The organism is Pantoea sp. CTOTU46764 (assembly GCF_031974595.1).
Lineage (GTDB): Bacteria > Pseudomonadota > Gammaproteobacteria > Enterobacterales > Enterobacteriaceae > Pantoea > Pantoea trifolii.
Map to the genome: position 1 here is coordinate 72770 of NZ_DALYOQ010000002.1, position 56758 is coordinate 129527.

General features: G+C 54.6%; 56 protein-coding genes and 1 pseudogene (1 of these 57 only partly in view). 27 read left to right on the top strand and 30 right to left on the bottom strand.

The features are described from left to right. A pseudogene (locus RTM06_RS01360) lies at positions 1-818 on the top strand (mandelate racemase/muconate lactonizing enzyme family protein); the annotation flags it as partial. Here RTM06_RS01360 and RTM06_RS01365 read toward each other — a convergent pair. Continuing rightward, on the bottom strand, positions 815-1165 hold the full coding sequence (locus RTM06_RS01365; protein WP_265301989.1) for a cupin domain-containing protein: 351 nt from the start codon (positions 1163-1165) through the stop codon (positions 815-817). The pseudogene RTM06_RS01360 and the gene RTM06_RS01365 overlap by 4 nt on opposite strands. Before the next feature lie 145 nt (positions 1166-1310). On the opposite strand from RTM06_RS01365, the gene glsB reads away from it, so the two are divergent. The 3 genes from glsB (at position 1311) to RTM06_RS01380 (ending at position 4749) form a co-directional block, all read left to right on the top strand. Then, the gene (gene glsB / locus RTM06_RS01370; protein WP_175501710.1) at positions 1311-2234 is read left to right on the top strand and encodes a glutaminase B; all 924 of its coding nucleotides are present in this window, start codon (positions 1311-1313) and stop codon (positions 2232-2234) included. A gap of 295 nt (positions 2235-2529) precedes the next feature. Continuing rightward, complete coding sequence (locus RTM06_RS01375) at positions 2530-2946, top strand: DUF2946 domain-containing protein (protein ID WP_312179405.1); 417 nt, start codon at positions 2530-2532, stop codon at positions 2944-2946. Positions 2947-3018: 72 nt separating this feature from the next. Then, positions 3019-4749, top strand: a complete 1731-nt coding sequence (locus RTM06_RS01380; protein ID WP_312179407.1) for a DUF2534 family protein — start codon at positions 3019-3021, stop codon at positions 4747-4749. 50 nt (positions 4750-4799) lie between these two features. On the opposite strand, the gene RTM06_RS01385 is transcribed toward RTM06_RS01380, so the two are convergent. From RTM06_RS01385 to RTM06_RS01395, 3 genes are all read right to left on the bottom strand, one after another. Beyond that, positions 4800-5816: an NAD(P)-dependent alcohol dehydrogenase gene (locus tag RTM06_RS01385; protein ID WP_154190823.1), complete on the bottom strand. Its 1017-nt coding sequence runs from the start codon at positions 5814-5816 to the stop codon at positions 4800-4802. A gap of 151 nt (positions 5817-5967) precedes the next feature. Beyond that, entirely contained in the window at positions 5968-6984 is a 1017-nt protein-coding gene (locus RTM06_RS01390) for an NAD(P)-dependent alcohol dehydrogenase (RefSeq protein ID WP_008108001.1), read from the bottom strand. A gap of 122 nt (positions 6985-7106) precedes the next feature. Then, complete coding sequence (locus RTM06_RS01395; protein WP_312179410.1) at positions 7107-7376, bottom strand: hypothetical protein; 270 nt, start codon at positions 7374-7376, stop codon at positions 7107-7109. A 280-nt stretch (positions 7377-7656) separates the two neighbouring features. Here RTM06_RS01395 and RTM06_RS01400 point away from each other — a divergent pair, with 280 nt between their 5' ends. From RTM06_RS01400 to RTM06_RS01410, 3 genes are all read left to right on the top strand, one after another. After that, the gene (locus tag RTM06_RS01400) at positions 7657-8217 is read left to right on the top strand and encodes a thioredoxin (RefSeq protein WP_312179412.1); all 561 of its coding nucleotides are present in this window, start codon (positions 7657-7659) and stop codon (positions 8215-8217) included. Between the two features lie 115 nt (positions 8218-8332). Further along, a complete protein-coding gene (locus tag RTM06_RS01405; protein ID WP_312179414.1) occupies positions 8333-9256 on the top strand; it encodes an extracellular solute-binding protein in 924 nt (307 codons plus the stop codon). Beyond that, positions 9256-10017 carry an ABC transporter permease gene (locus RTM06_RS01410; protein WP_312179416.1) on the top strand — a complete coding sequence of 254 codons (762 nt, stop codon included), beginning with the start codon at positions 9256-9258 and terminating at the stop codon, positions 10015-10017. Before RTM06_RS01405 ends, RTM06_RS01410 begins: the two co-directional genes overlap by 1 nt. Before the next feature lie 20 nt (positions 10018-10037). On the opposite strand, the gene RTM06_RS01415 is transcribed toward RTM06_RS01410, so the two are convergent. From RTM06_RS01415 to RTM06_RS01455, 9 genes are all read right to left on the bottom strand, one after another. Next, the gene (locus RTM06_RS01415; RefSeq protein ID WP_008109237.1) at positions 10038-10508 is read right to left on the bottom strand and encodes a GlcG/HbpS family heme-binding protein; all 471 of its coding nucleotides are present in this window, start codon (positions 10506-10508) and stop codon (positions 10038-10040) included. Between the two features lie 86 nt (positions 10509-10594). Continuing rightward, on the bottom strand, positions 10595-11206 hold the full coding sequence (locus RTM06_RS01420; protein WP_312179420.1) for a response regulator transcription factor: 612 nt from the start codon (positions 11204-11206) through the stop codon (positions 10595-10597). A 4-nt stretch (positions 11207-11210) separates the two neighbouring features. After that, positions 11211-12518 (bottom strand): sensor histidine kinase, encoded by a 1308-nt coding sequence (locus RTM06_RS01425; RefSeq protein WP_312179422.1) that lies wholly within the window; start codon positions 12516-12518, stop codon positions 11211-11213. A 284-nt stretch (positions 12519-12802) separates the two neighbouring features. Then, a complete protein-coding gene (locus RTM06_RS01430) occupies positions 12803-13579 on the bottom strand; it encodes an ABC transporter ATP-binding protein (protein WP_265301961.1) in 777 nt (258 codons plus the stop codon). After that, positions 13576-14262 carry an ABC transporter permease gene (locus RTM06_RS01435; protein ID WP_061719022.1) on the bottom strand — a complete coding sequence of 229 codons (687 nt, stop codon included), beginning with the start codon at positions 14260-14262 and terminating at the stop codon, positions 13576-13578. Before RTM06_RS01435 ends, RTM06_RS01430 begins: the two co-directional genes overlap by 4 nt. Positions 14263-14271: 9 nt before the next feature. Further along, entirely contained in the window at positions 14272-14991 is a 720-nt protein-coding gene (locus RTM06_RS01440; protein WP_008109228.1) for an ABC transporter permease, read from the bottom strand. A gap of 12 nt (positions 14992-15003) precedes the next feature. Further along, positions 15004-15852 carry a transporter substrate-binding domain-containing protein gene (locus RTM06_RS01445; protein ID WP_312179513.1) on the bottom strand — a complete coding sequence of 283 codons (849 nt, stop codon included), beginning with the start codon at positions 15850-15852 and terminating at the stop codon, positions 15004-15006. 21 nt (positions 15853-15873) lie between these two features. Beyond that, the gene (locus RTM06_RS01450) at positions 15874-17061 is read right to left on the bottom strand and encodes a M20 family metallopeptidase (RefSeq protein ID WP_312179427.1); all 1188 of its coding nucleotides are present in this window, start codon (positions 17059-17061) and stop codon (positions 15874-15876) included. A 249-nt stretch (positions 17062-17310) separates the two neighbouring features. Then, complete coding sequence (locus RTM06_RS01455; protein ID WP_312179429.1) at positions 17311-18201, bottom strand: LysR substrate-binding domain-containing protein; 891 nt, start codon at positions 18199-18201, stop codon at positions 17311-17313. A 105-nt stretch (positions 18202-18306) separates the two neighbouring features. Here RTM06_RS01455 and RTM06_RS01460 point away from each other — a divergent pair, with 105 nt between their 5' ends. After that, positions 18307-19011, top strand: coding sequence for an SDR family oxidoreductase (locus RTM06_RS01460; RefSeq protein WP_312179431.1), 705 nt, complete (start codon positions 18307-18309; stop codon positions 19009-19011). Between the two features lie 340 nt (positions 19012-19351). On the opposite strand, the gene RTM06_RS01465 is transcribed toward RTM06_RS01460, so the two are convergent. Next, positions 19352-20284, bottom strand: a complete 933-nt coding sequence (locus tag RTM06_RS01465) for an AraC family transcriptional regulator (RefSeq protein WP_265301953.1) — start codon at positions 20282-20284, stop codon at positions 19352-19354. Between the two features lie 159 nt (positions 20285-20443). On the opposite strand from RTM06_RS01465, the gene RTM06_RS01470 reads away from it, so the two are divergent. Further along, positions 20444-21175 carry an SDR family oxidoreductase gene (locus RTM06_RS01470; RefSeq protein WP_312179432.1) on the top strand — a complete coding sequence of 244 codons (732 nt, stop codon included), beginning with the start codon at positions 20444-20446 and terminating at the stop codon, positions 21173-21175. Positions 21176-21220: 45 nt separating this feature from the next. On the opposite strand, the gene RTM06_RS01475 is transcribed toward RTM06_RS01470, so the two are convergent. From RTM06_RS01475 to RTM06_RS01485, 3 genes are read right to left on the bottom strand one after another with little or no spacing between them, the layout of a single operon-like run. After that, the gene (locus RTM06_RS01475) at positions 21221-21907 is read right to left on the bottom strand and encodes a DJ-1/PfpI family protein (protein WP_312179433.1); all 687 of its coding nucleotides are present in this window, start codon (positions 21905-21907) and stop codon (positions 21221-21223) included. Between the two features lie 51 nt (positions 21908-21958). Further along, positions 21959-22927: a magnesium/cobalt transporter CorA gene (gene corA / locus RTM06_RS01480; RefSeq protein ID WP_312179515.1), complete on the bottom strand. Its 969-nt coding sequence runs from the start codon at positions 22925-22927 to the stop codon at positions 21959-21961. Between the two features lie 43 nt (positions 22928-22970). Beyond that, entirely contained in the window at positions 22971-23441 is a 471-nt protein-coding gene (locus tag RTM06_RS01485; protein WP_256699073.1) for a GNAT family N-acetyltransferase, read from the bottom strand. A gap of 92 nt (positions 23442-23533) precedes the next feature. Between RTM06_RS01485 and RTM06_RS01490 the strand changes: the two genes are divergently transcribed. Continuing rightward, positions 23534-24076 carry a GNAT family N-acetyltransferase gene (locus RTM06_RS01490; protein ID WP_312179434.1) on the top strand — a complete coding sequence of 181 codons (543 nt, stop codon included), beginning with the start codon at positions 23534-23536 and terminating at the stop codon, positions 24074-24076. On the opposite strand, the gene RTM06_RS01495 is transcribed toward RTM06_RS01490, so the two are convergent. Next, positions 24058-24378 (bottom strand): AzlD domain-containing protein, encoded by a 321-nt coding sequence (locus RTM06_RS01495; RefSeq protein ID WP_008109204.1) that lies wholly within the window; start codon positions 24376-24378, stop codon positions 24058-24060. The two genes, RTM06_RS01490 and RTM06_RS01495, sit on opposite strands and share 19 nt — an antisense overlap. Next, positions 24368-25042: an AzlC family ABC transporter permease gene (locus RTM06_RS01500; RefSeq protein ID WP_008109202.1), complete on the bottom strand. Its 675-nt coding sequence runs from the start codon at positions 25040-25042 to the stop codon at positions 24368-24370. Before RTM06_RS01500 ends, RTM06_RS01495 begins: the two co-directional genes overlap by 11 nt. A 102-nt stretch (positions 25043-25144) precedes the next feature. On the opposite strand from RTM06_RS01500, the gene RTM06_RS01505 reads away from it, so the two are divergent. Together RTM06_RS01505 and RTM06_RS01510 are read left to right on the top strand one after the other, a co-directional pair. Continuing rightward, positions 25145-25693: an XRE family transcriptional regulator gene (locus RTM06_RS01505; protein WP_312179435.1), complete on the top strand. Its 549-nt coding sequence runs from the start codon at positions 25145-25147 to the stop codon at positions 25691-25693. A 140-nt stretch (positions 25694-25833) separates the two neighbouring features. Then, entirely contained in the window at positions 25834-26355 is a 522-nt protein-coding gene (locus RTM06_RS01510; protein ID WP_008109198.1) for a GNAT family N-acetyltransferase, read from the top strand. On the opposite strand, the gene RTM06_RS01515 is transcribed toward RTM06_RS01510, so the two are convergent. The 4 genes from RTM06_RS01515 to RTM06_RS01530 are packed head-to-tail and all read right to left on the bottom strand — an operon-like array spanning position 26352 to position 30995. Then, positions 26352-27755: an ATP-binding cassette domain-containing protein gene (locus RTM06_RS01515; RefSeq protein ID WP_312179436.1), complete on the bottom strand. Its 1404-nt coding sequence runs from the start codon at positions 27753-27755 to the stop codon at positions 26352-26354. The genes RTM06_RS01510 and RTM06_RS01515 overlap by 4 nt on opposite strands. Continuing rightward, positions 27752-28537, bottom strand: coding sequence for an ABC transporter permease subunit (locus tag RTM06_RS01520; RefSeq protein WP_312179438.1), 786 nt, complete (start codon positions 28535-28537; stop codon positions 27752-27754). The genes RTM06_RS01515 and RTM06_RS01520 overlap by 4 nt, the downstream gene beginning before the upstream one ends. Then, positions 28534-29469 carry an ABC transporter permease gene (locus RTM06_RS01525; RefSeq protein WP_312179517.1) on the bottom strand — a complete coding sequence of 312 codons (936 nt, stop codon included), beginning with the start codon at positions 29467-29469 and terminating at the stop codon, positions 28534-28536. Before RTM06_RS01525 ends, RTM06_RS01520 begins: the two co-directional genes overlap by 4 nt. Continuing rightward, positions 29469-30995, bottom strand: coding sequence for an ABC transporter substrate-binding protein (locus tag RTM06_RS01530; protein ID WP_312179440.1), 1527 nt, complete (start codon positions 30993-30995; stop codon positions 29469-29471). The genes RTM06_RS01525 and RTM06_RS01530 overlap by 1 nt, the downstream gene beginning before the upstream one ends. Positions 30996-31162: 167 nt before the next feature. Here RTM06_RS01530 and RTM06_RS01535 point away from each other — a divergent pair, with 167 nt between their 5' ends. Then, positions 31163-31348, top strand: a complete 186-nt coding sequence (locus tag RTM06_RS01535) for a tautomerase family protein (protein ID WP_007886101.1) — start codon at positions 31163-31165, stop codon at positions 31346-31348. A gap of 108 nt (positions 31349-31456) precedes the next feature. On the opposite strand, the gene RTM06_RS01540 is transcribed toward RTM06_RS01535, so the two are convergent. Then, entirely contained in the window at positions 31457-32563 is a 1107-nt protein-coding gene (locus RTM06_RS01540) for a glycosyltransferase family 9 protein (protein WP_312179444.1), read from the bottom strand. A 141-nt stretch (positions 32564-32704) separates the two neighbouring features. On the opposite strand from RTM06_RS01540, the gene RTM06_RS01545 reads away from it, so the two are divergent. Continuing rightward, entirely contained in the window at positions 32705-33445 is a 741-nt protein-coding gene (locus RTM06_RS01545; RefSeq protein ID WP_312179446.1) for a GntR family transcriptional regulator, read from the top strand. Here RTM06_RS01545 and RTM06_RS01550 read toward each other — a convergent pair. The 4 genes from RTM06_RS01550 to RTM06_RS01565 form a co-directional block, all read right to left on the bottom strand. Beyond that, the gene (locus RTM06_RS01550) at positions 33432-34412 is read right to left on the bottom strand and encodes a PfkB family carbohydrate kinase (protein WP_312179448.1); all 981 of its coding nucleotides are present in this window, start codon (positions 34410-34412) and stop codon (positions 33432-33434) included. The two genes, RTM06_RS01545 and RTM06_RS01550, sit on opposite strands and share 14 nt — an antisense overlap. Beyond that, complete coding sequence (locus tag RTM06_RS01555; RefSeq protein WP_312179519.1) at positions 34399-35421, bottom strand: ADP-ribosylglycohydrolase family protein; 1023 nt, start codon at positions 35419-35421, stop codon at positions 34399-34401. The genes RTM06_RS01550 and RTM06_RS01555 overlap by 14 nt, the downstream gene beginning before the upstream one ends. Positions 35422-35438: 17 nt before the next feature. Then, complete coding sequence (locus RTM06_RS01560; RefSeq protein WP_312179450.1) at positions 35439-36713, bottom strand: nucleoside permease; 1275 nt, start codon at positions 36711-36713, stop codon at positions 35439-35441. Positions 36714-36894: 181 nt separating this feature from the next. Next, on the bottom strand, positions 36895-38271 hold the full coding sequence (locus tag RTM06_RS01565) for an aldehyde dehydrogenase family protein (protein WP_312179452.1): 1377 nt from the start codon (positions 38269-38271) through the stop codon (positions 36895-36897). 481 nt (positions 38272-38752) lie between these two features. On the opposite strand from RTM06_RS01565, the gene RTM06_RS01570 reads away from it, so the two are divergent. The 3 genes from RTM06_RS01570 (at position 38753) to RTM06_RS01580 (ending at position 43362) form a co-directional block, all read left to right on the top strand. Next, positions 38753-39682, top strand: a complete 930-nt coding sequence (locus RTM06_RS01570; protein ID WP_007886110.1) for a RepB family plasmid replication initiator protein — start codon at positions 38753-38755, stop codon at positions 39680-39682. Between the two features lie 1501 nt (positions 39683-41183). After that, positions 41184-42383: an AAA family ATPase gene (locus RTM06_RS01575; protein ID WP_008109176.1), complete on the top strand. Its 1200-nt coding sequence runs from the start codon at positions 41184-41186 to the stop codon at positions 42381-42383. A 7-nt stretch (positions 42384-42390) separates the two neighbouring features. Then, a complete protein-coding gene (locus RTM06_RS01580; protein ID WP_256699052.1) occupies positions 42391-43362 on the top strand; it encodes a ParB family protein in 972 nt (323 codons plus the stop codon). Between the two features lie 448 nt (positions 43363-43810). Here the strand turns inward: RTM06_RS01580 and RTM06_RS01585 are convergent, their stop codons facing one another. Beyond that, the gene (locus RTM06_RS01585) at positions 43811-45742 is read right to left on the bottom strand and encodes a sigma-54-dependent Fis family transcriptional regulator (protein WP_312179455.1); all 1932 of its coding nucleotides are present in this window, start codon (positions 45740-45742) and stop codon (positions 43811-43813) included. A 274-nt stretch (positions 45743-46016) separates the two neighbouring features. On the opposite strand from RTM06_RS01585, the gene ssuD reads away from it, so the two are divergent. From ssuD to RTM06_RS01635, 10 genes are all read left to right on the top strand, one after another. Further along, positions 46017-47189, top strand: a complete 1173-nt coding sequence (ssuD, locus tag RTM06_RS01590; protein ID WP_312179457.1) for an FMNH2-dependent alkanesulfonate monooxygenase — start codon at positions 46017-46019, stop codon at positions 47187-47189. A gap of 14 nt (positions 47190-47203) precedes the next feature. Further along, complete coding sequence (locus tag RTM06_RS01595) at positions 47204-48610, top strand: FAD/NAD(P)-binding protein (protein WP_312179459.1); 1407 nt, start codon at positions 47204-47206, stop codon at positions 48608-48610. A 74-nt stretch (positions 48611-48684) separates the two neighbouring features. After that, positions 48685-50079, top strand: coding sequence for an LLM class flavin-dependent oxidoreductase (locus tag RTM06_RS01600; RefSeq protein WP_312179461.1), 1395 nt, complete (start codon positions 48685-48687; stop codon positions 50077-50079). Continuing rightward, positions 50076-51095, top strand: a complete 1020-nt coding sequence (locus RTM06_RS01605) for a methionine ABC transporter ATP-binding protein (RefSeq protein WP_312179463.1) — start codon at positions 50076-50078, stop codon at positions 51093-51095. Before RTM06_RS01600 ends, RTM06_RS01605 begins: the two co-directional genes overlap by 4 nt. Then, positions 51092-51790, top strand: coding sequence for a methionine ABC transporter permease (locus RTM06_RS01610; protein WP_154156646.1), 699 nt, complete (start codon positions 51092-51094; stop codon positions 51788-51790). The genes RTM06_RS01605 and RTM06_RS01610 overlap by 4 nt, the downstream gene beginning before the upstream one ends. Then, entirely contained in the window at positions 51787-52662 is an 876-nt protein-coding gene (locus RTM06_RS01615; RefSeq protein WP_312179467.1) for a MetQ/NlpA family ABC transporter substrate-binding protein, read from the top strand. The genes RTM06_RS01610 and RTM06_RS01615 overlap by 4 nt, the downstream gene beginning before the upstream one ends. A 177-nt stretch (positions 52663-52839) precedes the next feature. Then, on the top strand, positions 52840-54279 hold the full coding sequence (locus RTM06_RS01620; RefSeq protein ID WP_312179468.1) for an MFS transporter: 1440 nt from the start codon (positions 52840-52842) through the stop codon (positions 54277-54279). Next, positions 54276-55490 (top strand): acyl-CoA dehydrogenase family protein, encoded by a 1215-nt coding sequence (locus RTM06_RS01625; protein WP_312179469.1) that lies wholly within the window; start codon positions 54276-54278, stop codon positions 55488-55490. Before RTM06_RS01620 ends, RTM06_RS01625 begins: the two co-directional genes overlap by 4 nt. Before the next feature lie 383 nt (positions 55491-55873). Continuing rightward, positions 55874-56218, top strand: coding sequence for a toxin (locus tag RTM06_RS01630; RefSeq protein ID WP_312179470.1), 345 nt, complete (start codon positions 55874-55876; stop codon positions 56216-56218). Continuing rightward, complete coding sequence (locus RTM06_RS01635; protein ID WP_312179471.1) at positions 56211-56549, top strand: type II toxin-antitoxin system MqsA family antitoxin; 339 nt, start codon at positions 56211-56213, stop codon at positions 56547-56549. The genes RTM06_RS01630 and RTM06_RS01635 overlap by 8 nt, the downstream gene beginning before the upstream one ends. Before the next feature lie 99 nt (positions 56550-56648). On the opposite strand, the gene RTM06_RS01640 is transcribed toward RTM06_RS01635, so the two are convergent. Beyond that, positions 56649-56758, bottom strand: partial view of a sulfonate ABC transporter substrate-binding protein gene (locus tag RTM06_RS01640; protein WP_312179473.1) — the final stretch only. 838 nt of this gene lie beyond the right edge of the window; 110 of the gene's 948 nt are visible here — the last part of the coding sequence; the start codon falls outside the window, past its right edge; the stop codon is at positions 56649-56651.

Below are 56758 nucleotides of genomic sequence, written 5' to 3' on the forward strand. Positions count from 1 at the left end.
TGGCGGTGCAGGCGATTTCGCCGTTTGATATCGCGCTGTGGGATATGAAAGCGCGTCGCGCCAGGCTGCCGCTGTCTAAGCTGTTGGGTGCACATCGCGATTCCGTGCAGTGCTACAACACTTCCGGCGGATTCCTGCACACGCCTCTCGATCAGGTGATCAAAAACGTGGCGATTTCACGCGAAAGTGGCATTGGCGGCATCAAGCTTAAGGTCGGTCAGCCCAACACCGCTGAAGATCTGCGTCGATTAACCGCGGTGCGCCAAACGCTGGGCGATGATTTCCCGCTGATGGTTGACGCCAATCAGCAATGGGATCGCGAAACGGCGATCCGCATGGGGCGCAAGATGGAGCAGTTTAATCTGGTGTGGATTGAGGAGCCGCTGGATGCTTACGATGTCGAAGGCCACGCCGCGCTGACTGCCGCACTGGATACGCCCATCGCCACCGGGGAAATGCTCACCAGCTTCCGCGAGCATGAACAGCTGATTCTGGGTAATGCTAGCGACTTCGTGCAGCCCGACGCGCCGCGCGTTGGCGGCATCACGCCTTTCCTGAAGATCATGGATCTGGCAGCGCGGCATGGCCGCAAACTGGCACCGCATTTCGCGATGGAGATCCACATTCACCTGGCGGCAACCTACCCGATTGAACCCTGGCTGGAGCACTTCGAATGGCTCAATCCGCTGTTCAATGAGCAGCTGGAACTGCGCGATGGCCGCATGCTGATTTCCGATCGTCACGGTCTTGGTTTTAGCCTGAGCGAGCAGGCGCGACGCTGGACCACGCTGACGCACAGCGTTGGCAAGCGACCTTAGGCCAAGTCAGGCGGAATCGCGCCGTAATGCACCGCGAGCCACACTGTTGGGCCGCTGCTGTCCGTCCAGTTGACGCGATGGCGGCAGCCTGCGGGAATCTCCACAAAATCGCCAACCTGCAAATGACGCTCCTGCGCTTCCCCTTCCAGCTGCAATCCTGCCGATCCCTGTAAAATCATCACCCATTCACCTTGCGTCTGGCAGTACCAGAAATCCGGTGGACTGGCTTGCCCGGTGGAAACGATGCGTTCGATGTGTAGATTGGGCTGCGTTAGCAGCGCTTCGAACGTCTCTGCGCTGCCGTTCTGTGCGGCGGCGGGAAAATCGCGAAACAGGTTAGTTATCATCGCGCGAGCTCGACATTTGATGAAATCAGCTCGCACTGTAACGCAGGCTTCACCCAGAAGGCTCACAGAATTTCGCGCCGCCGATTGACGCGCTGCACGCAAATCACCATCATCCTGGCCACGAATGGCTACATGGAGCGTGAAGGTGTCGGAACTCAGTAATGCATTGCTAGAAGAGATTGTCAGCGAAGTTCGCCCGCTCACCCAACAGGGGAAAGTGGCGGATTATATTCCGGCGCTGGCCGACGTGGATGCCGACCAGCTCGGCATCGCCATTTGCACGCCTGACGGACGCTGTTTTCAGGCCGGCGATGCCGCGACACGTTTCTCCATCCAATCAATTTCCAAAGTATTGTCACTCAGCGTGGCGCTCACCTTGTATGAGGATGGTGAAATCTGGCAACGCGTCGGCAAAGAGCCGTCCGGCCAGGCGTTCAATTCGCTGGTGCAGCTGGAGCTGGAACAAGGCAAACCGCGCAATCCGTTTATCAATGCCGGTGCGCTGGTGATGTGCGATCTGCTGGAAAGCCGCCTGACAGCACCGCGTCAGCGCATGCTGGAAATTGTGCGTCGTCTGGCGCAGCAAAACGACATCAATTACGACCGCGTCGTCGCGCGCTCTGAATACGAACATTCGGCACGCAATGCCGCCATTGCCTGGCTGATGAAATCCTTTGGCAACTTCCATAACGATGTCAGCAAAGTGATGGAAACCTATTTTCACTACTGCTCGTTAGCGATGAGTTGTGAAGAACTGGCGCGCACCTTTCTCTATCTCGCCAATCAGGGCCGCACTCAGGATGATGAATCAGCGGTGATCTCACCGCGCCAGGCACGTCAGGTGAACGCCTTGATGATGACCAGCGGCATGTACGATGGTGCCGGAGAATTCGCCTGGCGCGTGGGTATGCCAGCGAAGTCGGGCGTCGGCGGCGGCATTGTTGCGGTGATCCCTGGCGACATGAGTATCGCAGTCTGGTCGCCCGCGCTGGATCATTCGGGTAACTCCTTAGCAGGCACCGCGCTGCTGGAGAAACTTACCGAACGACTGGGAAGATCGATTTTTTAAGGCGCCTTAAATCACCGTACAAGCGGTAGCGGAGGGATTGAACGCGTACTTTGTATCCAGGTGCGCATGAATGCGCACCCTACAACCCCCCCGTAGGGTCGCCATTCATGGCGACCACGTCATATTGTTTCCACTCTGTATTTAACAGGTTGCATTAACGTTAACGGCCACATCTCTTTAAGTGATTATTTTCAAAAGGTGCGAATTTTTACTTAAATAACCTCTATTTTTTTAACCCACCAACGGCATTCGCGTTACACTTCCGCCTCATTTACGGAATCATCCACTAGCAACCATGACGTTTACACATCACTTCCGCCAGCGTTTCACTGCCTGCGTCGCCATTGTGGCGGTGCTGCTGCTGTTCGTCGCGCCGATTGTGTCAAAAACGTTGATGGAGCGTCAAAGCCAGCTGCTGGCGATGCCGCAGCACAGCATGATGGATAGCTCGATGAGCCATCATTCAATGATGATGGCCGATATGCCGATGCCCGGCATGAGCCATCACATGATGGACGACGGCGAGTTTGCCTGCGGCTACTGTGATCTGCTGGTGCATGTCCCGCTATTGATGTGGGTGTTTATTCCGTTCATCTGGCTGATCATGGTGATCTCACGCGCCCCGCCGCTGCCCCGCGTGGTTGCGCCGATTGTGCGTCGCTTTAGCAGCATTCACCGTCCGCGCGCCCCGCCTGCACCGCTTTCCTGCTGACCTCATTTATTGCAGCGCACGCTCGGCTTGAGCGATGTGCTAAGACAATTTCTTTTTGGAAGGAAGACGGCTTTGTCTGCTGCTCACTCTGCAGCACCGCGCGGCGCGGTGCTTAATTTACTACGTCGCTTACATTTTTATATTGGTCTGTTTGTCGCCCCGTTCATCTTCGTTGCGGCGCTCAGCGGCACGCTTTATGTGTTAACGCCTCAGTTGGAAAACCTGATTTATGCCGATGCGCTAACTGCTGAACCACATGGCAACGCGCAGCCGCTGTCCGCGCAAATCAGCGCGGCCCGCGCCTATGCGGGAGAGAATCATCACATTTACGCGGTGCGTCCTGCGCCGCACGCAACGGACACCACGCGGGTGCAATTCAGCGACGCAACGCTCGGTGCATCGCTGTCGCGTGCGGTATTTATCGATCCTTATAGCCTGAAAGTGAAAGGCGATATGCCGGTTTACGGCACCAGCGGCGTATTGCCGTTGCGCACCACCATCGACTTGCTGCACAGCAGCCTGCTGCTCGGCGATTTCGGTCGCAACTACAGCGAACTGGCGGCGTCCTGGCTGTGGGTGGCGGCGCTGGGTGGCGTGGTGCTGTGGCTGGGAACGCGTCCGAAACGGAAGCTTAAACAGCCGCGCAGTGGCTTCGCCTTCAGCCGACACTGGCACATTACACTTGGTCTGACGCTGGCAATCGGTTTAGTGTTCTTCTCGGTGACCGGCCTGACGTGGTCGCAGTGGGCGGGCGGCAATATCGATCGCATGCGTACTGAACTGAACTGGCTGACGCCACAAGTCAATACCTCGCTGAATAGCGATGCGCCTGCTGCACCAGCCGATCCGCACGCCGAGCATAGGGCGGATATGTCGGGCATGAGCATGCCGATGTCATCCATGACCAAACCGGCGGCGGCGCCCGCCAAACCGGTGCGCAATAACGCTGCCGATGCCGACTGGGATCGCGTGCTGAACGCGGCGCGTCAGGATGGACTGAGTGCAGCGAAGCTTGAATTGCGTCAGCCGAAAAGCGCCGACAAAGCGTGGGCGGTGACGGAAATCGACCGCAGCTGGCCAACGCAAGTGGATGCGGTGTCGGTGAATCCGCAGGACTTTAGCGTGGTGGATCACGTCTACTTTGCCCGTTTCCCGCTGGTGGCGAAGCTGACGCGCTGGGGTGTGGATGCGCACATGGGCGTGCTGTTTGGATTGCCCAATCAGCTGCTGCTGGCGTTCTTTGGCCTTGGTTTATGCAGCATGATTGTGCTCGGTTATCGCATGTGGTGGATTCGCCGGCCAAAAGATGTCGAAGCGAATCCAGCACAAACCCTGACCGAAACCTGGATGGCGTTGCCGCATTACGCCAAAGGTGCGTGGTTAATGTTGGCGCTGGCGTTGGGTTACGCGCTGCCGGTGATGGGCGCGAGTTTGCTGGCGTTCCTGCTGCTGGATATTCTGCGCTGGCGTAAACAGCAACGCGCGCCGCTTGATGAAGCCGCGCTGCTGGCCTCACAGCAATCTCCGCTGGGCATTATTCGCGCACGCTTTGCCGTGAAGCGTAAAGAGATGCGCTATTTCCTGCGCGGTTTGTTCATCCTGGCGCTGATTGTCGGCACGGTGATGAGCAATGCGATTATCGGCGGCGTTATCGATCAATATGGCATTCCGTTCAGCCATTGGTCGCTGACTATGTACATCACGCAGAGCTTTATGATTGCGTTGTACACCACGGTGTTTACCGCGCTGACGTCAATTCCGCTGTGGTATTTCTTCCTCGGCGAAAAGGATGACCGAGGCTAATTTCGTAGGGTCGCCATTCATGGCGACCTTTTTTACCACCTGCACCGCCCTTAAAAATCCGCTTTCAACACCACGCGATAGTTCGCTTTCCCGGCACGCAGATGTTCCAGCGCTTCATTCACCTGCGACATCGGGAACGCTTCCACTTGCGGCGCAATATCAGTACGCGATGCCAGCTTCAGCAACGCCCGCAATTGGCCCGGTGAACCGGTTGACGATCCGGTTAACGCACGGTCACCAACAATCAAACTGAACGCCGGCACTTCAAACGGCTTCATCACCGCGCCAACAGTATGGAACGCGCCACGGCGCGCCAGCGCCTGATAGTACGGCTTCCAGTCCAGATCCACCGCCACGGTGCTGATGATCAGATCAAACTGCCCGGCCAGCGCGCTCAGCGCCTGCGGATCACGGCTGTTCACTACCCGATCGGCGCCCATCGCTTTAATCGAATCGGTTTTTGCGGCAGAGGAACTGAACGCCGTAACGTGCGCACCCATCGCCCGCAGCAGTTTGATCGCCATATGCCCCAGACCGCCAATGCCGATCACGCCGACGCGGCTGGTGGCGGAGATGTTGTGCATTAACAGCGGTTTAAACACGGTAATACCGCCGCAGAGTAACGGCCCAGCGGTGGCGATATCCAGCGCGTCCGGCAGTGGGATCACCCATTGCCAGTTAGCGCGCAGATGACTGGCAAAGCCGCCGTGATTATTGATGGTAGAGGTTTTACCGTTTTCGCAGTTCACCTGATCGCCTTCGATACAGGCATCGCAGTGCTGGCAGCTTTTCGCTGTCCAGCCAATGCCCACGCGCTGGCCGATGTGCAGCCCTTTGTTTTGCGCCGCATCACCCAAAGCCACCACACGACCAATCACTTCGTGACCCGCAATCAGCGGATAGCGCGAGCCGCCCCATTCGTTATCGATCATCGATAAATCGGAATGGCAGACGCCGCAATAATCTACCGCAACCTGCACATCCTCAGCGGCCAGTGGACCGGCATCGTATTCGTAAGGCACCAACGCCTCACCCGCTTGCAGAGCGGCATAGCTGGAAATTTTCATTGCTGTCCTCGAGTTGGGTTGGGTGACAGCAGTTTATCAAAGCGATGCGTCATTATATGCCGAACAATCAGGGGATTAAGGCTGAGGATGCTGTATGGGAGGGAGGTGCGATAGGTAAATTGGTGCGCAGTAATGCGCACCGTTTGACGTATTAAAAATCGGCTTTCAACACTACACGGTAATTGGCTTTACCCGCGCGTACGTGATCCAACGCTTCGTTGATTTTGGACATCGGGAACTCTTCCACCTGTGGCGCGATATCCGCACGCGATGCCAGTTTCATCAGTGAACGCAGCTGGCCTGGTGAACCGGTAGAAGAACCGGTCACCGCGCGATCGCCCATAATCAGGCTGAACGCCGGCACTTCAAACGGCTTCATTACTGCGCCGACGGTGTGGAATTTACCGTGCGGTGCCAGCGCCTGGAAGTACGGTGCCCAATCGAGATCGACGGCTACCGTGCTGATGATCAAATCAAATTGCCCAGCCAGCGCGTTCAGCGCCTGTGGGTCGCGGCTGTTAACCACGCGGTCCGCGCCCATCGCTTTGATCGACTCGGTTTTGCTGGCGTTGGAGCTGAATGCCGTCACTTCTGCACCCATCGCACGCAGCAATTTAATCGCCATGTGGCCCAGGCCGCCAATGCCGATCACGCCAACGCGGCTGGTTGCGGTGACATGATGCATCAACAGCGGTTTAAATACGGTGATGCCGCCACACAGCAGTGGACCCGCCGAAGTGTAATCCATCGCTTCCGGCAGCGGGATCACCCATTGCCAGTCGGCACGCAGATGGCTGGCAAAACCGCCTTTATTCATGATGGTTGGCACCGAACCGTTTTCACAGTTGACGTGCTCGCCATTGATACAGGCATTACAGTGCTGACAGCTTTTCGCTGTCCAGCCGATGCCCACGCGCTGGCCCACTTTCAAACCTTTGTTTTGCGCCGCGTCGCCTAAGGCGCTGATGCGACCAATCACTTCATGGCCGGCAATCACCGGGAACGAGGAGATGCCCCACTCGTTATCAATCATCGACAAATCTGAGTGACAAACACCGCAGTAATCGACCTCAACCTGCACCTCTTCAGCAGCCAGTTCACCAGCTTCGTACTCGTGAGGCACCAGCGCTTCACCCGCGTTCAAGGCGGCATAACTTTTGATTTTCATTACTGTCCTCTGTATCCAGGTTTTTGACAGGGCAAGTCTAGCAGAGCGTGTTTCCCGCTCTTGACCATAAATCCGTCACTTAGCCGCTTTAACGCGTTAAAACCGCTGAAAAGCATCAAGGGTTAAAGCGGATCATGATAAATCGGCGTGCGATAGGCGACGCGCGCCTCTTCAATCAGTTGGCTGGCGGTTACCGTCGGCGGCAAGCGCGTTAGCACTCTGTTCGCTTGCCAGTAACACAACACCATTAATTCATCGGATTCGCTCTCCGCCATCTCCAGCAGCCGCTCACGCAGAGTGGGAACGTCCAGCGTTTCATGTTCGTCCATTAACTCAACAATGGTTTCGTTGAGAACCTGATGAATGATTTTCCAGGAGAGATTGGCAAACACATTGAACCTCGATGCTCTTAACGTTTGGCTCCAGGCAAATGAACTAAAAATGCTACAAGTAAGAAGATTGAAACAGGATTAACTATAGCCGCTTATTTTCTGTGCAAAGCCGCTGCGGGCCGAGTTTCTTGTAGCTCGCGGATCTATAAAACGATTTTTCTTTCGTCACATTTGCAGCCCGCGAATGGCTTTGTAACAAAAAAGCATAAGCCCGCGCTGGCTGTCCGCGCAGCGCTTTGCCAAAGTAAGGCAACTTTTATCGTTGCAAAAGGGAATTACCATGAGCCAATCCACCGCATTACACGCCGATCCGCTGGTTTGGGGCCACGGCCCGAAAGTGTTTGAAGTCTTTCTGGAACCGACATGCCCGTTCTCCGTTCGCGCATTCAACAAGCTCGACGCGCTGCTGCAATTAGTGGGCGAAGAGAAGATGACGTTAAAAATCCGTTTGCAATCACAGCCCTGGCATATGTATTCGGGCGTGATTGTGCGCTACATCCTTGCCGCCTCAACCTTGCCGGAAGGCAAAGCGGCCGCCAAAAAGGTGCTGCAAGCGGTGGCCGATCATCGTGAAGAGTTCGAGTTTATCGATCACAGCCACGGCCCGAATATGGACGCGACGCCGAATCAGATTCTCGATCGTCTTGAGCATTACAGCGGCGTTAACGCACGCGAACCGTTCCTGCGTGCCGAACTGCAAAATGAGATCAAATGGCACAGCAAATATTCGCGGCAAAATGGCATCCACGTTTCACCAACCTTCATCACCAATGGTTTAGTGCAGCTGGATATCGGCAGCGGCGACGAGATTGAATCCTGGGCCAAACGCATTCTCGCCTAAGCGCGTCGGCCCGTTGCGGCGGGCCTTTGGTATGATTTCGCAATAGATTTTCGCTTGCACTGCTTGCCTCAATTCCGATAATCGCTATCTACCTAATTATATAGCGATAAACGAAATGCGATTTACTCACCTCACCGCGCTGCTGCTCACAGCGGGCGCGGGCTTGAGTCTGCATGCACAAGCGAACACCGATATCCGCGTGGCCTACGCCGGTTCGATGGGCAAAGTGATGGACCAATCATTAGGTCCGGCCTTTGCTAAGCAAAATAACGGCACGTACGAAGGTCAGGGCCAGGGCGCCTATGGCATGGCACGTTTGCTGGCGAGCAAAAAAATCACCGCCGATGTGTTTGTTTCCATCACGCCGGGGCCGATGCAGATCCTGAAAGATGCTGGATTGATTGATGATGCGATACCGGTGGCGAGCACCAGCATGGTGGTGGCGTATAGCCCGAAAGGAAAATACGCGCAGCAGTTCGCGCAGGCCAAAGGTAGCGACGCCAGCTGGCTGAAAGTGCTGGCAACACCGGGCATTAAGTTTGGCCGCACCGATCCGATCAACGACCCTAAAGGCCAGAACATCATCTTTACCCTGCTGCTGGCCGAGAAGTATTACCATCAGCCGGGCATCGCCGATAAAATTATGGGCGGCTATCAAAATCCGGCACAAACCCATCTGGAAGGCGGCCTGCTAACACGGCTGGAAAGCGGCCAGGTTGATGCCGCCGCCGGTTACGAGAGCGAAGTGATCTCCGCGCATCTGCCCTATGTGGCGCTGCCCGACGAGATTAATCTGAGTAATCCGGCAATGGCGAAGCAGTGGTACAACACGGTGAGTTTCAGCGTGAAAGACGGCGCGGGCAAAGACACAGTGCTACACACGCAGCCGCTGGTTTACTACGCCGCCGTGTTGAAGAACGCCCCGCACGGTGCTGCCGCCGGCAAAGCCTTTGTCGATTTTATGCTGAGTCAGCCGGGACAGGCGCTGTTTAAACAGAATGGCTATGCCGCGCCGAAAGGCAGTTCGATCTACCCTTGATGAAAACCCGTCACGCCACCGCGCTATGGCTGTCACTGCCAGCACTGCTGTTGCTGGCGGTGCCTTTTCTCACGCTGATTGGCGTCACTAACTGGCAGCATCTGCAGCTGGCGTGGGGCGATGGCAATGCTATCGCTACGTCGCTGGGTTTGGGTGTGATCGCGCTATTGCTGATTTTTGTCAGTGGATTGCCGCTGGCATGGTGGCTGTCGCAGGCGCGCGGTCGGATGCGGTTAATCGTCGAACTGCTGGTGATGATCCCGCTGCTGACGCCGCCGCTGGCGATGGGGATTTTGTTGGTAAGCGCTTACGGGCCGTATAGTTTGCCGGGTGAACTGTTGGAGAAGTTTGGCTGGACGCTGGTGAATAATCCGGCCGCGTTTATTCTGGCGCAATGGTACGGCGCGTTGCCCTACTTCGTCACCACCGCACGTTCGGCGTTTGCCGGTGTGCCAAAGCCGATTCTGGAAGCGGGCCGCACGTTGGGCGCGTCGCCGTGGCAGCGTTTTTGGCGTCTATCGATCCCGCTTGCTGCGCCGGGGCTGGCAACCGCCAGCGCACTGGCGTGGGCGCGTGCCATGGGCGAGTTTGGCATCGTGATGATCTTTGCCTGGTTCCCGCAGGGCATGCCGGTTCAGCTATATAACAACCTGCAAAATAATGGCATCGACGCGGTGTATGTGCTGCTGTGGTTGCTGCTGCTGTTTACGTTGCCGATGCCGCTGATCTGTTTTGCGCTGTCACGCCGCATGTCGCCATGAATGGCGACCCTAGACTTTGTTTATAACGCTTTCAGTGCATCCATCGCACAGGCTTCATCCAGATTGCCGCCCGGTGCGCCGCCGATGCCGATTGCGCCAATTACCTGATCGCCGCTTTTCACCGGCACACCACCCGCCAACAGCAGGAAGCCAGGAATATCACGCATATTCTGCGCACCAGCATTATTCTGCGCCGCTTCCATTACTTTACCGCTTGGATTTTTGGTGCTAAGCGCGGTGTAGGCTTTCATCTGGCTGGCTTCCACGGTGTGCGGACCGGCGTTATCCATGCGCTGCACCGCTTTTACCACTCCAGCACGATCAACCACGGTGACCGCAACGTTGTAGTTTTTCGCTGCGCACGACTGAATCGCGGCGCTTGCCAGCTTCTGTGCGTCAGCCAGTGAAAGGTTGGATTCAGTTAATGCAGCGTGGCTGCCAAAGGAAACAAAGGCCGCCGCAGCGGCAATCAGAGAAAGGCGGATGTTCATGTGTCACTCCTGTTTAATAGTGAGTGACACTTTAAAGTGCGGCAGAGAAAAGAAATATTCGGGCGATTACCCGTTCATCCTGGTAGTTATACCTGGTTCAGCTGCTGCCAGGCGTGAATCAATTGCGCGAGATTATTGAGTTCCAGCTTGGCGAACACTGCCGCGCGGTGCGCTTCCACGGTACGCGGCGACAGCGATAAATCACGCGCGATCTCTTTGCTGGTTTGCCCGGCAATCATCATTTGCATTACTTCAGTTTCACGCGCCGATAATAGCGCAAACCGCGCCTGCAAACCCTGCTGCGACTGCCAGCGCTCGGCACGTTGTTCACTCTCATTGAATGCCAGATGAATGGTTTCCAGCAGCGGTTCTATATCCAGCGGCTTGGTGTAAAACTCAAACGCGCCCTGACGAAATGCGCGACGACAGGCATCAATGGTGCCGTGACCAGTCATGATGATCACCGGCAGCAGCGGATGGCGATCGCCCTGTTCCGCCAGCCAGCTCAGGCCGCTAATGCCCGGCATGCGCACATCCAGCAGCAAGCAGCCGCGCAGCGGTTCCTGCGCTTGCGTGGCCGCTTCAAATGCGGCCAGATCGGCAAAATCGGCCACGTCATATTCCAGCGTTTTAAGTAAAAAACCGAGCGATTCACGCACAGACAAATCATCATCCACTAACCAAACCTTTGCGACCATTCCGTTACTCCGCCAGTTGGAAAATTAAGGTAATCTCCGCGCCGCCTGCAGCGCGATTTGCCAGCCGCAGCTGGCCGTTCATGCGTAACATCAAGTTCTCGACCAACGTCATGCCTAATCCCATGCTATTGGCGCGCGTGCTGTAAAACGGCATGCAAGCCTGCGCTAATCCTTCCGCAGAGAAGCCGGGACCGTTATCACTGATGATGATTTTGATGCCCTGTGGAACATGCTCCGATGCAATGTTCACCCATGCATCGGGACGTCCGTGCTGCATGTGAATGGCGTTTTGCAACAGGTTGTGGAACACCTGTTCCAGCCACTGTGGATCGCTTAGCACTTTCGCCTGACCGTGCTGGAACTGCTGACGCAGCGCGACATCGCCATCATCCAGTTCCTGTTGCAACAGCACTGTTACGCGCCGCCAAACCGCTTCCGGATTCACAGCGCTCATCGCTACCGGGCGTTCGCTCACGATGTCGCGAAAACGCTGCAGCATCGCCGCGAGGCGTTCGGTTTGCAAACTCATCGCGTTGAGCGCCTGTGGCAGATTTTCGTGTTTACCCTGCCTCAACAGTAACTGACTGCTATGCAACCAGGTGTTGATGGCGGTCAGCGGCTGATTGATTTCATGAATGATGCCCGCAGTGAACTCGCCCAGCGCTTCACGCCGCGTACGCTGGAAATAGTCCGCACGCAGGCGCATCTCCACATGCTGACGCCATTGACGCAACAGCCACCAGCCCAAGCCGCCAATCACCAGCCACAACAGCAGCGCCAGCGTAAATGGCAGCATATGCAGCGAACGCCAGTCGGGATTGGCGCTGCCTTTCAGCAAGAACGGCTGATAGTGATTGATGAACGGCCGCTGCCATTGCCAACGCGCCGAGTCCGAATAGTTCGCTGTCTGCATCGCAGGCGGAGCGTGGATATGAAACGCCAACGCCAGCGCTACATCTGAGGTTTGCAGGGCAAAGTGCAAATCGATCAGTATGCGAATTTGGCGGTAAGGATTGTAGAGCCAATAGCGTCCACCGCTCACTTCTTCAAAACGTGGCGCGGTTAACGGACGATTTACGGTGTGTTCCAGCAGGACAAGCTGCGGAAATTTGCTCTGCAAAGCAGCGAGATCCTCATCGCCATCAAGCAGCGGCAATAGCGTTTCATTCTGCGTTTGATAGGCGGCAAGGCGGTTAAATTGCTGATTAAATTGCGCCTCGCCCACACGTTGCTGCTGCAAAATTTGATCGGCAAATAACGCTATCAAGGTGATCAGCGTTAACAGTAGCCAGACCAGCCAATACCTTTTCATCCATGGTCGGTAAGTGTGCGGCATAGAATTCCGTGGTTATGCAGTAAAGAAGTACTCCAGCAAAGGAGGCCTGACTAAAGTCAAACGTTGTAACCCGCGCCGTATTGGGATTCAACGACTTTTCCCGGTCGGCTCGTGTTTTCAGAAGTGTGCCTGACGCGCGGTCGCTGCGATTCGGACCACCAAATACGACAGCACTGGCTTTGATTACGAGGAAATTAAGGGAAAACATGAGGTGCACCAGCTCGCTCATGGAGCTGGTGCAAACAGAAAGGAAGCTGTTATTAACTATTCCGATTTAAGTGACTACTCACAAATGCGCGACAGCGCGCTGAAAGCGGATCGCTGAACACTTGCTGTGGCGAACCGGCTTCTTCAATCTTGCCCTGATGCAGAAACACCGCTTTGTTCGAGACATCGCGCGCGAAGCCCATTTCATGCGTAACGATGATCATGGTGCGTCCCTCTTCTGCCAGACTGCGAATCACGCGTAACACTTCGCCCACCAGCTCGGGGTCAAGCGCTGACGTCGGCTCATCAAACAGAATCGCCTTCGGCTGCTGCGCCAGCGCACGAGCAATCGCCACGCGCTGTTGCTGACCACCCGAAAGCTGCGAAGGCCACGCGTTACGCTTCTCGTACAGACCCACTTTCTGCAGCAGCGCTTCGGCCTCTTCAATCGCCTCTTTGCTACTGCGCTTCTGCACATGAATCGGCGCTTCGATGATGTTCTGCAATACGGTTTTATGCGGCCACAGATTGAAGCTCTGGAAGACAAAACCGAGCTGCATGCGCATCAGCTTGATGCGGCGCTGCTGCTCGCGGCTGAGCTTCTCGTCGGGATTATCGATAGTGACCACTTCGTCACCCACCGCAATTTCCCCGCCCTGCGGCACTTCCAGGAACGGAATGCAGCGCAACAAGGTACTTTTGCCTGAGCCGCTGGCACCGATCAGCGAAATCACGTCGCCATCCTGCGCCGTCAGGCTGATATCGTGCAGCACTTCGTGCCCGCTATAACTTTTTCTGAGATGACTCAGGGCGATAGTGGGTTTACTCATGGACGTGCTCCAACGTGATAAGGGGACAAACGGCGCTCCAGCAGCGCCACCGCTTTACTCACCAGCACGGTCAGTAGCAGATAGATAATCGCCGCGCTGATAAACACCTCCAGCGCGCGGAAAGTTTCAGAGACAATGGAATCAGCAATGCCGGTCATCTCCATCAAGCTGATGGTGCTGACCAGCGAGGTGGATTTGATCATCGAGATAATTTCATTGCTGTAAGCCGGCAATGCCTGGCGCACCGCCAGCGGCAGCGTGATGCGACGCAGCGTGGTGAAGCGCGACATGCCGCTCACTTTGGCCGCTTCCAGCGACTGCACGCTCACCGCGTTGAGCCCGCCGCGCAGAATCTCCGAGGTGTAAGCCGCATCGTTAAGAATTAATGCAATCAAACCGCACCAGTAAGGATCGCGCAGCAGCGGCCAAAGCACGCTTTCGCGCACCGCTGGTAAGCTGCCGAGGCCGTAATAGATCATGAAGATCTGAATCAGCAACGGCGTGCCGCGAAATACCCAGACGTAGAAACGGGTAACGTAGCTGCCGAAGCGATTCTGGCGCAGCAGATTGAGCAGCAGCGCCAGCACGCCGCCACCCAACAACGACAACAGCGCCAGATTGAGCGTGAGCGGCAGGCCGCGCAGCAACGCAGCTAAGGTGTGCTGCAGGAAAGTGACATCCATCGTGGCTCCTTACAACCGCGCGCGTTGTTGCCCGCGCATGGCCACTTTTTCCACATAGCGGAAAACAAAATCGGAACAGGTGGTGATGATCAGGTAGATCACCGCGCCAACGCTGTAGAAGAAGAACGGCATTTGTGTCGAGTTCGAGGCGGTGGAGATCTGGTTCATTGTTTCCACTAAGCCAGTAACCGAAACCAGCGCCGACTCTTTGATTACCGATTGCCACTGATTGCCCATGCCCGGCAGCGCAGTTTTCAACGCTTGCGGCACAATCATGCGGCGGAACAGCATCAAACGGCCCATGCCGGTTACCGTTGCGGCTTCCAGCGTGCCTTTTGGGATCGCATAGAACGCACCGCGGAACACGCTGCTTTGATAAGCGCCGGAGATCAGGCCGATGGCAATCGCACCGGCGACAAAGCCGTTCACATCAAACGGTCCTTGTAGGCCAAGACTTTCCCCAACAAACGACACCACCTGACGCCCACCAAAATAGAACAGGTAGATCACCAGCAGCTCCGGCACACCACGAAACAGCGTGATGTAACCGTTGGCGAGGCGCTGCTGCCAGCGCCCGCCACCAATCTGCATCCAACACAACAGGCTGCCGAGAATTGCGCCCAGCAGCCATGCACATAATGAAACGGTGACGGTCACCGTGGCAGCGTTAAGCAACACGCCGCCCCAACCTTCGTCACCAAAACCTAAAATTTGCCAATCAATAGCCATAAGCGCCTGGAATTACTCTTTAGGTGCGACGTTTTCGCCGAACCATTTTTCAGACAGCTGCTTCAGCGTGCCATCTTTGATCATTGAATTTAACGCGTTATCCAGCGCCGCCTTCAGCTCAGGATTGTTTTTCTGAATCGCGATAGCTGAACCCTGGCCCAACACGCCGCCGGAGAAACCGTAACCGGTGCTATTAACGGTATCCGCATGCTTTTTCACATAGGCATTCAGGTTGGTGCGTGACGCCATTACCGCATCAACACGGCCGTTCAGCAGATCGGCGAAGGTTTCCGGGCCAGCCTGATAGGTGCGAATCGTTGCCACATCCGCCAGATATTTGTTGAGGAAATCCGCCTGAATGGTGGCAACCTGCACCGCAATGGTTTTGCCTTTGAATTTGGCTTTCAAAGCATCGATAGATTTGGTCATAGCAGCGTCGTCATCCGCCAGCACCACTTCGCCATTGCCTGGCAAGGTATCAACCGCGCTGCCTTTCAGAGTCACGAATCCTGAAACACTCACGGTGTACTGGCGAGAGAAATCCACCACTTCTTCACGCTTCGGCGTGACGGTCACGGCATCGATCACCGCGTCATATTTGCCATCGACTAAACCCGGAATCATACCGGACCATTTCTGCGCCACGATTTCGTATTTGAAACCAGCACGTTTAGCGATTTCAGCCACCATATCCGGCTCATAACCGACGATTTTGCCGTTCGGGGTGGATTGGTTAAACGGCGGATAAGCGGCTTCAGTGGCGAATTTCAGCGTGCCAAAATCTTTTGCCTGCACCAGAGCGGAAGAGGCAAGCAGCAGCATGCCCACAGAAGCGATAAACAGTCCTTTACGCATCATCAGAAAACCTCGAAGTTCGTTATTTTAAGAGAGTAAATCAATGGCTAAACGGGCTAATGCCTGCGTGCCGGCATGGATACTGCGCTCGTCGGGTTGGTAATCCGAATTGTGCAGATGGTCGTCGCGTCCCGGTGCACCGGATCCAATGTGGATCTGGCAACCTGGCGCGCGCTCGGTAAACAGCGAGAAATCTTCAGCACCAAAACTGGCGCTCGGTTTGGCGACAATCGCCTTACCAAACTGATGCGATAAAATCGGTTCCAGCGCATCAATCAGCGCATCGTCGTTCATCAACGGCGGTACGCCGCGCTGATAATTGACCTCAACGCGCACATTCAGCGAGAGCGCGACGCCCGCGCAGATACGTTTGAACGCCTCTTCGATATGCGCACGCGCCGCCGGTGATTTGGCGCGCACCGTGCCCTGAATCAGGCAGCTATCGGAAATGATGTTGTGCGTGCTGCCGCCATGAATGTGCCCGATGGTCAACACTGCCGAGTTGGCGGGATCAAGCTCGCGCGAAATAATGGTTTGCAGCTGGCTGACCAGGTTCACGGCGGCAATGATCGGATCGGTTCCCATATGCGGACGGGCGGCATGCGTTGATTTACCGTGCACCACCACATCAAACTCGTCGCTGGAGGCGGTGCTGGCACCGCGCGTTAAGCCAATTTCCCCGGCGGCCAGTTCCGGTTTATTGTGCAGCGTAATGGCAAGATCGACGCCGTCTGCCGCGCCATCGGCGATCATCGCTTCGGCACCGCTATCGGGCGTCTCTTCCGCTGGCTGAAAAATCAAACGCAAGGTGCCATGCAATTGCGCGCGATAGTGCGGCACAATCGCCGCCACGCCGAGCATCGTCGCGGTGTGAATATCGTGGCCGCAGGCGTGCATTTTGCCGGGATATTGGCTGCTGAAAGATAAACCGGTTTGTTCATGGATTGGCAATGCATCCATGTCCGCGCGTAACAGCACGGTTTTACCGGGATGCGCGCCGACAATCTCAACCATCACGCCGGTTCTGCCGACGCCGGTTTTCGGCGTCAAACCCAGGCGCAGCAGCTCCTGCTCAACGATGTGCGCAGTGCGAATGGTGTCGAAACCCAGCTCCGGATACGCGTGAATGTCACGGCGGATGGCGATGAGATGCGCCTGCATGCTTTCACTTTTGGCGCTGATGTCCCTGGCTAAAACATCTTTATGGTCGGTCATAGGCAATGATCTTTTTCAGGCGCGAGCCTGGCCTTTATGGCATTTTTATTAAAATTGACTCCGTATTTATTCACAGCACCCGACAGAATGCAACGCGCAATCCGTTGCTTTACTTGCTGAATTTTCGCAATATTTTGCTAATTCACTGCCTTAACAGGATAAAACCCCACGCCTGCATCATTAAGCAGTTATAACATTCATGATCCCGTGCGGATCATCAGTTTTACTGATATCGTTATTGAACAATAATCAGCTGCTAACCTGCGCTAAAAGCCAATCGCGCACCGCCATCACTGGCGCTTGCTCGCGCGGACGGCGCGGCCACACCAGATACCAACCGGCATCCATGGTCATTTGCTGCGGAAACGCAGGCACCAAACGTCCGCTGGCCAGATCGTTCTGCACGAAATGCGGGCTGGTGAGCGCAATGCCCTGCCCGCTGATCGCCGCTTCCAATGCCAGCGCGGTTTGATTGAAACGCAGGTGATGCTGATGATGTAGCGATACTTGCGGGAAGTTAAACGCGAGAAATGCGGGCCAAAGATGATGACCATCGTGCAGCAAGGCGTAGCGCAGACAGTTATCGCTGTCGGCCGGATCGCCCAGCTCAGCAAGCAGCGCCGGACTCACCACCGCTAATACCGTTTGGCTAAACAGTAAAGTGGCATCCAGACCCGCGCCAAATGGCGGCCTGCCGTAGCGCACCGCTAAATCGACGCCTTCATGATGAAACTGCACCAGCCGCTCAGACGCCAACACACGCAGATCGATATCCGGCCACGCGGCGGTAAAATTCGGTAAGCGCGGCAGCATCCAGCGACTGGCAAAAGTGGGCGTTACGCTTAACGTTAAGCGATTCGGTTCCGGACGCAGCGTGCGCGTGGCTTCATCGATCAGTTCAAACGCCTGGCGGATGCTCACCGCATAACCTGCACCTGCGCCGGTCAGCGCCAGCGTGCGCGGCAATCGATCGAATAATTTCAGCCCAAGGCTGGCTTCCAGACCGCGAATTTGCTGCGCCACCGCGCCCTGCGTCACGCCTAACTCTTCCGCCGCCAAACGAAAATTCAAATGACGCGTCACCGCTTCAAACACTTTCAATGCATTGAGCGGCGGTAGTTCACTAAATCCCTGGCTCATCCTGTAGTTTTCCTATCGTCAATTGGTAAACAGACTGACTCTCTGCTGCTGAAATTACCTTTTATACTAGATTTAATCGATTTTTAATTAACAGGAAGATCAATAATGACAGTAGAAAAAGTCGCAGTAATCGTCGCAGGCGGCAGCGGCATGGGTGCAGCAGCAGCGGAGAAACTGGCGAGCGATGGCTTTAAAGTGGCGATCCTCTCTTCATCCGGTAAAGGTGAAGCGCTGGCGGAGCGGCTGGGCGGTTTAGGCGTGACCGGCTCCAATCAATCCGTTGATGATTTGCAGAAGCTGGTAGATCTAACGCTGGCGCGCTGGGGCCGCATTGATGTGCTGGTGAACAGCGCCGGTCATGGTCCGCGTGCGCCGATTCTGGAATTAACCGACGAGCAGTGGCAGCTCGGCATGGAAACCTACTTTTTGAATGTGGTGCGCGCCACGCGCCTGGTCACGCCAACCATGCAGAAACAGGGCGGCGGCAGCATTATCAATATCTCCTCGGCGTGGACGTTTGAGCCAACCGATATGTTCCCGACCTCAGCGGTGTTCCGTGCCGGGCTGGCATCCTTCACCAAAATCTTCGCCGATACTTACGCGGCCGATAACATTCGCATCAACAATGTCCTGCCTGGCTGGATCGATAGCTTGCCGAAAACCAATGAACGTCGCGACAGCGTGCCATTACAACGCTACGGCACGTCTGCAGAAGTGGCAGCAACCATCGCCTTCCTGGCATCGCCTGGTGCGGCCTATATTACCGCCCAGAATATTCGCGTTGACGGCGGCGTGACGCGCAACGTGTAGTGAGAAAAATCTCTTGATATCGCCGTAAATAGCCTCCTGACTTTCACGGCTTTTTATTTTATTACCGATTATTTATCAAGCAAAAAACAAGACTGGTCTTGTCGATTTTACCCTTCAAGAAAAGTCAGAATGTTCTTATTCGCTGACAGAATTTTCCTGCTTCAGCTCGCTTACCTACTTTTATGAACATTTTGATTTGAGGTCGCTATGCAATCAGTTTTACGTGCTCGTATGTCTACTCTTTTCACCACACAACGCCATCAGGTTTGGCAACTGATGTTTACCGGCTGTGCTGCCTTCTGGATTTTATTAGTGGTTGCCATCATGAGCATTTGCTAAGTTAATGCGCCTGCAATCGGCCGGACAGCTGCTCCGGCGGTAACAACTCAAACGCCCGCTTCATCTCCCGCGCTTCTTCTGCCGGACTGCGACCAAACATCCGTTTGAACTCACGATTAAACTGCGAATCACTCTCATAGCCGACACGCGCTGCTGCGCCAGCGGCGGTGAGATTGTCGCGGATCATCATTAAACGCGCCTGATGCAAACGCAGCGATTTTAGATATTGAATCGGCGAGGTCTGCGTCACCGTTTTAAAATGCAGATGGAAACGCGGCACGCTCATGCCGGCTTCATTCGCCAGATGCGGCACATCCAGCGGCTGACGCCAGTCGGCATGGATGCGCTGCAAAGCTCGCGCGATACGACCAAAATGGCCTTGATAGGTTAACGCCGCACGCACCGCGCCGCCCTGCTCGCCCATCAATACGCGAAAACAGATCTCTTCGACGCGCGCCGGTCCCAACACTTTGGCTTCAAGGGGATCGCTCAACGTTTCCAGTAAACGTAGCGTGCTCTCCGCCAGCGTTTCGTTGATCGGTGTGGAGATGATGCCCGCCGGTGCAGCGGTTACCGTTGTATCACTGCTGGCCAGTTGCGCCACCAGCCGCGCCACCATGGCAACATCCAGACGAATAGCGATGCCTAGCAGCGGCTCTTCTGATGTGGCTTCCGTCTCAGCAGAAAACGGCAGCGGCACCGACAACACCAGATAATGTTGCGCGTCGTAGCGATACATTTTGTCGGCGAGGAAAGCGCGTTTCGATCCCTGGCAAATAATAATGATGCTCGGCTCATAAAGTACCGGCGTGCGCGCCCACTGCCGATCGGCGCGCATAAACCGCACGCTATCGAGCAGCGATTCGGTATAGCCCTCCTGGCGCGCCAGCTGACTGAGTAAAGCGCAGGTGCGCTGTTGCACGGTGTGCGGCATGAATAATTTCCTCAGAGAGATTCAGGCAAAGCATAGCGGTGTAAATCGTGATTGCACAATGTGCCCGAGAGAATCAGGCAAAGATGCGCCATAATCCGGTCTGTTGCGTACTGCATGATTTATCAACAATAGCCTCGTCAACTCAACGAGGAATGCATCATGAACACAGTGAAGAAAGTGATTATTTTGACGGGTGCCAGCAGCGGCATTGGCGAATGCATTGCACGTCATCTGGCGCAACAAGGCCATCAGCTGGTGCTCGGCGCACGCCGTACCGGTCGTCTGCAGGCGTTATGTGATGAATTGCGTTTTGGCGGCGCGAGCGTGGATTACCTCGCCACCGACGTCACCCAGCGCGCCGACACACAGCAGCTGGCCAATTTAGCACTGGAGAAATATGGCCGTATTGATGTGATGATCAACAATGCGGGCGTAATGCCGCTGTCACCGATGAGCTCAATGAAAGTCGATGAATGGGATTTGATGCTCGACGTCAACATTCGCGGCGTGCTGTATGGCATTGCGGCGGTGCTGCCGACTATGCAAGCGCAGCAGGTTGGTCACATTATCAATATCGCCTCAATTGGTGCACTGACTGTTTCGCCAACCGCCGCCGTGTATTGCGCCACCAAGTTTGCCGTCCGCGCGATTTCCGATGGCCTGCGTCAGGAGTCGCAGCATCTGCGGGTTACGGTGATCAATCCTGGCGTGGTGGAATCTGAACTGGCGGATATCATCAGCGATAGCACCGCGCGTGACGCGATGAAGAGCTATCGCCAGATTGCGCTCAAGCCGGAAGCGATTGCCAAAGCGGTGAGTTGGGCCATCGATCAGCCTGGCGAGGTGGATACCAGTGAAATCACCGTGCGCCCTACTGCCAGCGCACATTAAGCGGTAAAACCTGTGGCGATTTCAGGCTGAAATCGCCAGTTTTTCTCAATCACGCTTGAGCCGCGCTGCGGCCCTTTCGGTCGCTGCACGTCGGCGTGCAATAAAATCCTGCATCTGGATTTTTGCCTCCGCCAACCGTTCCGGCGACGCGCTGCGTGGCGAACCGGAATGGAATGGCGGCGCCGGATCGTACTCCATCTGCAGCTGGATATTTTCTGCTGTTTCTCGTCCAAGCAGCTCTTCTGCCACGGTTAAAGCGAAATCAATGCCCGAGGTGACACCCGCGCCAGTGATGCGGTTGCGATCGCGCACCACACGTTCCGCTACCGGCGTAGCACCGAGCAGGCTGAGCTGATCAAGCGAACCCCAATGTGACGTCGCGCGATATCCCTGCAATAAACCCGCTGCACCTAACACCAGCGAACCGGTACATACCGAAGTCACCCACTTGGCGTTTTCCGCCATGTGACGCACGAAATCCAGCGTTTCGTCATCCTCCATCAGCGCAATTTGTCCCGGACCGCCGGGGATGCAGATCAGATCGAGTTGAGGGCAATCGTCAAAGGTCACCGTTGGTACGATTGCCAGACCGCGATCTGACATCACCGGCTGGCGATCTTTCCAAATCAGATAGTTGTTAACGTTGGGCATGCGGGCAAACACTTCCCACGGACCGGTGAGATCAAGTTGCGTGAGATTGGGGAACAGCAGCAGACCAATAGTAAAGGACATCTTTCACTCCGGGTTGCAGGAAGTTGTGCAAAAAATGCAGGCATTAAACGTTTATAGCCAACCAGCCTTTTTCAGTCGCCACCACATCACACAGCAGATAACGATGGTTACGCCCACCACTGCAGGATAACCAAAGTGGGTATGCAACTCCGGCATATCGGGGAAGTTCATGCCGTACATGCTGAAAATGATGGTTGGCACAATCAGGATCGCACCCCAACCAGCGAGCTTTTTATTCACTTCGCTTTGCTGCACTGATACCAGCGCCAGATTGACCTGCATCGCGCTGGTGAGCATTTCACGCATATCTTCCGCATCGATCATCACGTGATGCGCGTGATCCTGCACGTCACGCAGATAGGCACGCAGATTTTTAGGAATGATATCTTCGTGGAAGCGCACCAGCTGCTGGCAGATTTCGGTCACCGGCAGCGCCGCGTTACGCAGCGCCAGCAGTTCACGACGCAGATGATAAACGTTCTGCAGCGCATCGCTGTCGAAACGTGTGGTGAACATGCCCTGTTCCAACCCGCTAATGCGATCGTTGAGGGATTCGGTGATTTTACTGTAGTTATCAACGATGAAATCAAGGATGCAGTAGAGCGCATAACCCGGTCCTTCACACAGTAGCGCGTGATTCTTTTCGGCTTTGGTGCGGATGTCTGCATAGCCTTCCGAAGAACCGTGACGCACGGTGATCAGGAAGTTTTTGCCGAGGAAGAAGTGGGTTTCGCCGAAAGTGATGCGCTGCTGCTCGTCCATGTGGGCAGTTTTCACCACGATAAACACCGAATCGCCATATTGCTCGATCTTCGGTCGCTGATGCGCCACCAGCGCATCCTCAATCGCCAATTCGTGCAGGCTGAATTCCTGCTGCAGCGTCTGCATAAAAGCCGGTTCGGGTTGGAACAAACCCATCCAGACGAAGGATTTCTCTTCTTTTAATACTTCACTGATATCGGCGATATCGACATGTTCTTCGCGCTCGCCGTGGCGATAGGCTACGCAGTTAATTACCATATTCGCGCTGTCCATGTTGTTTGCACTGTTTGTCATTTTAGCCTTAAAGTTCGCGAATCATTTCGACGCAGGGAAGATCGGCTTGCGCCAGCGCCGAGGGATAAAGCGCCTCTCGCACTACACGAAAACCGTGGCGCTGATAGAAGCTACTGGCGTTGGGGGTGGCGGCGAGCGTCAGCTGATTAAAACCCCGCTGACGCGCTTCATCGATAATTGCCTGCATTATCGCGCTGGCATACCCTTTGCCATTGCAGGTGGGCAACGTAAAGATCGCTTCAACGCTGCCGCTGTGCAAATCGAGAAAACCGGTCGCGGCGACGCCATATTCAGCGTCGTCGACCACATAAAAGGGATTGCTTTTTACCGCCTCGAAATAACCGTGCGGCAACGCATCGGGCGTCCATGCGCTGATCACATCTGCTGGATAAGCGTCCTGGCAACCGTGGCGAATGGCAAGGTTGCGAATACGCCACAGCGTGGCCGTTTCATCACAGCGGGCTAAACGCGGTTTCATACGTTTTCCTCTATGCTAGTAATCCTGGAGTATCACAGTAACAAAACTCATCAGGAAGATAACGCCGATTCCGGCTACAAAAGGTTACGACAATGCAGCTCACTTCATCACGTTTGTTTCTTCGTCCGGTTGAATCCACCGATGTTCAGCGCCTGTTTGCCATCTATGGCGATCCGGATACCAATATGTTCAATCCGGCGGGTCCGTTTCCCGATGTAGCCTTTGCAGAGGAGGTATTAACTCGCTGGCTGGCGCACTGGCAATCCTTTCCCTTCGGTAACTGGGCGATTTGCCTGCGGGAACAGCCGGATGAGGTTATAGGATTTGGTGGTTTATCAGTGCGCGAGTTTGCTGGCAAGCCGGTCAATAATCTTGGCTATCGTCTGGCGAAAGAGGCGTGGGGAAAAGGTTTCGCCACCGAGTTTGCACGAAGGGTTGTCGCTTATGGCTTCGATGAATGCCAGCTTCCGGTGATTGATGCGGCGGTGCGTCAGGATCATATTGCATCACAGCAGGTACTGGAAAAGGCGGGACTGCGCTGTTACGGCCAGGTTCACGATGTTCCGGGCGCGCCCGCCAGTTTGGTATATGAATTACGCGCGCAAACCTGGCGCGATCAGGGCACGCCGAAGTAGCGTAGCAACGCGGTCATTAGCGCAGCACCGATAATTACCAGAATCAACGGTGTGCGCCGCCAGGCCAAAAATACTGCAAACAGCACGCCAGCGATGCGCGCTACGCCAGCGAAGTGCGTGCCTTCAAACAGCGCGGTGGTTACGGCTACCGCTAGCAACAAAACGGTGGCGGCATCAGACAGCATGTTGCGCGCGCGATCCGACATCTGCATACGGCTGCCAAGGCGATAACCGGCGAAGCGGATCGCATAAGTGCCTACCGCCAGCAGCGCGATACCGCCAATGATCAGATTATTTTGCATTTTTACGCTCCCGCCAGCTCAGTAATCCCAGCAATGAAAACAGCACAGGCATGCCCGCTGGCACAAACGGCGTCGCCAGCACAGAGAGCGCGGTGCCAAGCGTCGCGGGGATCAGCGTGCGACGCTGACGCAGCGCCGGGAAAATCAGGGCAATCAGGATCGCCGGGAACACCGCATCTAAACCAATGGCCGAGACATCGGGAATAAAGCGGCCGATCACCGCACCGCCAATCACCGACAGCGGCCAGATGGTAAAAATGCCCAAACCGCAAATCCAGTACGCGGCGCGACGCTGCGCCAGTTTTGGCTGAGAAATACCAAACACCACGCTTTCATCATTCATGATGTGGCACCCCAACAGACTGCGGCTGCCTTTGCCCACCAGATCTTTCACCGCAATACCAAACGGCAAATGCCGCGCGTTAACCAACAACCCAGCCGCTGCTGCGGTCAATGGACTGCCGCCGCCCGCCACAATGCCGATAAACAGAAATTCCGACGCACCGGCCAGCACCAGGGTTGAGAGTGCAATGGGCACCCACAGCGGAAAACCTTCGGCCGCCGCCAGCGAACCGTAAGAAAGCCCGACAATACCGTCGGCCAGACAAACCAGGAATATGGCTTTTATTACTCCGCGATCAAGCGGCACTGCACCCAGACGCATCACAATTTGATCTCATATCGAACAGGAAAGCCGTTATAATGAACGCAGCAGAATTGTTTTACAAGACGAACAAATCGTTCGATATAAAGAACAGGAGAGGGTTTGACCACGCCAATTGATATTATTGCTGTCGGATTACTGCGCGAACGCCAGCGCGCAGGGCTTTCACTGACAGAAGTGGCGCGTCGCGCCGGGATCGCTAAATCTACGCTGTCGCAGCTCGAAGCGGGCAACGGCAATCCCAGCCTTGAAACGTTGTGGGCGCTGTGTGTGGCGTTGAATATTCCTTTCGCGCGTTTGATGGAGCCGGAAGTGAAGCGATTGCAGGTAATTCGCCGTGGCGAGGGCATGATCGTTTCAGCGGAGATGGCGGATTATCAGGCGGCCTTGCTGGCAAGTTGCCCCCCCGGCGGACGCCGCGATCTCTATCTGGTCACCAGCCAACCTGGCGCACCGCGCGACTCAAAACCGCATCCGCCGGGCTCGGTGGAGCATGTGATCATCGCGCGTGGCCGTGCGCTGGTCGGACCGCGCGATGAGCCGGTCGAGCTGCATCCAGGCGACTACATTTGCTATCCCGCCGATGAACCGCATGTGTTCGAGGCTTTAGAGGCGGATACCATGGCGGTGCAATTGTCGGAGCAGAATTGAGTTGTGGTTGTTCAGGTCGCCATCAATGGCGACTCTACGGCACAGAAGGTTAGCCATCAGAATTTCCTATTGTTAAATCCGATGATTCGCGTGCGGCGCGGTGGCATGCTGTGGTTTTCTCCGCTAAGAATCAGGAACATATGGACATTATTCCCGCCCGACCTCACCACGCCGCTGCCATCCAGAAAATCTACGCCTGGCATGTGCTGCACGGTACCGCGACTTTTGAAACCGAACCGCCTTCAACGAGCGAAATGCAGAATCGCGTGCAGGATGTGCAGCAGCGCGGCGGTTTTTGGCTGGTGGCGCAGGAGGATGATCAGGTGCTGGGCTACTGCTATCTGGCGCCGTATCGTCCGCGTTATGCCTATCGCTTTACGCTGGAGGATTCGATTTACCTCGATCAGCAGCAAACCGGCAGAGGCATTGGTCGCGCGCTGTTACACAAAGCCATTGCGCTAGCGGAAGCGGCGGGATTTCGCCAAATCATCGCGATTATTGGCGATAGCGAGAATGCAGGATCGCTGGGACTACACCGGGCGCTCGGTTTTGAGCACACCGGTGTAATGAAATCGGTGGGATTCAAACATGGCCGCTGGCTCGACACCGTGGTGATGCAGCGTTCACTCGGTCACGGCGATAGCCAGCCGCCAGAGCGTTAAGCGACGTCTTCCATCGCGATCACCCGATGCGTGCCCTTTTCCAGCAGATCGCGATCGTGGCTTACCAGCAATACCGCGCACTGTTGCTCACGCGCCAGCGAGGTGATGAGCTGGATGGTTTGCTGCTGCACCAGTGGATCAAGACGCGATGTGGGTTCATCGGCAAACAGAAATACCGGATCGAGCAGCATCACGCGTAACAGCGAGAAGCGCTGCAGTTCGCCGCCCGATAGCGAATCGGGCCGACGCGTCAGCAGTTCCGGCGCCAGCGCCAGTTGCTCCATCAGCGCATCCCGTCGCGTGGAGGCAATGCGATGACGGCGCAACACATCGTCGAGGCTTTGTGCCAGCGTGCGGGTCGGTGGAAACAGCGCTGACGGATCCTGATAAATCTTCTGGTATTTCAGCGCATCGACCGCCGCATGGCGCGTAACATTACCTTGCTGCGGCGTCAGCAGACCGAGCAGCACATCTCCAAAGCTACTTTTGCCGCTGCCGCTGGCACCGTGTAATCCCACGATTTCCCCGGCGTGCAGCGTGAAGTTTTGCGGCACGCCGAGCGGTTTGCCGCCGCGCTGTATGCGAATGCCCTCAGCACTCACCACCACTTTGCTGCCAACAATAGTTTGTTGCCGTGCAGGCCAGGCGGCGGGATCGGCGGCAAGTAATTCACGCGTGTACCGCTGCTGCGGCGCATGAAGCACCTGTTCCGCCCTGCCCTGCTCGATCACCTTGCCTTTATGCATCACGATAACCTCACCGCCCAACTGACGGGCCAGCGCGATGTCGTGGGTGATGGTGAGCAGTGTACCGCCGTCGGCCACTTCGCGGCGCAGCAAAGCCGCGACCTCATCGCGACGCGCCACATCCAGCCCTTTAGTTGGCTCATCGGCAATCAGTATCTCCGCGCCGCCTGCACGTGCGGCGGCAAAGGCGGCACGTTGCGCCATCCCGCCGGAGAGTTGCCACGGAAAACGCGGCGCCGCGTCCTGTAAACCAAGCTGCTGTAAATCGCGACGCGCGGCGATTAAGCTGGCAGCTTTCGCTTGTCCACGTACATAACGATAGCCTTCTGCAACCTGCTGCTGCACTGACATGGTGGGATCCAGCGATAGCCACGGCTCCTGCGGCAGCGACGCTAACGTGCGGCCCCATAATTCGCGCAGCAATCCGGCATCCTGCGGCAAGGTAAAACGTTGATCGTTGATGATCAGCGTGCCGTTGGCCTGCAATTCATCGGGCAAAATCCCCATGATCGCTTGCGCCAGCAGGCTTTTTCCTGAACCGGTTTCCCCCAGCAAGGTCAGCGGTTGGCCGGGCTGCAAGGTGAAATCAACCGGTTCCACCAGCGTGGCGCTGGCGGTTGTGACGCTGAGGCCAATAACCTGTAATCCTTTCATTTGCTCTCCTTTTTCATTAACAGATTCAGGCTGACCAACAGCAGAAACAGCGCGATTACCGGCTGCATTAACAGCCACGGGGCTTCCCAGGCGAACGGCAGAAGTTCGGTCATCATCAATCCCAGTTCTGGCGTAGGCGGACGAACACCGACGCTGATAAACCCGAGCGCCGATACCGCCATGATGGCGCTGCTGAACGCGAACAGTGTCAACGTGGTTAATACCGGCGCTAACGCGGGCCACAGATGACGTCGAAAACGGTAGAATGCCGAGAAACCGAGCAGCGTTGAGGCCTGCATACCGGGCGCATGCACAATCGGGCGCAGAGTTGCACGCGTGACGCGGAAGAACTCCACCCACAGCACCAGCGAAATCCCCAGCCATAACATGCCGGGAGAATCCGGCGCAATCGCCGCTAACAGCAACACCAGCAGCAATCCCGGCAATGCCAGACACATGTCGCCGAGCATGCTGAGCAGACGATCCAGCCAGCCGCCATACAGCGCGCTGAATACGCCGGCCAGCACGCCCGCGAGCAGCGCGCTCATCACACATAATGCAGCGAGGCCAAGCGAAAGACGCAACGCGGCACTGAGGCGCGGCAGCATGTCGCGGCCCAGATGATCAAATCCGAGAAGATTGCCGCCGCTCGGCGCGTGCAGCATCTGCAGCAGATCCTGTTCCAGCGGATCGCCGTGATGAATCAGGGGCAGCAGGAAGGCGAAGCCAAGCAGCACGCACAACAACAGCAGGCCAATAAGACGCGGGAAGGAAATGGTCATGCGCGTGCTCCTCGGGGATCAAGCAGATAACAACCCGCATCCACCAGCATATTCAGCAGCACGAACAGCAGTCCGAGCGTCATGGCGCTGGCCTGAATCACCGGCACATCGCGGGCAAAGATGGCATGCACCAGCGCGTGACCAATGCCGGGCCAGGCAAACAGCGTTTCCACCACCACCACGCCTTCCACCAGCCAGACAAACTGCATACCAAACCAGGTTAACACCGGCGATGCCAGATTACGCATGCCGTGACGACGCATTAGCGTTGCTGGCGCTAACCCCTTCTGCGCGCCCCAGCGGTAATAGCCTGACGTGACCACCTGATAAGTCGCTTCACGCACTACGCGCACGCCCACTGCGGTGAGCGACAATGCCAGCGTTAACGATGGCAACAGAAAATGACGCAGCTCGCCATGCCCGGCGCTGGGCAGCCAAGCGAGCTGCAGCGCCAGTAACACAATTAGCAGCATGCCAAGGGCAAAATGCGGCACCGATTTCAGCAGCGCACTCAGCCAGAACAGCGCGCGATCGAGCTTGCCATTGGCGTGACATCCCGCCCAAATGCCCAGCGGCAAGGTGAAGAGAATCGTCAGTAACAGTGATGTTCCTGCCAGCGCCAGCGTTTGACTCAGCTGCCAGCGCAGTTCATCCATCACCGGTTCGCCGGACACCAGTGAGCGACCAAAGTTGAACTGCAGTAGATCGAATAGCCAGTGCAGCAACGCGCTGCCCTGATGCAACGAGCCGCTCAGTTCCTGCTGCACCAGCGCCACCGCGTTGGCATCCACACGATCGTAGCCATAACGCCCGCTGGCAATGCGCCACGCCATGTCGCCGGGCAAGGCCTGCACCAGAAACCAGGTGAGTAAACCTACTGCCAGCACCACGAAAGCCGCCTGTATCAGGCGCCAGCCCAAAAGCTTGATCATCATTGCTCCCACTGCATTTGACGCAGACCAAAGTGGCGTTCAAACGGATCGAGCGTCACGTTTTTCAACTTGCTGTTGATCGCGGCTGATTGCTGATACCAGGCAATGGGGATCACCGGTAAATCCTGCTGTAAGGAGGCGGTGATCAGGTTACGCGCCTGCGCACGTTCGGCGGTATCGGTGGATTGCGTTAAGGTGTGCAACGCCGCGCTAAAACCGGCCGGATGCCAGTTCATCGCGCCCCAGTCGCCGCCCTTTTCCGCGTAATCCTGCAGTAACGTGCCGGTTGGGTCAGGCGTGAGCGCAAAGTTGCGGGAAAACAGCGCCAGTTGCAGACGATTGCTGTGATGCTGTGCAGGAATTTCGCTGGCGTTGGTGGAGTTGATCTTCACTTCAATGCCGACTTTACGCAGCTGCTGCTGAATAACCATTGCCATCAGCGGCAGTTCGGGACGATCGGGGAACGTCAGCAGCGTCACGCTGAAGCGCTGGCCGTTGCGCGTTAACACCCCGTCCGCGCCCAATGTCCAGCCCGCCGCTTGCAGCTGTTGTGCCGCCAGCTGCGGATTAAATTGCAGCGGTTGCAGTGCGCTGTTGTGCCATTCGCCCATATTCGGCGGGAATAACTGACTGGCCGCGCCCGGATAACGCAGCACCGCCATCGCCAGCGCGTTACGATCAATCGCCATACTGATCGCAGCACGCACCGGCTGTTCAGCTAACAGCGGATCGCCTGCATTCAGTTTCAGCATTAACGTGCGTGGCACCGGAATAGCGGGCAGTTGCAGCGACGGCTTGCGCGCTAAACGCTGACGGCTGGCGGCATCCAGGTTAAAGACGTAATCTGCGTCGCCGCTTTCCGCCAGCAAGGCACGGGTTTCTGCGCGTCCGGAAGAGAGATAGCTGGCGGCCGCAATTGCCGGCTTTTCGCCCCAGTAATCGTCAAACCGTTTTACCGCCAAAGATTGCGGTGGCTGGAACGACGTTAGCATAAACGGCCCGCTGCCGATGATGCGGGTAATGTTGCCCTGCGCATCCCAACTGGCCAATGCCAGAATCTGAGAACGGCTCTCTGCTAACACCGAAAGCAGTGGCGTAAAAGGTTCGCGCAAGGTGATAGTGACGCGCTGCCCTTCCCCACTGATAGCGGCAATCGGCGTTTTATCCAGCAGACCCGCTTTGCTGCGCGCGGTGTTGAGAGATTTCACCACTGCGGCCGCATCCAGTGGCGATCCATCATGGAAATGCACGTTGGGACGCAAATTCAATTGCCATTGCAAACCATCTGCCGATACCTGCCAGCCTTGCGCCAGCGCCGGAATGGGCTCGGCCCTTTCGTTCACTTCCACCAGCGTTTCCACCACATCCATACGCAACAAAATGTCGCCGGAGAGCGCCGGATCGGTGCCTTTAATTTCAAACGGTGCCGCAACGCGCACCGGTTTACCCTGATGTTCAGCCGCCATTGAGGCGTAAGAAGCCAAGCCTAACGCCGAAGCGATAAGCAAATTTTTTATTGATTTCATTATGATTTCCGACTGAAGCCGCTACATATTAAAAGAGTTAATTACGTTATAACATAACAATACACATTTCAATACAGATTGCTGGCAAACATAGGTGATTGACGCTGCACGCAGGGCTTTTGCTGCGGTATGCTGAAAACGAACGTTTACTTTCAGGAGCAGCAAAGATGCCAGAAATCGTGGTTTATGCGGCGGAAGGTCGCACGGTTGAGCAGAAGAAAAAGTTGTTGAGAGCCGTCACCGCAGCGGTGGCCGATTCGTTTGAGATCGACGCTAATTCGGTGACAGTTTCCATTATCGAAACGCCAAAACACCATAAGTCGAAAGGCGGCGTGCCGTTTGATGAGCGTTAGAATAACGCTAAGTTAGGCGTTACGTTGAAAAGGAATAACAGGCATAGAGCGGAAAACATTACTGAAAAAATTTGCGAATTTATAATGTTCACTCTATGCCTGATCCCTCTAATTTAGATTGAACTTATCAATAGCGTTTAATACGTTATCGACCAATGATGCATCTTCCCCAACAACAAAAGTCGACGTGAAAATTTGATGACCATTTTTGTAACCTGGCGACCATAATTTATTGTTATCAGGGATATCACGATAAATACCAATTAGCGGTTTGTCATACAAAGCTGCAACATGGACGACAGCCGTATCAGGTGATATAACCAGGTCGGATAAGTTTATCGCTGCCATAGCATGATATAGCGATGGCACATGATATACCTTTGCTCCAATGAAGAAGTCTTTCACGAAAGATTTTTTATAATCCAGAACGACAATGTCTATATTTTTATTCTTTAATAGAATACCACTAATTATTTCTTTAGTTTGTTGTGGTGTTAAATTTCTATCATCGTGACTTGCATACATATTGATGATGACTTTTTTATTATCTCCTGTAAAAAAATCGATTGTTTTAACTTCGTCAGAAATGGATTGCTTATAATATACCTCATACCTTTGATTTGAAGCATCAGAGAAGCCAAGGTAATTCATAATCGCAGCATAAATCTCTTTAACATGAGATTGATAGTGATTAAATGCAATGTTAACGTCGTAATGCGATAGCCACTTTTGTTTATTGAAACCTAATGAAATTTTAGGTGAGATAGCTTGTATCATCTTCGGCATGTATAAGCCTGTATCCCAGATCCCCGTATCAATCATCAAATCATAATTATTGTTTTTCAATGTGATTATTAGATCATCGGGAATCGCATGGTTGTACATATCCCGAGGATCCATTTCATCAGTTAGATATAGGTTTCTGATAAAAGGATTACCTGAGAAGATCATTTCATTTGCTTTTATCGCTAAAACATCAATGTTTATCCCTGCTTCATGCATCGCGCGTAATATACATGTTGATACTATAGCATCACCAATCTTACCTTCGTTCCTGATCATCAGCGCTGTGCGAACTTTAGATGGTGCAATCTTTTCTGTTGGCATTCGACGCCATTTTTTTGTCGCTTTATATAAAGCAATTTTATACTTCAGCTTTTTCTTTAAATAATTTCTTTTTCTATTTAATTCTCTAATTTTTTTTATGAATTTCATGTCAATAATTGGTCCGGGAATTTTAAGTATTGTACTATTTGTTAACTTTAAGATAAAGAGCCCAAAAATGGTTCGCTACCGCTAAAAAGTCAGTATCATAACGCTTTCATCCGCTTACCGGATTAGGTGAACCCGACCACTATGACCGACCAAACTGCACTTTTTTCGCGGCTGACTTCTACCCTTGCCGATGACAGCCGCACGCCGCTGTACAAACGCTTTGCCACTGCAATTAAAGATGCGGTGCGCGATGGCGTGTTAGTGCATGAAGAGATCCTGCCAAGTGAGCGTGACTTCAGCCAATCGCTGAGCATTTCGCGCATCACCGTGCGTAAAGCAATGGATGCGCTGGAAAAAGATGGCGTAGTGTTGCGTTCTCGTGGCTACGGCACGCAGATCTGCAGCCAGTTTGAGTATTCGCTTAAAGAACCGAAAGGCTTGTCGCAACAAGCGGTATTGCGCGGTAAAAAGCCCGACACAGTGTGGATTAACAAAAGTAAAATCCATTGCGACGCAGAAATCGCCGAAAAGCTGGGATTGAGTACAGGCAGCGAGGTGTATTTGCTGAAGCGTATTCGCTATGTCGATCAGCAAGCGGTCTCGGTGGAAGAATCCTGGGTGCCGGCGCGCTATATCGCCGATGCGGATGAGATTGGGATTTCACTGTACGACTATTTCCACCAGCAGCAAATTCTGCCGGTTAAGTCACAAAGCAGAGTAAGTGCTCGCATGCCAGATGAGGCGCTACAGCAGCAGATCGCCCTACCCGACAACGTGCCTGTTTTGGTGATCAAGCAGCTGGCGTTAGATGCGCAGGGCAATCCGCTGGAGTACAGCATTAGCTACTGTCGTAGCGATATGTATGTGTTTATTGCGGAGTAAGGCGCTGCTGCCAATAAGCCGTTAACGTGACGCGATCCGGCGCGCAATCGCCGCCCCGTTGTGACACGACATAAGACGCCACCGCATTGCCCAACGCGACGCTTTCTGCCAGCGACCAACCCGACGCCAATCCCGCCAATAATCCGCCCGCGTGACTGTCGCCTGCGCCGATGGTATCGACCACTTTTGTCGGCAGCGCCGTTATCCAACCTTGCGTATTCGCGTCAACGAAGCCGGCACCTTCGCTATCGAGTCGCACTACCATCGCGCCACCAAAGCGCTGCTGCCAGCGCGACATTAACTGATGTGCATCAAAGGGATCTGTTTGATTCAAACGCTCATGCCACAGCAGTTCGGCTTCCTGTCTGTTCACTGTAATCAGTGTACGGCGCGCTATGATGCGTTCAAACTGCGCATCGCCGATATCCGCCAGACGTGGACCGAAATCCACTAACAATTGATACGGCTGGCTTTGCTGCTCCAGCCAGTCGATCATCACATCACCGCTTTTGCTGGTGAGCTGATAGCCGGAAAGGTAGATCCAGCGATTAGCCGGCTGCGGCAGCGTATCGAGCAGTGCTGCATCCCACTGATTTTCCACGCCGCTCACTGACAGAAATGTGCGCTCGCCATCGGGTTCCACCAACGCTAAACACCAGCCGTTATCGCCCTTCGCGGTTTCCAGCACGCTGTGAATGCCATATTCCGTCAACTTCTGCCGCACAATGCTCGCCCAGGTGCCGTTACCGAGCGGTAGCGCGTTGATGGACGGGATGCCAAGCCGGTGCAGCGCAATCGCCACGTTCAGCGCACAGCCGCCCACGTTGACACCCTGCTGGTGGAGCTCAACATCGCTGCCACGATGTGGCAACGAGTAAGCATCAGCAATCACATCCACCACCGCCGCACCAATCACGCACACCGGCAGACGGCCTTCGAGTCTCTGCAGATCATCAGGCGTCAGCATAAGCGGCCTCGCGCTGCTGGCGGAAACGCGTAAATGCGGCGCTGTAGCGGGTGAAATCCAGCGCGTTAGCGGCATCCAGCTCGGCTTTCAGGGCAACATCAATACTGTCGATGCCATGCAGCGCACCGCAAATCGCCACCGCCATCGCGCCGATGGTATCGGTATCGCCACCGAGGTTAGCGCAAAGGATCGCGCAGCGATTCGGATCGGTTTCAGCTAATTGCACCATCGCAATCGCCGCCGGTACCGATTCAATGGTGCTGGTGCCGGTGCCAACCAGATCGTAAATCTGCTGCATCGTAGATTCCACGCCCCTGCCCTGCGCGACAACGCTCAACGCCAGTTCGAGGCGTGCCGCCATTGATGCGCTAAAGGTGGTAACACGCATCTCCTGCGCCGCGCGTGCAATCGTAGGCAGTTCATCGCGGATCGCAGCCCAACTGGCACCATCAATAGCACGCGAAACCGCCCACGCAATCACCGTCGCGCCGGAAATCGCGACATCCGATTTGTGCGTTGGGCTCGACGCCAGTGCGACGGCATCAATGAAAGCGGATAAATCGCGTGCTGGCAGTAGACAGCCGAGCGGGGATACGCGCATTGCTGCGCCGTTGGTCATGCCGTTATTTTCCAGCTGCGACACCGGCGTCCCTGCTTTCATCGCGTTGAGCGCGATTTTTGAAGTCGGTCCAAGTACGTTCTTGTTAAAGGCATCAAACGACTCGGCCCAGTGCAAAATATTTGCGCCGATGGTTTCCGCGTTGATCTCACCATCGTGAGAGACGATCGCATCAGCCAATGCCAGCGCCATGGACGTGTCATCGGTAAAGGCCGCCCGGCCAAAGTAGCAGGCGGCATTGTTTTCAGCCGGACCAGGCAGGAAGCGATCGATCCAGCCGAAGTGCTGCTTCACGCGCGATCGTGGCCACAATTCCGATGGCATGCCCATCGCATCGCCCAGCGCCTGGCCGTAAAACGCGCCTAAAATCCGTTTTTCTTGCGTTGTCATCGTCATGGTGAAATCCCTTATTTATGGCTGTCAGCGGTTGCTGAATTATCGAAAGCGGTAAGCTCATCGCTGCGTTTTTTACCGTCGCGGAACAGGACGATAAAGGCGATGGTGATCATTACGATCATCACGCTGCCAAACATCCACATGCCGGCCCAGTTGAAAGTCTGGCCGTTGCGGGGTTGGTCGTAGGCAAACATTTCCTGCATCAGATAGCCGCCCAGGCGGTAACCGAGCAGGCTACCGATGCCCTGATAGGCGAGTGTGATCAGCCCTTGCGCGGCGTTACGCATTGCCACTGGCGCTTTCTTATCAACGTAGATGTAAGCAGTGATGAAGTAGAAATCGTAGCTGACGCCGTGCAGCAGAATGCCCATGAACAGCAAGCCGTACGTCAGCATGTTTTGATCGCCGCCGAACACAAAGAACACGTAGCGTAACGCGGCGGTAGTCAATCCCAGCAGCAGCACTTTACCGATGCCAAAGCGTTTAATGAAGAACGGCAGCGCCAGCAGGAAGAAGATTTCTGAAACCTGACCGAGCGTCATCCAGCCGGTGGCATGCGGCAAGCCGACTTCCGTCAGATAGCCTTCGGCAAAGATGTAGTAAAACGCCAGCGGCATGCTGAACAGGAAGGAGCATACGAAGAAGACGAGGAAGCTGCGATCCTTCAGCAGATGCAGCGCATCCAGGCCAAGCGCGACGCGAAGGCTGAATTTGCCGGTGCTTTTCGGCTCAGTTGCGGGTAACGTCAGGGCAAAAATGCCGAGCAACAGCGAACTTGCCGCAGTGATCAATAACGGCACGTTGCTGGCTGAAATATCGCCATAGCCCAGCAGCGGCGGCAGGAAACCACAAACGATGCCGGAGGCAATCCAGCCAAGTGTCCCCATAACGCGAATGCGTGGGTAATCACGCTCCACATCCGCAACGTGCGAAAACGCGATGCTATTGGTTAAGGCAATGGTTGGCATGTAAGTGAGCGCATACAGCAACAACAGCGGGAAGAAGCCGCCGAAGTGGGTTTGCTGAGCTGCAAAGAACATCAGGATCGAGCCGATGATGGTGAGCAGTGACAACACTTTTTGCGCCTGAAAGAAGCGATCGGCCAGCGATCCGACAAGGATCGGCGACAGGATGGCGGCTATCGAGGTACAGGCGTAGCACCAGGCGATCTCAACTGGCGAGAAGCCGTTTTTGCTGAGAAATGCCCAGAGCGGTACAAACCATGCGCCCCATATAAACCACTCAAGAAACATCATGAACGACAGTTTTGGGATTGTTGTTTTCATTTAAAAGGATTCCCCGGTGTAGGTGGAGGCAAATCTAACACCAGTAATAATACCTTTATAATACCAGTAGTGGTTTTTTTGAACTCGTCCACAACATTTTAACCGATGTGCAACGGTCTGAGGCGGGAGGTGATGGCAGGAGGGATGGGAATGAGGGCGCGAATAATGCGCCCGATAATATTTAGCGGCGGTTTTTCCATACCGTCTGAATGTTGCAGAATTCGTGGACACCAAAGCTCGACAGTTCACGACCATAGCCGCTCTTCTTCACGCCACCAATCGCAACACGCGGATCTGACGCGCCATTGCCGTTGATAAACACCGCGCCGGTCTCCAGTTTTTCCGCCAGTTCGTTGGCCAGTGCTTCGTTGCCGCTCCACACCGTTGCACTAAGACCGAACTCGCTGTCGTTGGCCAGCTCAAGGGCGTGTTGTGCATCACGAGCAACGGTAATCGCAGCGACCGGGCCAAAGATCTCCTGCTGGAAAGCAGTCATGGCTGGTGTGACATCTGCGAGGATCGTTGGGGCGTAATAGTTGCCTGGGCCGTCGATCTTATGGCCGCCTAATACCAGACGGGCGCCCTCCTTAATGGTCTGCTGCACCTGATTATCCAGCTCATCACGCAGATCGTAACGTGCCATTGGGCCGATGTAAGTTTCTTCTGCTAAAGGATCGCCGATCTTCAATGCCTGTACCGCTGCGCTGAAACGCGCCTCAAACGCTTCTGCGACGCTTTCTTCAATGATGAAGCGCTTGGCTGCCATGCAGACCTGTCCGGTGTTCTGGTAGCGTCCTGTGACCGCTGAGGCCACTGCAGCATCAAGGTCTGCATCTGCCAGCACAATGAAAGGATCCGCGCCGCCCAGTTCCAGCACGCTTTTTTTCAATACTGCACCGGCTTGCGCTGCAATAGCTCCGCCTGCACGCACGCTGCCGGTTACCGCTACAGCGGCAATACGCGGATCTTTGATCGCGGCCGAAACGCCATCATTATCGACATTGATCACAGTGAAGCCGCCTTTAGGCAGATCGGTGGCATCAAACAGTGACGTCATCAGATTGGCGGATCCCATTACGCTTGGTGCATGTTTCAGCACATAGGTATTACCCGCCAGTAACATGCTGACTGCGCCGCGCAGAACCTGCCAGTAAGGGAAGTTCCATGGCATCACTGCAAGGATTACACCGAGCGGGCGAAATGACTGCCACGCTTGCTGGTTTTCCACCAGCGTGGGTTTATCGGCAAGGATCGCCGGACCATGTTCGGCATACCAGTCACAGAGATTGGCGCATTTCAGTACTTCAGCACGTGCCTGAGCAATTGGCTTGCCCATTTCCAGCGTGGCCGTGGTTGCCAACTCATCTTGTCGTTGGCGAATCTGTTCTGCCAGTTGACGCAGTACTTTGACTCGCTGCGGCATTGCCGTATAGCGCCACTCTGCGAAGGCATCAGCACTTTGCTGCAATGCGGCTTCCAGTTCAGCTGCGCTTTGCAGCGGATAGGTTGCGATGATTTCGCCGGTAGTTGGGTTGCGGGAGATAACGTTGTCAGTCATGAAAGATGTCCTCGTCATAAGTGATGTGATGTTCAATGGTGCTCACCTTACGCCGTGTGAAGGTTTCTTAAAAATGAATAATAATGAGGAAGTTTTTCATTTAAGGAGAATTATCAGGATCCTGATCGCATAGAACTGATGATTTGGTGGGATCGAATAGGATGTTATCGCGATGCGGTTATTTTAAACGTTTTGCGTGTCGAAAGCCGCTTCAGTCCTGGCGTTATTAAGTTATACAGTGAATAGATCTTAAAGAAAGATCATATAGAGATCTTAAAGAGATCCTAAGAGATCCCCGATCGTCGCAGACCGCACCCCACAAGGGCTCAGAAGGTGATCGTGTTCACTATAATGAGTAAAGTGTTCACTGGAGTCAGTAGTTTATTCACTATAGAGAGTAGAATGTTCACTATAAACAGTGTTAATGTTCACTGTAATCAGAAAACGACCCTTTTCATCCACAGAATGAAGATCTCAGGCTATGGCAGATAAAGAGAGTGAAAACAAGGCGTTACTCGAGCCTTTTCTGTCGGTGACAAAAAACAGCGGTGAAGTTATTCAACTCCACCCCAATAAAAATAACACCGTACAACCGGTCGCTTTAATGCGCCTGGGTCTGTTTGTTCCTACATTGAAATCCACCGCGCGCGGTAAATCAGGCGCAATGGCATCGACAGATGCAACGAAAGAGCTGAAGAACCTTTCTTTAGTGAAATCGGAAGGTTATGAAAAGATTACCATTACCGGCGCGAGGCTGGATATGGATAATGATTTCAAAACCTGGGCCGGAATTATTCAGTCTTTCTCGCGTTATCCCTCAAAGGGCGACACCGTGACGCTGCCGTTTATCGATTTCGTTAAGATGTGCGGGATCCCCTCGGCAAACTCCTCGGCCGCGTTACGTAAGCGCTTAGATGCCTCTTTGCGACGCATTGCCACCAATACATTGTCCTTTGAAGGTAATGGCAAAGCCTATCACACTCACCTTGTGCAATCGGCGTATTACGATCGTGAAAAGGATCTGGTGCGTATTCAGGCCGATCCTAAGTTGTTCGAGCTTTATAACTTCGACCACAAAGTGTTACTGCAACTGCGAGCCATTTCGCGCTTGAAGCGTAAAGAATCGGCTCAGGCGTTGTATACCTATCTCGAAAGTTTGCCGACCAATCCGGCGCCAATTTCTCTGGCGCGTTTGCGTATGCGTTTAAACCTGGGCTCGAAAACCACCACGCAAAATCATGTGGTTCGACGTGCGATGGAGCAGCTTAAAGAGATCGGCTATCTCGACTATTCGGAAGTGAAACGTGGCCGCTCAGTGTTCTTCATCATTCACAGCAGGACGCCAAAACTCGATGGCATCAGCAACCTCGAAAGTATCGATTCGCTGGAAGATATCGAATTCGAAGAGTGATTTTATCCGTTCACTATAGTCAGCAAATCCTCTCAAGCAGTGTCACTTTTTGAGCAAAAGTGACACATGCTCTTCTCATACCATTCACTGTAATCAGATGTCATCACGCCATTCACTGTAATCGGCAACGTTCACTGTAATCAGAAAGCTTCGGGACTATGCGTGTCTTCCGCTGAGGGTTGCATCTCATTGTGGCTGTTATAGGGGACTTATAATGATAGTGAGTACTTACAAGGGCGGTAATCTTGCACCTGAACGCCCTTTTCACTGCGTTTCTACTGATCACAGTGAACGTTGGGTTTTACTGAATACAGTGAATGCTAATAGCAGGGCGTGCACTGACTATAGTGAATGATTGTGTTTAAGTTAATGATATATATATTAAGTATGAAATAGCGCAACGGATTCACTGTAATCAGTAGTTTGACTGTTAATACAGCCAGTAAAAGTGACAGGGTTGGTAACAATACTGATTATAGTGAACGTTTGCCCTGTCTTCTCAATAAAGTGAACGTAAGCGAGGAGCATTTGAATTGCCGCTCATACGTCGACTTAACAGTTCGTCACGCTGTCACTGATTACAGTGAATGTTGCCCTGCCCCGCCGGTTTTGTAGCATGACAATTAACAGCTCAACGCGTCGCTTTTACTGAATACAGTGAACGTTGAGCGTCCAGGTTGCTGCTGATTACAGTGAACATAAGCATCACTCCGCTATCATCAAGGAAGCCATTTAACGTGATGCGTTTACTGATTACAGTGAATGTTGTATAGGACGCTTTAAGGATTTTGCTGGATCGCTTATGGCGATTTCAGCTCCATCCATTTAAAGGAAAATATGGGTTTACTGATTACAGTGAACGCTCGTCTCAAAGTACTAAACAGGCTTTGCTGATTACAGTGAACGTACTTCTTAGCATCATAACTTTTACTGATTACAGTGAATGTTCTGTCGAATTAGCCGATTTGACTTACTGATTACAGTGAACGCTTGATCGAAACGCGATGAGCATCTACTGATTACAGTGAATCTTTGTCGATGATGAGCACAAGGCTTTTACTGATTACAGTGAACGTTAGTAGTTGAGAAAGAAAGGTCATCGAGATTTACTGATTACAGTGAACATCCCAACTGTGTGAACTTCGTCGTTGCTCGCTGGCCTGCTCCTTTTGTTCACCTTCCTCTGCTGATTACAGTGAATCTTTCCCCGCTATTTGCTGATTACAGTGAACCTTTTACTGATTGCAGTGAACATCACGTCTCTACGGCTTGCTGACTACAGTGAACGTTCCAGCAATTTCAGCCGCAAGCGTCCCTCTCCTTTCTCTATTTGAAAGCCACCCAAGGAAAAACCGCTGCTGATTACAGTGAATCTTTGCGTTAAACTGCTCTTAATCAAGGTGTTTCCATTTAACTGATTCTTCCTGTGCATAAGAGATATATTTGCCTCGTGTGCTGGATTTATGTATAAAGTCATAAATCCTACATGTGTGGAGCAAGTATGGCTAACGATGAGAAGCAAGTTCTGAAGGTTGCACAACGTTCAGAAAGAATGCTGATGAGCCTGACAGAACAGATTCAGGCGCAGAAAGAAGAGTTGCGGGAAAACACGTTCTATCAGGTTTACGCTAAAGCGGCGTTAGCCAAACTGCCCAAATTGACGCGTGCGAGCGTGGATTACGCTGTAAACGAGATGGAAGAGAACGGTTATCCGTTCGATAAGCGTGCAGCGGGCAGCTCAACCAAGTATGCGATGTCGATTCAGAACATCATTGATATCTACCATCATCGCGGCGTGCCTAAATATCGCGACCGCCACCATGAAGCCTTCAGCATCTTTGTCGGCAACCTTAAAGGCGGCGTGTCGAAAACGGTCTCTACCGTTTCGCTGGCGCATGCATTGCGCGCCCATCCGCATCTGCTGTTTGAAGATTTACGTATTCTGGTCATCGATCTGGACCCGCAATCCTCCGCCACCATGTTCCTGAACCACCAACGTTCAGTAGGATTAGTGGAAGCTACCGCTGCGCAGGCGATGCTGCAGAACGTCAGCCGCGAAGAGTTGCTCAACGAATTTATCGTTTCATCGATTATTCCGGGCGTTGATGTGCTGCCGGCGTCAATTGATGACGCCTTTATTGCCTCGCGTTGGGAAGAGCTGTGCGCCGCTCACCTGCCCGATCAGAACATCCACGCGGTGCTGTATGACAATGTCGTGGCCAAGCTGAAGAAAGATTACGACTTTATCTTTATCGATAGCGGCCCGCATCTTGATGCCTTCCTGAAGAACGCCATTGCCGCTTCGGACTTGCTGATGACACCGGTACCTCCCGCGCAGGTGGATTTCCACTCCACGTTGAAGTACTTAACGCGTTTACCGGAGTTGATTGGCATCATTGAAGAATCGGGTGCAGCCTGCCGTTTGCAGGGCAACATTGGCTTTATGTCTAAACTGTCGAATAAAGCGGACCACAAGCTGTGTCACAGCCTGGCGAAAGAGATTTTTGGTGGCGATATGCTCGATGCTGCCTTGCCACGCCTGGATGGCTTTGAGCGCTGCGGAGAGTCGTTTGACACGGTTATCTCGGCCAATCCATCAACCTACGTGGGCAGCACCGAAGCCTTAAAGAATGCGCGTTCAGCGGCGGAAGATTTCGCGAAAGCCGTATTTGACCGTATTGAATTCATTCGCCTGAACTGAGGTTACTATGAGCGCAAAAAGAATCACCATTGGCCGAACCTTCAGCCAGACACCATTGCAGACTGAGGAAAGCGCCGATGGCCATTCTCAGACCTTTATCCTGGCGACGGGCAAACGCGCCCTGTTCACGCTGGAACACATCCCTGCGAAAGAAATCGAAGAGAAAACTTTCGTTAAGATGGAAACCAATGGCCGCGATCAGTCTGGCCTGACGCCAGAATCGCTGCGTGACATCATTCGCACCATCAAATTGCAGCAATTTTTCCCGGCGATTGGTGTAAAGCGTGACGACCGCATTGAGATTCTCGATGGTTCACGCCGTCGTGCTGCGGCTCTTCACTGCAAAACCGGGCTGGATGTGCTGGTTACCGAAGTGGCTATCTCTGCGGAAGAAGCGCGTCGTTTAGCGCAGGATATTCAGACCGCGCGTGAGCACAATCTGCGTGAAGTGGGCATGCGCTTGCTGGCACTGAAAGATGGCGGATTATCGCAAAAGGAAATTGCGCAAAGCGAAGGACTTTCTCAGGCCAAAGTCACGCGTGCATTGCAAGCCGCAAGCGTGCCGCTTGAGCTGGTGACGCTGTTCCCGAATCATTCTGAGCTGACTTATCCAGACTATAAATCGCTGCTGCAGGCGTACGAGAAGCTGCAGGAAACCGGACAAACGGTTGATGCACTGATCGATACCATTGGCATGGATGTCGATACCGTATGCGCACGCGATGGTTTAGCGGAAGATGAAGTGAAGAATGGCATCTTGCGTTTAGTGCGTAACGGCAGCCAGACGCTGATTCAGTCACCGGCCAAAGACAAAACCGTGGCAACACCTTTGTGGAGCTTTGCCGATAAAGATCGTTTTGCGCGTAAGAAAACACGCGGACGCATGTTCAGCTACGAGTTTAATCGCCAGTCCAAAGAGTTGCAGGAAGAGTTGGATAAGGTGATTAACGAGACGCTCAACAAGTATCTAAATCAGTAGCGAAATGCCGCCTTCGGGCGGTTTTTTTATGCCCTTCTCAATGCCTCGCCAGCGCAATTTCAGCGCTAACTGTATGAAATATCGATTGTCGCTGCGGAAATTTCAGGCTGAAATCGCCATCATTTCAACCAGCAGCTAAAAGGCATACGGTTCTAACTCACCAATACCGATAAACTAACTGCAGCCAATTTAACCAGCTGCGCGCTAAACCGGCAGTCGCCAGTGAAGCCTTAAAAGCCGAGCAGCAACCGAATGAGATTTCATCCATTCGCCCAAGCAATTTCATCTCTATTTGCATGAAAAATATAGCTTTTTTAATAAAATTTCAGGCTGAAATCGCCAATTAAGATTGTAATTTCAGCCATCAACTCAAGACCCAAAGCGAGATTAGCCAGATGATATTCAACGATTTATCCACAGAAAGCGTGGATAACTTTCAAGACTAACCTTACTCAATCAACGCCAGCGCTGATGAAAATTGCCAGACTGCATCGCGCACCCGCACCGGTTTATTAATCAGTCCCAACGCATAAAAACGATCGGCTATTGTCTGCTGCTCTTTAATCACTTCGAAGGCCATCCCACGCGTTTTGTGGCTGCGACGTGTCAATGCGCGTTCTACTGACGCAACTTCTAATCCCAGCTCCTGAGCCAGTAACATTGACGCTTCGTGGCGATGGCTATCAATGAACAAGCCTGTTTGCTGCAAACTTTCCACCAGCTGTCTGAGGATGTCATCGTTCTTTTCAACGTAATCACGTCGCGCCAGATAGAACTGATGATTACGTACGCGCCCTTCACCATTAACCAAAATCCTCAGCTCGGGATTGCTCTCCGCAGCGCTGAGCAACGGATCCCACATCATCCAGGCATCAACCGAGAGATAATCACTGGCGGTCAGCGGATACTTAGGCGGCGTGTAAACCACCTTGAGTTCGTCCAGACCAATGCCTGCTTCTTCCAGTAACTGCAGCAGTAGCCAGTGAACGTTCGAGCCTCTATTAACCGATACGCGCTTACTGCGCAGATCGCTGATGGTGCGAATATCGCTGTCATGCGGCACCACAATGCCAACACTGCTTGGCGCCGGGGGCTCCCACGCAATATAAGTCACCGCATTGCCGCTCGCCTGGGCAAAGATTGGCGGTACTTCGCCGGTGGTCCCAAAGTCGATTTCGTTGTTCTGCAACGCATACAGCAACTGTGGCCCGGCGGGAAACTCACTCCATAGCACGCTAACGCCTTGCTGAGCGAAACAGTGTTCGAGGCTTTGACGAGCTTTCAACACGCCGAGATTGCCAAACTTCTGATAGCCAATACGTAGCTCGCGTTCCTGCGTGAGATGCGCACTGGACGAGGATGGAGAAACAAGTGCTTTGCGGCGTCCTTTGATTACTCCCTGATTCGCCAGATGCGTGCGTAAGGTGTGGCGGCTGATACCCAATAGCGCGGCGGCCTGGGTTTGATTCTGATCTGTCATCAAAAGCGCATTGCTGATCAGGCCGCTGATAACGCGATCAAACAGTTGCTGCGGCTGGCTGATCAATTGCTGCTGAAGAAAACTATCGAGCGTTGAATCGTTTGACTCGTTAAAGCCATGTTCACTGTAACCAGCAAGTCGTAATTGTGCGGGCGTCAGCGTCTCTTCGCGGCTCAACAACACGGCGTTATGGAGCGTGTTTTCCAGTTCACGGATATTGCCCGGCCAGCTGTATTCGCGTAGCGCCTCAAGCGCATCATGTGAGAGACGCCGTGCCGGACGGCCTAAGCGTCGTGCGTAGAGAGCGAGGAAATGTTGCGCCAGCAGAGGAATGTCTTCACGACGCTGACGCAGCGGCGGCAGCGGAACCACCGCAATATTCAGGCGATAGAACAGATCTTCGCGGAAGCGTCGCTCGCGGATCGCCTGCGCCAAATCCACATGCGTAGCCGCGATAACCCGCACATCCACCTTGATCGCTTTGCGCGAGCCCACACGCGTAATCTCGCGCTCCTGCAACACGCGCAGCAATTTAACCTGCAGTGAAGGGTTGAGCTCACCAATCTCATCCAGCAGCAAGGTACCGCCTTGCGCGGATTCAAACCAGCCGGGATGAGACTGCGTCGCGCCGGTAAAAGCGCCTTTCTCATGGCCGAACAACTCAGCTTCAGCCAGACTTTCTGTCAGTGCGCCGCAGTTAACCGCCAGGAAAGGGCCGTGACGCCGCTGGCTATGATGATGCAGATAGCGCGCCACCACTTCTTTCCCTGTGCCGGTTTCGCCGACAATCAGCACGGTGGCATCCGTGGGGGCGAATTTATCCAGCAGCGATTGAAACGCCAGAGAAGCGGGATCGACTAAGCGTGGTGAATCAGTGTGATTATTAAAGTTGGTTAGCATGGCATTGAGTCCGGTAACGAGCATATCGCTACGCTAAATGCTCACGCCGACTATTAACACCATGTAAAAAGCATAAGCAGTTGCATATGCAGCAATAGCTGTTGCGTCAGAGTTGCAATTGCAACTCGATATGAAGAAAGCAACAACGCTAACCCTCTGAAATACGGCACTACACGCTAATCAACAACCTGGCACGCTTTCTGCTAACAGCTATATAACCAAATAAGCAGTTCAAAATGATCATTTTTTAATAAAGTTATATAGGAAAAGCATAATGGCCGATTCCGCGAACGATAAAATTAATGTCTTCTGGTTTTTACCGACGCACGGTGATGGACGCTACCTCGGCACAACGCAAGGCGGACGCCCGGTCGATTTACCCTACTTACAGCAAGTGGCACTTGCCGCCGACAATCTTGGCTTCTATGGCGTATTAATTCCCACTGGCAAAAGCTGCGAAGATTCCTGGCTGGTTGCCTCGGCGTTAGCACCCATCACCAAACGTCTGCGCTATTTAGTGGCGGTACGTCCTGGCCTGCAGCCGCCAACGCTGGCAGCACGCATGGCGACCACGCTTGATCGTCTGTCCGAAGGACGTTTATTGATTAACGTGGTGACCGGTGGCGATCCTGTCGAGAACAAAGGTGACGGCATTTTCCTCAACCACAGTGAACGTTATGAAGTCACCAAAGAATTCCTCGATGTCTACAGCCGCCTGATGCGCGGTGAGAAAGTGGATTACGAAGGCAAACATATCCACGTCGAAGGTGCGGAAGTGCTGTTCCCGCCGGTGCAGGAGAATGGTCCGCCGCTCTATTTTGGTGGTTCATCAGAGGCGGCGATTAATGTGGCTGCGGAACAGATCGATACCTATCTCACCTGGGGCGAGCCGCCAGCGCAGGTTGCCGAGAAGCTGGAAGTGGTGCGCGCACGTGCGCAACAGCGCGGACGTAAACTGGAATACGGCATTCGTTTGCACGTGATTGTGCGCGAGACCGAAGAAGAAGCCAAAGCGGCGGCAGATAAGTTGATTGGCCATCTTGATGAAGAGACTATTGCGCAGGCGCAGAAAATCTTTGCGCGTATGGATTCTGCCGGTCAGGCGCGGATGAGCGCATTGCACCAAGGTTCGCGCGACAATCTTTATATCTCGCCGAATCTGTGGGCTGGCGTAGGTCTGGTACGCGGTGGCGCGGGCACTGCGCTGGTCGGCAGCCCTGAGCAAGTGGCTGAACGTATCCGTGAATATCAGGCGTTGGGCGTCACCAATTTTATTCTGTCTGGATATCCGCATCTGGAAGAAGCGCATCGTGTGGCCGAATTGTTGTTGCCGCTACTCCCGCTGGCGAATGCGCAACAGCAGCGTGAACGCACCATTAATACCGGGCCGTTTGGTGAAACCATTGGTGGCGATAAGCGTCCGTCAAAACAGACGAGCGCCAGCTAATGCAGGAGAAGGCAATGGCAACGACACAGGTAATCATTGTTGGCGGTGGCTTTAGTGGCACAGCGCTGGCGATTCATCTCGCACGAACCTCATCGAGCAGATTACTGATTACAGTGGTCGAACCGCGCGCCAGTCTCGGCGGCGGCGTTGCCTATTCCACGCAGGAGCCCGCGCACCGCATCAACGTGCCCGCTTCGCGCATGCAGTTAAGCGGTGAAGAGCAGGGCGCGTTTGATCGCTGGTATCGCCAACAGCCGGAATGTTCACTGGATTCAGTAGCGCACTGCGAGGATGGCGCGGTCTATCCGCAGCGCAGCCTGTTTGGTCGCTATCTGGCTGAACAGTTTGCGGCAGCGGCGCAGGCGCATCCACACGTCACGCTGCGCCATGTGCAGGCCAGCGCCATTGGTTGGGAAGGCGAACAGCTGTTACTCAGCAACGGTGAAACGTTGCAAGGTGATGTGCTGGCGTTAGCGATCAGTCATCCGCCGCCATCATTGCCGCGCGCGCTGCAACCGTTCTCGACATATCCGGCGTTGATTGCCAATCCGTGGCAACACGGCGTACTGGACGCCATCGATCCAGAATCATCGGTGGCGATTATCGGTACCGGTTTGAGTATGGCCGATGTGGTGGCTTCGTTGGGCACCAGACAGCATCGTGGCCCGTTAATCGCCTTCTCACGCCGTGGGCAGCTCTCACGCGATAACCTAAGCGGTGAGTGGCCTGAGTGGACGTTAGCCCCGCAGGATGTGTCCAGCGCGCGTCTGTGGCTACGACATATTCGCGCCGAGGTCGCGCGTGCCGCTGAACAGGATTTGCCGTGGCAGCGCGTGCTTGATCAGGTGCGAGTGCAAGGTCAGGATATCTGGCAATCGCTACCTTTGCGCGAGCAGCAGCGCTTTGTCCGTCATTTGCGCTCGTGGTGGGACGTACATCGCTATCGCATCGCGCCGCAGGTGTCTGCGGTGATCAACGCACGTCGTCAACAGGGCAGTCTGAAGGTGCTGGCCGCGCGCCTTTGCGAAATCTCCGATCTCGGCAAACAACTGCAAATCACGCTATGTACCCGCGAGGGTGCCAGCGAAACCCATCGCCTCGATCATCTGATTGTCACCACCGGTCCCGGCCATGAAGCCTTAACCGCCAGCCAGCCATTGTTGCAATCGCTGAGTCAGCAAGGGTTAATCCGCGCAGACCTGCTCGGTTTTGGTATTGATGTCGACAGCCAGTCGCGCACGCTCAATCTCACCGGCCAACCCAACGCGCGACTGTTTGTCGTCGGTCCCGCTGCGCGAGCGCGCTTCGGTGAACTGATGGGATTGCCGCAGGTCGCCGATCACGCCGCCGCTGTGGCGAGGCATATTTTACAAGAACTGCAAATCGCTCATGCCGAGCGATGTCCCCCTTCAGCGCTTTAATCTCTCAACATCCTAAAAATTAACTGACGAACGCCGGGTCGTAACACGATCACGGCCTCGCTATGGAGATTGCTATGCCATCGCAACGTGAAATTCGCTTGAACGCATTTGATATGAACTGTGTCGGACACCAGTCGCCGGGTTTGTGGGCGCATCCGCGTGACCGTTCCTGGCAATATAAAGATCTGGAGTATTGGGTCGATTTGGCGCGCCTGCTGGAACGCGGCAAGTTTGACGGCCTGTTTATCGCCGACGTGCTCGGCGTTTACGACGTACTGAACGGCAACGGCGATGCGGCAATCCGCCAGGCGACGCAGGTGCCGGTCAACGATCCGCTGGCGTTGATTACGCCGATGGCGCTGGTCACTGAACATCTCGGCTTTGGTCTCACCGCGTCGCTGTCGTTTGAACATCCCTATCCGTTTGCGCGTCGCTTATCCACGCTCGATCACCTGACCAAAGGCCGCATCGGCTGGAACATCGTTACTTCGTATCTGGAGAGCGGGGCGCGCAACATTGGGCATAGAACTCAGACCGATCACGACAGCCGCTACGATTATGCCGACGAGTATCTGCAAGTGGTGTACAAACTGCTGGAAGGCAGCTGGGAGCAAGATGCGGTATTGCGTGACCGTGAACGCCGCATCTTCAGCGACCCGCGCAAAATCCACCCCATCAATCATCAGGGCACTTTCTTCAACGTACCGGGCATTCACCTGTGCGAACCGTCACCACAGCGCACGCCGGTGCTGTATCAGGCGGGTGCATCGAGTCGCGGCAAACAGTTTGCCGCAGAACATGCCGAATGCGTATTTGTTGCTGCGCCGTCAAAAGTGCTGCTGAAGAAAACCGTTGCTGACATTCGCCGCCGCGCGGCGGAAGCGGGGCGCGATCCTTACAGCATCAAAATCTTCAATCTGCAAACCGTGATTGTCGGCGAAACCGATCGGGCGGCGCAGGCGAAGTGGAAAGAGTACACCTGCTGGGTCAGCTACGAAGGCGCGCTGGCGCTGGTGTCGGGCTGGACCGGCATCGACTTCGGCCAGTATCAGCCGGATCAGGTGCTGAAATATATCCACACCAACGCCATTCAATCAGCGGTCGAAACCTTCTCCACCGCCGATCCCGATCGTCAGTGGACGGTAAAAGCGCTAGCGGATTGGGTCGGCATCGGCGGTTTTGGTCCGCTGATTGTCGGCAGCGCGGAAACGGTCGCGGATGAGTTGCAAAGCTGGGTCGAAGAAACCGACGTCGATGGTTTCAACTTCGCCTACGCACTGACGCATGAAACCTTTGAAGATGTGGTGGAGCTGCTGATCCCGGAGCTGCAAAAGCGCGGCGTCTACAAAAAAGAGTACGCGCAGGGCACGCTGCGCGAGAAGTTATTCGCTGCCGGTCCGCAGCTGCAGGCACCGCATCCGGGCGCGGGCTATCGCGTTAAAGCCTCCACGCTGCAGGAGGTTTCATGATCGAAATAGATAACCTCAGCAAACACTATCGCGCGCCCGACGGCCGCATCACCGAGGTGCTGAAATCCATCAGCTTGCAGGTGCCGCAAGCCAACATTACCGCCGTTGTTGGGCCGAGCGGCGCGGGTAAATCGACTTTGGCGAAGTGCATCAGCCTGCTGGAGCAACCGAGCGCCGGCAGCATCCGCGTTAACGGCAGCGATCTCTCGCGGCTGGATGGCGAAGCGCTGCGTCAGGCACGTCGCTCAATTGGTACCGTGTTCCAGTCTTCCGCGCTGCTGCAACGCAAAACCGCGTGGGAGAACATCGCCTTGCCGCTGCACTATCTCGGCGTGGTGGAGCGCGATATCGCCGCACGTGTGGGCGAATTGCTGGAGAGCGTAGGTCTCAGCCACAAAGCCAAAGCCTATCCCGGCCAGCTTTCCGGTGGTCAGCGGCAACGTATTGGCATCGCGCGGGCGCTGGCGTTGCGCCCTTCGGTGTTGCTGGCGGATGAGGCCACCTCAGGGCTCGATCCCGAAGCCACCATCACCGTACTCGACTTGCTGAAAAAACTGCGAGATGACTACAAGCTGGCGATTGTGCTGATCACCCATGAAATGGATGCGGTGCGTCAGGCGGCTGATGCGGTAGCGGAAATTCGCGACGGCCAAATCGTGCAGTACGGCGTGGTGAAAGAGTTGCTGGCGCAGCCGGATTCTCTATTGGGACAGCGCCTGTTCCCGCTGGCGGCGCAGGCGGGCGATGCCGAACTGGTGTTGCAGCTCAGCTATCGCACCGATGTGCCGGTCGCCAGCGACTGGATATCGCGCCTCAGCCAGCAGTTTGGTTTGCGTATTGATCTGCTCGGTGCGCATGTTGAGCTGGTAAACGGTCTGCAAGCCGGCCGCCTCAAGGTGGGCATTCACTTTCAGCATGAGCGCGTGCCGCTGGCACGCTTGCTGTCGCAGCTGGAACAACTGGGCTTAGTTGCCAGCGTTTCCGGCAGCGTGTTGCCATTGCGGGAGGCGGTATGAGCGTATCAGTGATGAGTCAGGATACGCCGTGGCCAGAAATCCCGGCGTTAATGCTGCCCGCTCTGGGTGAAACTGCGTTAATGGTGGTGATCGTGATGCTGTTCGTGGTCACCTTCGGCGGCATCGTCGGTGTGGTGCTGTTTAACACCTCATCGCGCGGTCTGTTTCCGCATCGCGGTATTAACCGGGTGCTGAGTTGGATTGTGAACATGGGTCGTTCGCTGCCGTTTCTGGTACTGATGGCGGCCATCATTCCGTTCACCTTCTGGCTCACCGGCACCACCATCGGCATTCCCGCTGCCGTTGTGCCGATGATCGCCGCCGGCATTCCGTTCTTTGGCCGTCTGGTGGACAACGCGCTGCGTGAGCTGCCCGGCGAAGTCACGGCGGTAGGTTTGGTATGTGGCGGATCGCGCTGGCAGATCATCCGCTCGGCACAACTCAGTGAAGCGCTACCGGCGATTGTTGCGGCGGTGACGCTCAACCTGATCTCAATGATTGAGTACTCCGCCATTGCCGGCACCATCGGCGCGGGCGGGATCGGCTATCTGGCGGTGGTGTACGGCTATCAGCGCTTCGACAACCACATCATGATCGCCACCATCGTGGTGCTAATCGCCCTCATTCAAACCATCCAATTTCTCGGCGACCGTTTGGTCACCGCATTACGCCATCCTCAGGGGACATCGTTATGACAACACAAGATTTCGAACTGCGTAAAACCCGCCGCTGGCCGTGGCTGCTACTGATTATAGTGGTCGTTGTACTCGCAGCAGGCGGCTGGTTCTGGCGCGGCCAACAGGCGCAGGCGGTGGTATTTGGTACCACGCTGAAGGTGCATTTTGAACCGGCGATGGCCGGCGAGCAGAAGCTGATCGAATACGTTGGTGAGCACATCGCGCCGGATTACGGCCTGACGCTGGAAGCGGTGGGCGTGCAGGATCCGGTGCAAGCCGACCGCGCGGTAGCGGAAGGGCAGTATGCTGCGACGATATATCAGCACCAATGGTGGCTGAAGCAAGTGGTGGATGCCAACGGCTTTGCGCTGACTTCAACGCTGCCGCTGTTCCAGTGGGCGTTTGGTATTTATTCCGATCGCTACACATCGGTGGCGGATCTGCCGCAGGGCGCGACCATCGTGGTGCCGGATGACGGCGCCAATCAGGGCCAGGCATTATGGCTGCTGGCGCGTCAGGGCTTAATTACGCTCGATCCTAACGTCGAGCCGCGTACGGCCAAACTGAAGAACATTTTTGGCAATCCGCACGGCTTCGTATTTAAAGAACTCGATCTGCTGACCATGCCGCGTGCACTCAACTCGGTGGATGCGGCAATTGGTTACGTCTCGCAATTCGACGCCGGTAAAGTGCCGCGCGAAAAAGGCATTCTGTTCCCACCTGCACCGCGTACTTTCGCCTCACAGCTGGTGATTGGCACGCCTTACCTGGACCAGGAAAATATTGAGAAGCTGAAAAAAGCCTTCTCCGATCCGCGCGTACAACAGTGGTTAAAGACCACCGACGATCCGCTGGTAAAAGGGGTGTTGGTGCCGGTCTCAGCCGAGTAAGTTTTTGCTGATTGGATACCCGGACGCGTCAGGCGTGTCCGGGTTTTTGTGTTGGCGAAAATTAAGTTATCTAATTGATTTTAATGTAAATAAATATCAAGAATTGTTGTTTTGGTACAGCCAGAAAAACGCTTATAACAACCTCACCTGCACTACAAAACAACAACGTGAGGCGTTATGAGTTCTCTTCCTTTAGAAAACACCATCCCGGTTTCCGAACCGGTACGTTCGGTCAGTGACGTGGCAAGACTGATCAACACTCGCACCAAAAATGACAACTACGCGCGCATGATTGTGTTCCTCGCGCTCGGCGGCGTGTTTCTCGACGCCTACGATCTCACCACGCTGTCGTACGGCATCGATGATGTGGTGCGCGAGTTTCAGCTCTCGCCGCTGCTCACCGGTTTAGTGACCTCCTCAATTATGGTTGGCACCATTGTTGGCAATCTGGTGGGCGGCTGGCTGACGGATAAATATGGCCGCTATTCAGTGTTTATGGCCGACATGCTGTTCTTCGTGGTTTCAGCGATTGCGGCGGGCTTGGCACCGAACGTTTGGGTGCTTATTGGCGCGCGTTTCCTGATGGGCGTTGGCGTTGGGATCGATCTGCCGGTGGCGATGTCGTATCTGGCGGAGTTCTCCAAATTTGCCGGTAAAGGCAACAAAGCCGCCCGACTCGCAGCCTGGTGCCCGATGTGGTACGCCGCGTCAACGCTGTGCTTCCTGTTGATCTTCGCGCTCTACTTCCTGCTGCCAAAAGAGCATCTTGACTGGCTGTGGCGCGCGTCGCTGCTGTTCGGTGCGGTACCGGCGCTGCTGATCATCGCGGTGCGCAGCAAATTTATGAATGAATCGCCACTGTGGGCGGCGAATCAGGGCGACCTGAAATCGGCGGTGCGCATCCTGCGTGATTCCTACGGCATCCACGCACACGAAGCAGAACACGAAGCGCCACCAGCTGCTGCGGCGCCGAAAGTGAGTTGCCGCGTGCTGTTTGAGAAACCATGGCGCGAACGCACCATCGTCGCGGGCGTGATGAACATCTGTATCTCATTTGAATACACCGCCATTGCTTTCTTCCTGCCGTCGATTCTGGCGCAGTTCCTCGGCGCGGGCGTGTTTGAAACCATCTCGGCCTCGCTGGGACTCAACGCGCTGTTCGCCTTCACCGGCGGCCTGCTCGGCATGCGTCTGGCGTGGAAATATCCGTCGCGGCACGTCGCCATCGCTGGCTTTGCGCTGCAATTCTTTGCGCTGATCGCGCTGGCGTTGATTGGTCATCCAGAAGCCATCGCTGGAATTGTCTTTGCGGTATTGATGCTCGGTTTGTGGCTGTTTGCTGAAGGCTTCGGGCCGGGCGCGCAGCTGATGGTCTATCCGGCACTTTCTTATCCAACCTCGATTCGCGCCACTGGCGTGGGCTTCAGCCGCGCACTTTCCGGCATTGGCAGTGCGTTAGCGCTGTTCATCCTGCCGATTCTGCAGGCTGCGCTCGGCACCAACATGTTCTGGGTGGTTTCGCTAGCGGCGATCATCCCAATCTTCTTCCTGCTGGCGGTGCGCCACGAGCCCACGCTGCATGACATCGACGATCTTTCACATCAGGAGTCACCATGAGTTTACTGGCAACAGGTACCGATTATGCGGCGCTGGCAGCGCACTTCCGACCCATCTTCGCGCGCATCGCTGAAGGAACAGTGGCGCGTGAGCGCGAACGTATTTTGCCGCATCAGCCGATTAACTGGCTGAAAGAGGCGGGATTCGGCACGGTGCGCATTCCAAAAGAGAAGGGCGGTTGGGGCGCATCGCTGCCGCAACTGTTCCAGCTGTTAACTGAACTGGCAGAAGCCGACTCGAATCTGCCTCAGGCGCTGCGCGCCCATTTTGCCTTTGTTGAAGACCGGCTGAACCAGCCGGACAGCGCGGAACGCGATCGCTGGTTTGGCCGTTTTATTGATGGCGAGCTGGTGGGCAGCGGCTGGACGGAAATTGGCGCGGTAAAACTCGGCGATGTCATCACGCGCATCACGCCTGCCGAAAACGGCTGGACGCTCAGCGGCGAGAAGTTTTACAGCACCGGCGCACTGTTCGCCGACTGGATTGACGTCTATGCGCGCCGCAACGATAACCAGGGCGATGTCATCGCTCTGGTGAACACCCACCAACCCGGCGTAACGCGTGAAGACGATTGGGACGGATTTGGCCAGCGCTTAACCGGCAGCGGCACCACGCGTTTTGACAGTGCCCATGTTGAGCAGGAACACGTCTACGATTTCGCTACGCGATTCCGTTATCAAACCGCCTTCTACCAGCATGTGTTACTGGCAACGCTGGCGGGAATTGGTCGTGCGGTGGCGCGCGATGGTGCGCAAGCGGTGGCGGCGCGAAATCGGGTTTACAGCCACGGCAACGGCGACGTTGTGCGTCAGGATGCGCAGATTCTGCAGGTGATCGGGGAAATCACCAGCCTGGCGTTTGCGGTAGAAGCCACGGTGATCCGCGCGACACATTCACTGCAATCAGCATACGTTGCCCACTTGAGCAGCGATGAAGCGCAAGTTGCCGCAGCGAATGTGCTGGCTGAAGCCGAAGCGGGCCAGGCGCAGGTGATTGCCAGCGAACTGGTAACGCGCGCCGCGACGGAACTGTTTAACGCGCTGGGCGCATCCGATACGCGCGTCGGCAAAGCGCTGGATCGTCACTGGCGCAACGCGCGAACCGTATCGTCACATAATCCGGTGGTGTACAAAGCGCGCGATATCGGCGATTGGAAAGTGAATGGCACCGCCCCAACGGGGATTTGGCAGATTGGCAGAGGCGAGGGCTGATAAACCCCGGTGCGTATGAATCGGCACCTGGCATGTAGGGTCGCCATTCATGGCGACCATAACTTACAAACTCGTTAAATGATCACGTTAAATCACTTTGTGAATCACAATCCAAAATTCAAAGTTGTTCATTATTAAGCCAAGTTTTTTATTCAGCATCGGCAAATTATTAATTAAGATTGGCCCTGATTTTTAAGTTGATATCAATAACAGGGAGCAACAGAATGCAATCAGCCAGCCACACAAACCCTCACAAAACATATGATCCTCTACTCATTCTGAACAAACTAGCTGTTTAAATGATCCGAAATTCAACGCGGATATTAGTTGAGATATCCCCAGCTTGGGGATATTCTATCCCTTAGTTGGCGACAGGGAAAAGCATGCACGCGACATTTATTGAGCTGTCCAGCTTTCAAAAATACCGGATGGAATACCTGAACGATGATCAGTTTAGGCTGTTCCAGAATATGTTGCTGGCCGACCCTGAAAAAGGCGATGTGATCCCGGATACGGGCGGCCTGCGTAAAGTCCGGTTCAGGGATGAGCGCCGAAACAAGGGCACAAGAGGTGGGATCAGGGTTATCTATTACTGGACGAACGAAAAAGGCCAGTTCATCCTCTTCACGATCTACGATAAGGATCAACGCGACGATCTGACCAAACAGCAGCGCGATGCCTTGGGTGCGGCGCTGAACGTGATTAAAAAAGGGCTGAGACATGACTGAACGCGACATTTTCAGTGAGCTGATGACGGGTATGCAGGAGCTGAAAGATCATCAAGACGGAAAAATCACGCTTAAGACTTACAAGGTCAGCAAGCGCGCGCCTATCACTATCGCTCCACAGGAACTACGTGATGTGCGCGAAAAACTTAACCTGTCTCAGGCCGTTTTTGCGCACTTCCTTCATACTGGTGAAACCACATATCAAAATTGGGAGCAAGGCAGGTCCCGGCCTAACGCTCAGGCTATTTTGCTTATACGCATGGTGCAGCAGAATCCCGAAACACTGCAGACGCTCGCGCAGCTTTCGCGCTGTGCTCATAACGCCATCTAGGGTTTGAACCGCATAAGACAAAAAGCGTTTAAATAATTTCTACCATTACGAATATCAAATCCATCCGGGCCATTTATCAGGCCCGGATTAATTAATAATCTACTTCTTATCCAGCGACCAGGTCGCGCTGCGCACATCCACTTTCACTGGCAACAGACCCACGCGTGTAAAGGTATCCGCTAGCGCTTGCTGCTCATCAAACACCTGCG

What these genes read in the sequence shown, in the direction of transcription:
- RTM06_RS01595 (WP_312179459.1), top strand. Translation starts at nt 47,204, where the DNA reads ATGGCAACGACACAGGTAATCATTGTTGGCGGTGGCTTTAGTGGCACA.
- RTM06_RS01365 (WP_265301989.1), bottom strand. Translation starts at nt 1,165, where the DNA reads ATGATAACTAACCTGTTTCGCGATTTTCCCGCCGCCGCACAGAACGGC.
- RTM06_RS01555 (WP_312179519.1), bottom strand. Translation starts at nt 35,421, where the DNA reads ATGACAACGCAAGAAAAACGGATTTTAGGCGCGTTTTACGGCCAGGCG.
- RTM06_RS01565 (WP_312179452.1), bottom strand. Translation starts at nt 38,271, where the DNA reads ATGACTGACAACGTTATCTCCCGCAACCCAACTACCGGCGAAATCATC.
- RTM06_RS01585 (WP_312179455.1), bottom strand. Translation starts at nt 45,742, where the DNA reads ATGCTAACCAACTTTAATAATCACACTGATTCACCACGCTTAGTCGAT.
- corA (WP_312179515.1), bottom strand. Translation starts at nt 22,927, where the DNA reads ATGGTAATTAACTGCGTAGCCTATCGCCACGGCGAGCGCGAAGAACAT.
- RTM06_RS01400 (WP_312179412.1), top strand. Translation starts at nt 7,657, where the DNA reads ATGAGCCAATCCACCGCATTACACGCCGATCCGCTGGTTTGGGGCCAC.
- RTM06_RS01550 (WP_312179448.1), bottom strand. Translation starts at nt 34,412, where the DNA reads ATGCTGACGCCTGATGATCTGCAGAGACTCGAAGGCCGTCTGCCGGTG.
- RTM06_RS01500 (WP_008109202.1), bottom strand. Translation starts at nt 25,042, where the DNA reads ATGCGTCTGGGTGCAGTGCCGCTTGATCGCGGAGTAATAAAAGCCATA.
- RTM06_RS01430 (WP_265301961.1), bottom strand. Translation starts at nt 13,579, where the DNA reads ATGAGTAAACCCACTATCGCCCTGAGTCATCTCAGAAAAAGTTATAGC.
- RTM06_RS01470 (WP_312179432.1), top strand. Translation starts at nt 20,444, where the DNA reads ATGAACACAGTGAAGAAAGTGATTATTTTGACGGGTGCCAGCAGCGGC.
- RTM06_RS01535 (WP_007886101.1), top strand. Translation starts at nt 31,163, where the DNA reads ATGCCAGAAATCGTGGTTTATGCGGCGGAAGGTCGCACGGTTGAGCAG.
- RTM06_RS01610 (WP_154156646.1), top strand. Translation starts at nt 51,092, where the DNA reads ATGAGCGTATCAGTGATGAGTCAGGATACGCCGTGGCCAGAAATCCCG.
- RTM06_RS01625 (WP_312179469.1), top strand. Translation starts at nt 54,276, where the DNA reads ATGAGTTTACTGGCAACAGGTACCGATTATGCGGCGCTGGCAGCGCAC.
- RTM06_RS01630 (WP_312179470.1), top strand. Translation starts at nt 55,874, where the DNA reads ATGCACGCGACATTTATTGAGCTGTCCAGCTTTCAAAAATACCGGATG.
- RTM06_RS01575 (WP_008109176.1), top strand. Translation starts at nt 41,184, where the DNA reads ATGGCTAACGATGAGAAGCAAGTTCTGAAGGTTGCACAACGTTCAGAA.
- RTM06_RS01455 (WP_312179429.1), bottom strand. Translation starts at nt 18,201, where the DNA reads ATGAGCCAGGGATTTAGTGAACTACCGCCGCTCAATGCATTGAAAGTG.
- RTM06_RS01410 (WP_312179416.1), top strand. Translation starts at nt 9,256, where the DNA reads ATGAAAACCCGTCACGCCACCGCGCTATGGCTGTCACTGCCAGCACTG.
- RTM06_RS01375 (WP_312179405.1), top strand. Translation starts at nt 2,530, where the DNA reads ATGACGTTTACACATCACTTCCGCCAGCGTTTCACTGCCTGCGTCGCC.
- RTM06_RS01405 (WP_312179414.1), top strand. Translation starts at nt 8,333, where the DNA reads ATGCGATTTACTCACCTCACCGCGCTGCTGCTCACAGCGGGCGCGGGC.
- RTM06_RS01440 (WP_008109228.1), bottom strand. Translation starts at nt 14,991, where the DNA reads ATGGCTATTGATTGGCAAATTTTAGGTTTTGGTGACGAAGGTTGGGGC.
- RTM06_RS01495 (WP_008109204.1), bottom strand. Translation starts at nt 24,378, where the DNA reads ATGCAAAATAATCTGATCATTGGCGGTATCGCGCTGCTGGCGGTAGGC.
- ssuD (WP_312179457.1), top strand. Translation starts at nt 46,017, where the DNA reads ATGGCCGATTCCGCGAACGATAAAATTAATGTCTTCTGGTTTTTACCG.
- RTM06_RS01570 (WP_007886110.1), top strand. Translation starts at nt 38,753, where the DNA reads ATGGCAGATAAAGAGAGTGAAAACAAGGCGTTACTCGAGCCTTTTCTG.
- RTM06_RS01385 (WP_154190823.1), bottom strand. Translation starts at nt 5,816, where the DNA reads ATGAAAATTTCCAGCTATGCCGCTCTGCAAGCGGGTGAGGCGTTGGTG.
- RTM06_RS01425 (WP_312179422.1), bottom strand. Translation starts at nt 12,518, where the DNA reads ATGAAAAGGTATTGGCTGGTCTGGCTACTGTTAACGCTGATCACCTTG.
- RTM06_RS01620 (WP_312179468.1), top strand. Translation starts at nt 52,840, where the DNA reads ATGAGTTCTCTTCCTTTAGAAAACACCATCCCGGTTTCCGAACCGGTA.
- RTM06_RS01525 (WP_312179517.1), bottom strand. Translation starts at nt 29,469, where the DNA reads ATGATCAAGCTTTTGGGCTGGCGCCTGATACAGGCGGCTTTCGTGGTG.
- RTM06_RS01545 (WP_312179446.1), top strand. Translation starts at nt 32,705, where the DNA reads ATGACCGACCAAACTGCACTTTTTTCGCGGCTGACTTCTACCCTTGCC.
- RTM06_RS01435 (WP_061719022.1), bottom strand. Translation starts at nt 14,262, where the DNA reads ATGGATGTCACTTTCCTGCAGCACACCTTAGCTGCGTTGCTGCGCGGC.
- RTM06_RS01415 (WP_008109237.1), bottom strand. Translation starts at nt 10,508, where the DNA reads ATGAACATCCGCCTTTCTCTGATTGCCGCTGCGGCGGCCTTTGTTTCC.
- RTM06_RS01520 (WP_312179438.1), bottom strand. Translation starts at nt 28,537, where the DNA reads ATGACCATTTCCTTCCCGCGTCTTATTGGCCTGCTGTTGTTGTGCGTG.
- RTM06_RS01540 (WP_312179444.1), bottom strand. Translation starts at nt 32,563, where the DNA reads ATGAAATTCATAAAAAAAATTAGAGAATTAAATAGAAAAAGAAATTAT.
- RTM06_RS01490 (WP_312179434.1), top strand. Translation starts at nt 23,534, where the DNA reads ATGCAGCTCACTTCATCACGTTTGTTTCTTCGTCCGGTTGAATCCACC.
- RTM06_RS01605 (WP_312179463.1), top strand. Translation starts at nt 50,076, where the DNA reads ATGATCGAAATAGATAACCTCAGCAAACACTATCGCGCGCCCGACGGC.
- RTM06_RS01485 (WP_256699073.1), bottom strand. Translation starts at nt 23,441, where the DNA reads ATGAAACCGCGTTTAGCCCGCTGTGATGAAACGGCCACGCTGTGGCGT.
- RTM06_RS01615 (WP_312179467.1), top strand. Translation starts at nt 51,787, where the DNA reads ATGACAACACAAGATTTCGAACTGCGTAAAACCCGCCGCTGGCCGTGG.
- RTM06_RS01460 (WP_312179431.1), top strand. Translation starts at nt 18,307, where the DNA reads ATGACAGTAGAAAAAGTCGCAGTAATCGTCGCAGGCGGCAGCGGCATG.
- RTM06_RS01515 (WP_312179436.1), bottom strand. Translation starts at nt 27,755, where the DNA reads ATGAAAGGATTACAGGTTATTGGCCTCAGCGTCACAACCGCCAGCGCC.
- RTM06_RS01510 (WP_008109198.1), top strand. Translation starts at nt 25,834, where the DNA reads ATGGACATTATTCCCGCCCGACCTCACCACGCCGCTGCCATCCAGAAA.
- RTM06_RS01580 (WP_256699052.1), top strand. Translation starts at nt 42,391, where the DNA reads ATGAGCGCAAAAAGAATCACCATTGGCCGAACCTTCAGCCAGACACCA.
- RTM06_RS01450 (WP_312179427.1), bottom strand. Translation starts at nt 17,061, where the DNA reads ATGACCGACCATAAAGATGTTTTAGCCAGGGACATCAGCGCCAAAAGT.
- RTM06_RS01420 (WP_312179420.1), bottom strand. Translation starts at nt 11,206, where the DNA reads ATGGTCGCAAAGGTTTGGTTAGTGGATGATGATTTGTCTGTGCGTGAA.
- RTM06_RS01530 (WP_312179440.1), bottom strand. Translation starts at nt 30,995, where the DNA reads ATGAAATCAATAAAAAATTTGCTTATCGCTTCGGCGTTAGGCTTGGCT.
- RTM06_RS01560 (WP_312179450.1), bottom strand. Translation starts at nt 36,713, where the DNA reads ATGAAAACAACAATCCCAAAACTGTCGTTCATGATGTTTCTTGAGTGG.
- RTM06_RS01475 (WP_312179433.1), bottom strand. Translation starts at nt 21,907, where the DNA reads ATGTCCTTTACTATTGGTCTGCTGCTGTTCCCCAATCTCACGCAACTT.
- RTM06_RS01635 (WP_312179471.1), top strand. Translation starts at nt 56,211, where the DNA reads ATGACTGAACGCGACATTTTCAGTGAGCTGATGACGGGTATGCAGGAG.
- RTM06_RS01390 (WP_008108001.1), bottom strand. Translation starts at nt 6,984, where the DNA reads ATGAAAATCAAAAGTTATGCCGCCTTGAACGCGGGTGAAGCGCTGGTG.
- RTM06_RS01465 (WP_265301953.1), bottom strand. Translation starts at nt 20,284, where the DNA reads ATGCCGCACACCGTGCAACAGCGCACCTGCGCTTTACTCAGTCAGCTG.
- RTM06_RS01600 (WP_312179461.1), top strand. Translation starts at nt 48,685, where the DNA reads ATGCCATCGCAACGTGAAATTCGCTTGAACGCATTTGATATGAACTGT.